The organism is Pseudoalteromonas sp. SR44-2 (assembly GCF_014163745.1).
Lineage (GTDB): Bacteria > Pseudomonadota > Gammaproteobacteria > Enterobacterales > Alteromonadaceae > Pseudoalteromonas > Pseudoalteromonas distincta.
The window spans coordinates 56,070-112,115 of the sequence record NZ_JACJDW010000014.1 but is presented as its reverse complement, the minus strand read 5'-3'; the positions used below and the strand labels follow the sequence as shown (position 1 = coordinate 112,115).

At 39.5% G+C, this 56,046-nt stretch carries 44 protein-coding genes and 1 riboswitch (1 of these 45 cut by a window edge); of the genes, 18 read left to right on the top strand and 26 right to left on the bottom strand.

Annotation, left to right across the window (positions count from 1 at the left end):
* Window positions 1-163 precede the first annotated feature (163 nt).
* The 6 genes from H5115_RS10725 to H5115_RS10700 all read right to left on the bottom strand — a co-directional run bounded on the left by H5115_RS10725 (window position 164) and on the right by H5115_RS10700 (window position 7,414).
* A complete protein-coding gene (locus tag H5115_RS10725) occupies window positions 164-1,474 on the bottom strand; it encodes a PAS domain-containing sensor histidine kinase (protein WP_182755205.1) in 1,311 nt (436 codons plus the stop codon).
* Window positions 1,474-2,799 carry a sigma-54 dependent transcriptional regulator gene (locus H5115_RS10720; RefSeq protein ID WP_182755203.1) on the bottom strand — a complete coding sequence of 442 codons (1,326 nt, stop codon included), beginning with the start codon at window positions 2,797-2,799 and terminating at the stop codon, window positions 1,474-1,476. The genes H5115_RS10725 and H5115_RS10720 overlap by 1 nt, the downstream gene beginning before the upstream one ends.
* Window positions 2,800-2,870: 71 nt before the next feature.
* Window positions 2,871-4,079, bottom strand: a complete 1,209-nt coding sequence (locus H5115_RS10715; protein ID WP_182755201.1) for an ABC transporter permease — start codon at window positions 4,077-4,079, stop codon at window positions 2,871-2,873.
* 11 nt (window positions 4,080-4,090) lie between these two features.
* Complete coding sequence (locus tag H5115_RS10710; protein WP_182755199.1) at window positions 4,091-5,404, bottom strand: ABC transporter permease; 1,314 nt, start codon at window positions 5,402-5,404, stop codon at window positions 4,091-4,093.
* A gap of 3 nt (window positions 5,405-5,407) precedes the next feature.
* Window positions 5,408-6,118: an ABC transporter ATP-binding protein gene (locus H5115_RS10705; protein WP_004335374.1), complete on the bottom strand. Its 711-nt coding sequence runs from the start codon at window positions 6,116-6,118 to the stop codon at window positions 5,408-5,410.
* Window positions 6,119-6,160: 42 nt separating this feature from the next.
* A complete protein-coding gene (locus H5115_RS10700) occupies window positions 6,161-7,414 on the bottom strand; it encodes an efflux RND transporter periplasmic adaptor subunit (protein WP_182755196.1) in 1,254 nt (417 codons plus the stop codon).
* Between the two features lie 698 nt (window positions 7,415-8,112).
* On the opposite strand from H5115_RS10700, the gene gltB reads away from it, so the two are divergent.
* From gltB to H5115_RS10685, 3 genes are all read left to right on the top strand, one after another.
* Window positions 8,113-12,570, top strand: coding sequence for a glutamate synthase large subunit (gene gltB / locus H5115_RS10695; protein ID WP_182755194.1), 4,458 nt, complete (start codon window positions 8,113-8,115; stop codon window positions 12,568-12,570).
* 9 nt (window positions 12,571-12,579) lie between these two features.
* Window positions 12,580-13,995, top strand: coding sequence for an FAD-dependent oxidoreductase (locus H5115_RS10690; RefSeq protein ID WP_004335378.1), 1,416 nt, complete (start codon window positions 12,580-12,582; stop codon window positions 13,993-13,995).
* 784 nt (window positions 13,996-14,779) lie between these two features.
* Window positions 14,780-15,802: a GGDEF domain-containing protein gene (locus tag H5115_RS10685; protein WP_366499892.1), complete on the top strand. Its 1,023-nt coding sequence runs from the start codon at window positions 14,780-14,782 to the stop codon at window positions 15,800-15,802.
* A gap of 13 nt (window positions 15,803-15,815) precedes the next feature.
* Here the strand turns inward: H5115_RS10685 and H5115_RS10680 are convergent, their stop codons facing one another.
* From H5115_RS10680 to nadK, 4 genes are all read right to left on the bottom strand, one after another.
* On the bottom strand, window positions 15,816-16,139 hold the full coding sequence (locus H5115_RS10680) for a hypothetical protein (RefSeq protein ID WP_004335381.1): 324 nt from the start codon (window positions 16,137-16,139) through the stop codon (window positions 15,816-15,818).
* Window positions 16,140-16,171: 32 nt separating this feature from the next.
* Window positions 16,172-17,845: a DNA repair protein RecN gene (gene recN, locus H5115_RS10675; protein ID WP_039487455.1), complete on the bottom strand. Its 1,674-nt coding sequence runs from the start codon at window positions 17,843-17,845 to the stop codon at window positions 16,172-16,174.
* 75 nt (window positions 17,846-17,920) lie between these two features.
* Window positions 17,921-18,478, bottom strand: coding sequence for a hypothetical protein (locus H5115_RS10670; RefSeq protein WP_024597393.1), 558 nt, complete (start codon window positions 18,476-18,478; stop codon window positions 17,921-17,923).
* 77 nt (window positions 18,479-18,555) lie between these two features.
* The gene (gene nadK, locus H5115_RS10665; protein ID WP_004335384.1) at window positions 18,556-19,440 is read right to left on the bottom strand and encodes an NAD(+) kinase; all 885 of its coding nucleotides are present in this window, start codon (window positions 19,438-19,440) and stop codon (window positions 18,556-18,558) included.
* Between the two features lie 154 nt (window positions 19,441-19,594).
* Between nadK and H5115_RS10660 the strand changes: the two genes are divergently transcribed.
* Window positions 19,595-20,560, top strand: a complete 966-nt coding sequence (locus H5115_RS10660) for an HrcA family transcriptional regulator (protein WP_004335385.1) — start codon at window positions 19,595-19,597, stop codon at window positions 20,558-20,560.
* 58 nt (window positions 20,561-20,618) lie between these two features.
* Window positions 20,619-21,230 (top strand): nucleotide exchange factor GrpE, encoded by a 612-nt coding sequence (grpE, locus tag H5115_RS10655; protein ID WP_024597391.1) that lies wholly within the window; start codon window positions 20,619-20,621, stop codon window positions 21,228-21,230.
* 26 nt (window positions 21,231-21,256) lie between these two features.
* On the opposite strand, the gene H5115_RS10650 is transcribed toward grpE, so the two are convergent.
* Complete coding sequence (locus H5115_RS10650; RefSeq protein ID WP_182755192.1) at window positions 21,257-22,459, bottom strand: Bcr/CflA family efflux MFS transporter; 1,203 nt, start codon at window positions 22,457-22,459, stop codon at window positions 21,257-21,259.
* Window positions 22,460-22,656: 197 nt separating this feature from the next.
* Between H5115_RS10650 and H5115_RS10645 the strand changes: the two genes are divergently transcribed.
* Window positions 22,657-23,454, top strand: coding sequence for a M48 family metallopeptidase (locus H5115_RS10645; RefSeq protein WP_039487466.1), 798 nt, complete (start codon window positions 22,657-22,659; stop codon window positions 23,452-23,454).
* Window positions 23,455-23,564: 110 nt separating this feature from the next.
* Here H5115_RS10645 and H5115_RS10640 read toward each other — a convergent pair whose 3' ends face one another.
* The 3 genes from H5115_RS10640 to H5115_RS10630 form a co-directional block, all read right to left on the bottom strand.
* Window positions 23,565-24,581, bottom strand: a complete 1,017-nt coding sequence (locus tag H5115_RS10640) for an alpha/beta fold hydrolase (protein ID WP_182755190.1) — start codon at window positions 24,579-24,581, stop codon at window positions 23,565-23,567.
* A 198-nt stretch (window positions 24,582-24,779) separates the two neighbouring features.
* A complete protein-coding gene (locus tag H5115_RS10635; RefSeq protein ID WP_024604219.1) occupies window positions 24,780-25,568 on the bottom strand; it encodes a nucleoside-binding outer membrane protein in 789 nt (262 codons plus the stop codon).
* A gap of 132 nt (window positions 25,569-25,700) precedes the next feature.
* The gene (locus H5115_RS10630) at window positions 25,701-27,014 is read right to left on the bottom strand and encodes a Na+/H+ antiporter NhaC family protein (protein ID WP_004335396.1); all 1,314 of its coding nucleotides are present in this window, start codon (window positions 27,012-27,014) and stop codon (window positions 25,701-25,703) included.
* A gap of 354 nt (window positions 27,015-27,368) precedes the next feature.
* Between H5115_RS10630 and dapB the strand changes: the two genes are divergently transcribed.
* The 6 genes from dapB (at window position 27,369) to ribB (ending at window position 35,958) form a co-directional block, all read left to right on the top strand.
* Entirely contained in the window at window positions 27,369-28,172 is an 804-nt protein-coding gene (gene dapB / locus H5115_RS10625) for a 4-hydroxy-tetrahydrodipicolinate reductase (protein WP_004335398.1), read from the top strand.
* Window positions 28,173-28,533: 361 nt separating this feature from the next.
* Window positions 28,534-29,670: a glutamine-hydrolyzing carbamoyl-phosphate synthase small subunit gene (gene carA / locus H5115_RS10620; RefSeq protein WP_182755188.1), complete on the top strand. Its 1,137-nt coding sequence runs from the start codon at window positions 28,534-28,536 to the stop codon at window positions 29,668-29,670.
* Between the two features lie 16 nt (window positions 29,671-29,686).
* Entirely contained in the window at window positions 29,687-32,905 is a 3,219-nt protein-coding gene (carB, locus tag H5115_RS10615; protein WP_182681088.1) for a carbamoyl-phosphate synthase large subunit, read from the top strand.
* A 48-nt stretch (window positions 32,906-32,953) separates the two neighbouring features.
* Window positions 32,954-33,430 (top strand): transcription elongation factor GreA, encoded by a 477-nt coding sequence (gene greA, locus H5115_RS10610; RefSeq protein WP_004335404.1) that lies wholly within the window; start codon window positions 32,954-32,956, stop codon window positions 33,428-33,430.
* Between the two features lie 321 nt (window positions 33,431-33,751).
* Window positions 33,752-34,810, top strand: a complete 1,059-nt coding sequence (locus H5115_RS10605; RefSeq protein ID WP_182720067.1) for a S66 peptidase family protein — start codon at window positions 33,752-33,754, stop codon at window positions 34,808-34,810.
* 76 nt (window positions 34,811-34,886) lie between these two features.
* Window positions 34,887-35,058, top strand: a riboswitch (FMN riboswitch).
* Window positions 35,059-35,304: 246 nt separating this feature from the next.
* Window positions 35,305-35,958, top strand: a complete 654-nt coding sequence (ribB, locus tag H5115_RS10600; protein ID WP_182671740.1) for a 3,4-dihydroxy-2-butanone-4-phosphate synthase — start codon at window positions 35,305-35,307, stop codon at window positions 35,956-35,958.
* An 80-nt stretch (window positions 35,959-36,038) separates the two neighbouring features.
* On the opposite strand, the gene H5115_RS10595 is transcribed toward ribB, so the two are convergent.
* Window positions 36,039-36,695, bottom strand: a complete 657-nt coding sequence (locus H5115_RS10595; RefSeq protein ID WP_004335410.1) for a nitroreductase family protein — start codon at window positions 36,693-36,695, stop codon at window positions 36,039-36,041.
* Between the two features lie 362 nt (window positions 36,696-37,057).
* Window positions 37,058-38,083 carry a zinc-binding alcohol dehydrogenase family protein gene (locus H5115_RS10590; RefSeq protein WP_182755185.1) on the bottom strand — a complete coding sequence of 342 codons (1,026 nt, stop codon included), beginning with the start codon at window positions 38,081-38,083 and terminating at the stop codon, window positions 37,058-37,060.
* A 133-nt stretch (window positions 38,084-38,216) separates the two neighbouring features.
* Here H5115_RS10590 and H5115_RS10585 point away from each other — a divergent pair, with 133 nt between their 5' ends.
* Genes H5115_RS10585 through rhlP form a run of 3 tightly spaced genes read left to right on the top strand, consistent with a single transcriptional unit; the run spans window position 38,217 to window position 40,358 of the window.
* The gene (locus H5115_RS10585; protein WP_138489302.1) at window positions 38,217-39,152 is read left to right on the top strand and encodes a LysR family transcriptional regulator; all 936 of its coding nucleotides are present in this window, start codon (window positions 38,217-38,219) and stop codon (window positions 39,150-39,152) included.
* A 13-nt stretch (window positions 39,153-39,165) separates the two neighbouring features.
* Complete coding sequence (locus tag H5115_RS10580; RefSeq protein WP_007375815.1) at window positions 39,166-39,510, top strand: hypothetical protein; 345 nt, start codon at window positions 39,166-39,168, stop codon at window positions 39,508-39,510.
* A 53-nt stretch (window positions 39,511-39,563) separates the two neighbouring features.
* Window positions 39,564-40,358 (top strand): rhombotarget lipoprotein, encoded by a 795-nt coding sequence (gene rhlP, locus H5115_RS10575; RefSeq protein WP_182755208.1) that lies wholly within the window; start codon window positions 39,564-39,566, stop codon window positions 40,356-40,358.
* A gap of 68 nt (window positions 40,359-40,426) precedes the next feature.
* On the opposite strand, the gene H5115_RS10570 is transcribed toward rhlP, so the two are convergent.
* From H5115_RS10570 to H5115_RS10550, 5 genes are all read right to left on the bottom strand, one after another.
* Complete coding sequence (locus H5115_RS10570) at window positions 40,427-41,317, bottom strand: dienelactone hydrolase family protein (protein ID WP_182755183.1); 891 nt, start codon at window positions 41,315-41,317, stop codon at window positions 40,427-40,429.
* Between the two features lie 106 nt (window positions 41,318-41,423).
* Complete coding sequence (locus tag H5115_RS10565; RefSeq protein WP_182673501.1) at window positions 41,424-42,380, bottom strand: hypothetical protein; 957 nt, start codon at window positions 42,378-42,380, stop codon at window positions 41,424-41,426.
* Between the two features lie 124 nt (window positions 42,381-42,504).
* Complete coding sequence (locus H5115_RS10560) at window positions 42,505-42,684, bottom strand: hypothetical protein (RefSeq protein WP_220487235.1); 180 nt, start codon at window positions 42,682-42,684, stop codon at window positions 42,505-42,507.
* A 143-nt stretch (window positions 42,685-42,827) separates the two neighbouring features.
* A complete protein-coding gene (locus tag H5115_RS10555; protein WP_182755179.1) occupies window positions 42,828-45,977 on the bottom strand; it encodes an efflux RND transporter permease subunit in 3,150 nt (1,049 codons plus the stop codon).
* A gap of 2 nt (window positions 45,978-45,979) precedes the next feature.
* Entirely contained in the window at window positions 45,980-47,158 is a 1,179-nt protein-coding gene (locus tag H5115_RS10550; protein WP_182755177.1) for an efflux RND transporter periplasmic adaptor subunit, read from the bottom strand.
* Window positions 47,159-47,327: 169 nt separating this feature from the next.
* On the opposite strand from H5115_RS10550, the gene H5115_RS10545 reads away from it, so the two are divergent.
* The gene (locus H5115_RS10545) at window positions 47,328-47,591 is read left to right on the top strand and encodes a YkgJ family cysteine cluster protein (protein WP_182755175.1); all 264 of its coding nucleotides are present in this window, start codon (window positions 47,328-47,330) and stop codon (window positions 47,589-47,591) included.
* Window positions 47,592-47,795: 204 nt separating this feature from the next.
* The gene (locus tag H5115_RS10540; RefSeq protein WP_182755173.1) at window positions 47,796-48,266 is read left to right on the top strand and encodes a hypothetical protein; all 471 of its coding nucleotides are present in this window, start codon (window positions 47,796-47,798) and stop codon (window positions 48,264-48,266) included.
* Window positions 48,267-48,374: 108 nt separating this feature from the next.
* Here H5115_RS10540 and H5115_RS10535 read toward each other — a convergent pair whose 3' ends face one another.
* Complete coding sequence (locus tag H5115_RS10535) at window positions 48,375-50,228, bottom strand: TonB-dependent siderophore receptor (protein WP_182755171.1); 1,854 nt, start codon at window positions 50,226-50,228, stop codon at window positions 48,375-48,377.
* A gap of 176 nt (window positions 50,229-50,404) precedes the next feature.
* On the opposite strand from H5115_RS10535, the gene H5115_RS10530 reads away from it, so the two are divergent.
* Window positions 50,405-50,893 carry a peptide-methionine (S)-S-oxide reductase gene (locus H5115_RS10530; protein ID WP_182755169.1) on the top strand — a complete coding sequence of 163 codons (489 nt, stop codon included), beginning with the start codon at window positions 50,405-50,407 and terminating at the stop codon, window positions 50,891-50,893.
* 153 nt (window positions 50,894-51,046) lie between these two features.
* Here the strand turns inward: H5115_RS10530 and H5115_RS10525 are convergent, their stop codons facing one another.
* From H5115_RS10525 to H5115_RS10510, 4 genes are all read right to left on the bottom strand, one after another.
* On the bottom strand, window positions 51,047-51,598 hold the full coding sequence (locus H5115_RS10525; protein ID WP_024595193.1) for a DUF4136 domain-containing protein: 552 nt from the start codon (window positions 51,596-51,598) through the stop codon (window positions 51,047-51,049).
* Between the two features lie 96 nt (window positions 51,599-51,694).
* The gene (locus H5115_RS10520) at window positions 51,695-54,469 is read right to left on the bottom strand and encodes an ATPase (protein WP_182755167.1); all 2,775 of its coding nucleotides are present in this window, start codon (window positions 54,467-54,469) and stop codon (window positions 51,695-51,697) included.
* On the bottom strand, window positions 54,466-55,014 hold the full coding sequence (locus H5115_RS10515; RefSeq protein WP_024605891.1) for a condensin complex protein MksE: 549 nt from the start codon (window positions 55,012-55,014) through the stop codon (window positions 54,466-54,468). Before H5115_RS10515 ends, H5115_RS10520 begins: the two co-directional genes overlap by 4 nt.
* A 3-nt stretch (window positions 55,015-55,017) precedes the next feature.
* Window positions 55,018-56,046 carry the 3' portion of a hypothetical protein gene (locus tag H5115_RS10510; protein WP_182755165.1) on the bottom strand. It continues 243 nt past the right edge of the window, so 1,029 of the gene's 1,272 nt are visible here — the last part of the coding sequence; its start codon lies beyond the right edge, outside the window; it ends in the stop codon at window positions 55,018-55,020.

The following is a 56,046-nucleotide window of genomic DNA, read 5'->3' as shown; positions in this document are numbered from 1 at the left end:
GAGTATGTTCGTTAATCATAATGTGCCCTCAAACAAGATTTGAAGATCTGATCATGAAATTGAGATTTAGTTCAAAAAAATCCCCGCTAATTTCTTAGCAGGGATTTGTGTATAAGAGACAGCTTTTTAAGTGGCTTTGTTGTTTCTAATTTGTGTAAATTTATCAATAAGGAAGGCTCACTTGTACGTTTAAGCCGCCCTCTATTTTGTTATGTAAACTTATATGCCCTTGGTGCGCTTCTGCTATTTCTCTGCATAAGGCTAGCCCTAAACCACTCCCCGTACTTTTTGTTGAATAAAAGGGCACTAAAGCATTTGCCATTACTTGCTCGCTCATTCCTTTGCCGCAGTCGCTTACATTTATGACACATGCTTGGGGTACAAACTCGACCTGAATATGTATTTCATTGGCGTTGGAGCCTGACTCGTGTGAATTTTTTAATAAGTTTATCAGCAGCTGCTCGAGTTGTGTTTGATCAGCTTGTAATTCATTGTGTGAATTTTTTATTTCGTAGCTAAATTGCCAGTGGTTTTTTAAATTATTGAGTGTGTTTTGCCAGTTAACTCGCGTTTTTTGTGGCTGAGGTAATTTAGCAAACTTGCCATAGCCTTGTACAAATTCAGTTAAGTGACTAATTCGCTCATCAATAGTTGCAAATACACGGGCAAGGCGGGGCTCATCAACTTTATTTGCGAGCAATTGTGCGCTGTGTAGCATGGATGACATAGGGCCGAGTGAATTATTTAATTCGTGGCTAATAATGCGTATTACTTTTTTCCACACGGCAACTTCTTGGCGACTAAGTTCACGGGTTAACTGTTTAAATATATATAAATGATGCTTTTGATTATTAAGTAAAAACTCCCCAGTGGCTAAATGCCAAGTTTGCAAGTCTTGATTCTCTATTTCTATATTAAAGAGGCCATCAATACCGTGCTCTATAGCTGCTACTAATTGCAGAGGCGAATTTTCGAGTAACTTACTTAGTTGCATACCTTCAAGGCGAGTTGCGCTATTAAATAAACTACGGCTAATTAAATTACTAAATACCACCGTATTATTATCATTGACCAGCAATAACGCTTGCGGCGAGCTTTGCAATACTTTATCAAGCATTAACTCGCGCTGGTAAATCCATTGTTTTTCTTGGCGAACCTGTTTTGCGGTTTGATTATAAAGTTGGCATAGTTTTCCAAGTTCATCATTACTTTTATACGCAAGCAAACTGGAGAGCTCACCATCTTTAAAATTAAGTAATCCGGTTTCAAGCGATTGCATGCCAAGCTTTATTGGCTTGGTGAGAGCTCTTGAAAGCAGGGTGCTAAATGTAAGCGTTAGCAATATTAAAAACAGAGTGTAGTAAATATCAAAGGCACTTAGCGCGGCAATAATAACAACAGGCAGCGCGCTACAAAGCCCGCAAATTAATACAACCTTTTGGCTTAGGGTAAAGTGGCTAATAATGCTCGGCATTAATAATCAATACCCATTTTTTGTAATCGACGATAAAGAGCTTGTCGGCTTAAACCAAATTCACGGGCCACTTTGGCTATAACACCTTGATGAGCGCGCATTGCATGTTCTATTTCCTGTTTGGTCGGCTCTGCTTTTTGTTGGGAAGAGACCTGTGACGAAAGTACAAAGTCATCGACTGTAAGCGCACCTGTAGGTTTTAGTACCGCTACGCGTTTACAAGCGTTTTCTAGCTCTCGAACGTTACCCGGCCATTTGTAATGTTGAAGTGCTTGCTCTGTGTTTATAGTCAGCTCTCGGTGAGGTAAAAAATGGCTAATAAGTGCTAAAACATCATCTTGTCTTTCGCACAGGGCAGGCACATTGAGCTCAATTACATTAAGGCGATAATATAAGTCTTCCCTAAATCGACCTTGTTGAATTGCTTGTAGTAAGTTTTCGTTAGTGGCCGATATAACCCGCACATTTACCTTTCGTGTTTGTGTTGAGCCTAAACGTTCAAACTCGCCGGTTTGTAGTACGCGTAGTAATTTTATTTGTCCTGAAAGTGGTAAATTACCAATTTCATCTAAAAATAACGTACCGCCATCAGCTGCTTCAAATCGACCAATACGTTGTTTGGTTATCCCCGTATATGCACCGGCTTCAGCGCCAAAAAGCTCGGCCTCTATAAGTTCTTGCGGTAGTGCACCGGCGTTTACCTTAATAAAAGGCTGCGATACAAGCGGGGAGTTTTTTTGAATAATATGCGCAATACACTCTTTGCCACTACCATTAGGGCCTGTAATTAATGCAGATATATCAGATTTAGCCACTTGAAGCGCCATAGTAACCAGTCGTTCCATCGCAGTACTTTTAAATATTAGCCCAGCAAGGTCTGCATTTTTAAATGTACCTTCACGTTCTTGTTGATGGCGATTATGTGTCGCCACTATTTTTTTTGCACTGCCTAGTTCTATTAAGTTACCGATACAAACTAGTAGTTTTGCATCATCCCAGGGTTTTGGTAAGTAATCAGCAGCACCGGCTTTTACAAGCTCAATGGCGGTGGCAAGTTCGGTCCAGGCTGTAATAAGTATAATAGGGAGGTGTGGGTTTATTTCTCGTAGTTCATAAAACAAGGCTTTACCTTCTTCACCAGAGGTCGTGTCACTGGTAAAGTTCATGTCTTGAATTACAAGCTCAATTCGCTGATAGCGAACTATTTGCAAAGCATCAAATGGATTTGTTGCAGTGACTACCGAAAAATCGTGGATCTCGAGCAACAATGAAAGTGCGTCGAGTACTGCTTGGTTATCATCAACAACGAGTATTTTATGAGTCATAGGTTATTTTTATAATTTTTTAATGGCTACACTGCCTTACTAAGCAGTGTAGCATAGTGATTTACATATTATTAAATAGTGCGAGTTGCGATACTGGGCGAAATATTGGCAGCGCGTTTAGCCGGCGCTAATACTGCAAGTAAACTCATTAAAAATACGGCAATGGCGGTAACGGCTATATAACTTGGCGGTAGTGCGGCTATAGAAAAATACTGCATTAACATTTTCCCAAGTAGTATTGCTGTTACTACCCCTAAGGCTAAACCTAGGCTACAAATTAATGCATTTTCTACTAAAAAGTAGCTAACAATAGCTGACTTTCTTGCGCCAAGTGCTCTGCGTGTACCAATTTGCTTAGTACGTTTGCTAATATTAAATAAGGTTAAGCCAAAAATACCGAGAGCGGTTATAAGCACTAAAATAGTGATTAATACTATGAGCATGCGCATCATAAGGCGATCTTGAGCGGTATACTCATTTTTTAATTCATCAAGCCCTTTAATGTTGTTAATAACGCGTTTGCTGTAATTTTCGAGCATAGCATTTTCTATTTCTTTCATTACAGCTGCTCGCTGACCAGGCTTAGTACGAACGGCAACTTGTGCATAACTTGCTGCTTTAATATAAGGAATAAACGCAAGATTATCGGGTTTACTGTCTTTGAGCCACGGGCCTTTCATTTTTCCGATCACGCCAATAACTTTAAGTGGTAGGTCACCAAAATAAACTATCTTTCCTAAACCATCTCCATCAGGGTAGAGCTCATCAAGTAAGGCTTTAGTGACTATAGTGACGTTGGTGCGCTTTTGTGTAATTTCGTTTGTAACGAGCACTTCATCTTCGGTAAAGTTTCGCCCTGCAATTAAGTTAACGCCGTAGGTATTAATTGCGTGGTCATCTATAAAAATATAAGCGGTCCTGACACTTAGGCCTTCTTGTGGAGCAGGTTTTAAATTAAAGCTCGAAGCGCTGCCACCCCCTGATAGCGGAATACTACTGCTTAATGCGGCATCAACTACGCCTGGCATTTTTCTAAGCATGCTTTCATCAAGCTCAAACTGCTGGCTTAAGTTAATATCAGTACCAAAGGTCATTACATTAAACTTAAATATATCTTGCTCAGGGTAGCCCGTTTCTTGGTTTAAATAGCTAATTCTATCTTGAATAATAAATGCAGCATTACTGACTATAGCTGTGGTAATTGCAATTTGAATTAGTAGTAATACAGCGCCCACCTTTGAGCGGCATAAGGCGTTAAATATAGGTTTTATTTCTAACATTATGACATTCCTTATTGGCTCTTAAGATAAATAGCAGGATTGGTTTTACACACTAACCAAGCTGGGTACAAACCAGCTAAAATGCAGGTTGTAATTGCAATCAATGGGGCGCTCAATAGCATGGTTAAATCCATTGTCGCTAAGTTTTCATAGTAGTCGTAGCTTTGCCCTACGCCCATTAAACCAAGTTGTGCTAGGACAATTCCTAGCATGCCACCTATAAAGCCAAGCATGGCGACCTCAACTAAGTGCTGTAAAAATATTTGCCTTTTACTAGCACCTAATGCGCGTCTTACACCTACTTCTGGCGCTCTGCGTAAAAACTTAGCTAAAAGTAAACCTAAAATATTGGCTAAGCAGACACCTAAGAACATAAAGCTCAGGCCCACTAAAATTTTATTGTCTTCGGTGACGACGTTGTTGTATTGCATCCATTGGTTTACATCGCGAAGTTTATACTCAAGTTCTTTACGATTAAATCGACCACGTTTTTGTTGTTCTTGCATATAGGCTAATAAGTAATTTTGATAGGCTTGTTTTTGTTCAAGCGTATTTAGCTCTGCCCAAAACTGGATCCATACTTGCTCAGATTGCAGTTTATCTGCAAAGGTTGGTGTGTTTTCGTGTTTCCATCCATTGCTATTGCCCCAACTTACTAGCTCTTTTGTCTTTATTAAGCTAAAGGGCATAAATAACTCTTCTACTTGATTAAATGCACCGTTGTTTAAATCATAATATTTAATATTGAGAGGCCAATGGTTAATAACACCAACTACTTGATAGCTTGCATCATCTAAGTAAATCAGTTCTCCGACAGAGTTTTTTCCAGCAAATAGTTTATCGTTTATCTCTTGGGTAATAATAACCACAGGTGCGGCAGAGTCTTCTTGCTCTTTGCTCCAAGCCCCCCCGTATAAAAATGACAAATTAAACATGCTAAAAAAGTCAGGCGTTGTCATGCGAGCATTACCTATAAAAGGTTTTATTTTGTCGGAGTCTAGATAAACTGAAAAGCCGGTACGCATCATAGCCACTTTTTTCTCTGGCGTGGGTGCGTTTAATAAGTTCTCAGCATCTTGATAGGTCAGTTGCAGTGGCATGTTATCTTCTGTCCACCACGTACTACCATCGTCCATTGTTTGTAATTGCACACTGTAAAGTTGGCTGCTTTTTTCTGGGATAGGATCGGCCGACATCATGTGATAAACACTAAGGCTGGTCATTGTTATGCCTATACCTATCGCAATGGCCAGTACCATTAAAAAGCTAACCAGTGGGGTGCGCTTGAAGCTGCGCCAACTTAAATCTAAATAATGAATAAACATTAGTTAAACCCCCGATGCTGTTTTTATAGTTTGCGCGCCTTGATAAAGTGTAAAGTCGGCAAGTTGCCCATCAACTACTTGAATATTACGCGGAGCACGGCGGGCTAATTCGCTATCATGCGTTACCATTACAATAGTGGCACCGTCGCGATTGATTTGTTCAAGTAACTCCATAACTTGGCGAGCCATTAAGCTGTCAAGGTTACCTGTTGGCTCATCGGCAAGTAAAAAACGAGGTTCACCAGCAAGCGCACGGGCTATTGCCACACGTTGTTGCTGGCCACCAGAGAGTTGTTGAGGTAAGTGTTTAGCGCGAGATGCTAAACCAACTTGTTCAAGGCATTGCTCAATTCGACGTTTTCGCTCATTTGCTTTAATCCCTCTATAGCGAAGAGGAACTTCTATGTTTTCATATAAATTTAAATCGGGGATCAAATTAAAGCCTTGGAATATAAAACCAATTTTTTGATTCCGTAAATCAGCACGTTGGTTATCGTTTAGGCTGCCAACATTAACGCCATCTAACAGGTATTCACCTTCGTTAAAAGGCTCGAGCATACCTGCAATATTTAAAAAGGTTGTTTTTCCTGAGCCGCTAGGACCGGTAACAGCAATAAATTCGCCTTCGTTTACTTGCAGGTTAAAGTCTCGAAGCGCATGGGTTTGTACCATTTCTGTTTGGTATACTTTGCTTACATTGTTCATTTGTAACATGGTTGTTCCTAATTATTTTTAGCGTTGGTTGAGAACGTCTGTTTAATTTAATAAAATCGTATCGGCTTGCTTAAAGTCGCTGTAGCTTGAAATAATAATCTCATCGTTTTCTTTTAGTCCGCTCAAAAGCTCAACCGCATTAATGCTGGTGACGCCTATTGTAATAGGTATACGCTTTGCAATATTGCCTTCTACCTTATAAGCAAAAATTCCGCCTTGCTGCATAAAAGCGCCGCGTTTTACCTGCATTACACCTTCTCGGTTGTCGAGTAAAATACGTGCAGTTAAGCGTTGGTTTTGACGGATGTTGTTAGTAACACCTTTAAATCGGACGCGTGCTGTTACTTCACGATTATTAACTTCTGGTGATATGGCGGATAAATTCCCCATCACTGTTTCATTGCCTAACTTAAGCTCTACTTCCATACCGAGCCCTAATTCGTTGGCGTAACTTTCAGGTACTTGGAGTTCCGCTTCGAAATTACTTAAGTCGACGAGTGTCATAAGAGGTTGGCTTTGCGTCACTGCGGCTTTTTGTTGCACAAGTAGGTTACCCACGATCCCAGTAACGGTAGCCTTAATAGATAGGTTGCTTACTTTTCTGATTAAATCATCAACGATAAGTTGTTGGCGGGTCACATCACTTTTAGCAGCTTGTAGTTCAAAGGCGAGCGTGTCTTTGGCAAGCAATACCTCTTGTTGTGCATGTTTATATGAGAGCTTAGCTCGGGATAAATCATCAACTGCTTTTTCAAGATCAATTTGGCTAATTAAGTGCTTTTGAATTGATAACTGCGCCCGGCGATTTTCGCGCTCAGCGGCATTAAGCTCAACTTGTGCCATATCGAGTGTTTTATTTAAAGTGAGTGTTTGGCGTCTTGCTTGCAAATGCTGCCTTTGCTGCTCGCCTTGTAGTCTTTTAAGTACAGACTCCTGTTGCTTTAATTCGTTAGTTAACTCAGGGCTTTGCAGCAGGGCAAGTGTGTTGCCTTGCTTTACTGTATCGCCGGCCTTTACTTTTAAATCTATAAATCCACGTTCTGGACTGTAGATTTTAGGAGCATTAGCAGCAACAATTTTACCACTGGCGGCAATATCTCGAATGAGCGCTTTAACATGTACTTTTGCAACCTGTACTTTTGAGCGGCTAATAGAGCTTTTAGCGCTATGGTTAGTTAAAAAAATATAAGCAATTGTAGAGGATGCAATGAAAATAACCGCAGTGATGATCGCGTATTTTTTATAGTTTATAGGTGCCTTTACTTGTACGTCTTGTGCACTGGTATCTTTAATCATTTAATTCCCCCTACATTGCTTTTATGTATTTTTCGCACAGCAGTAATAAAGCTGCTGTGCAAATGGCGGCAATAGGAGAGAGTAAAAATAAGCTTAGAGTAAACATAGTAATTCCAATTAGCGATTATATGTAAAGCTATACGATTAATATGCCAACTATTATCGCATTGATATTAAAGTGCTTTTTATTTTTTGTTCTTGAAAGTTATGTCCGCGGACAGTTTTTATGTCCGCATCGGACACCGCTTTAAATAAAAATTCACTATTAATGTACAAAAAAGGACATGAACTTTCATAACTATACTAATGAGCAGCAATTATCGGGGATGTTAAGCCATTAAAGTAATGAAATAGCACAAAACTATCTAAATGTTAACTGAATAGCCCTTCATGAGTTGAATACTTATTCACTTTTGCTCACCTTTACGTTTACGTAAGCTGCGACTTTGGGTGCTTGTGTTTTTTACAATATGTTAAACTTGACACCAGTGTCATGAAAAAATAGTGGTTAAAATAACGCTAAATGTTAAAAATAATGATAAAAAGAAATCTTGCTATGAAGTGAGAAATATTCAAGAATGTGAATATGTATTCAAAATGCTATTGACTCTATTTAAGATAGAGGCTAGTTTTGTCCGTCTGTTAGCAAATCGTCGAGCAGTTCATCCACGCTAACAGTGCAGCAAGGGGAGGGGTCTATGTTATACGACTCAAAGTTAGAAAAAGAAAATTGTGGCTTTGGCTTAATAGCCCAAGTTAATGGTCAAGCTAGTCATAGGCTTATTCGTACTGCTATTACGGGGCTTGATCGCATGCAGCACCGTGGCGGTATATCTGCCGATGGTAAAACAGGTGATGGCTGTGGTTTATTATTACAAAAACCAGATAGCTTTTTCCGTGCAATTGCCAGTGAACATAATTGGCACTTAGGCAAAAACTACGCAGTGGGTATGATATTTTTAAATTCAGACCCTGTTTTAGCACAAGCTGCAAAACAAATACTTAGCGAAGAATTAGAAAAAGAAACGCTAAATATTTTAGGTTGGCGTGTTGTACCAACCGACCCATCTATGTTGGGTCCTATTGCTGTACAGCAATTACCAGGTTTTGAACAAATTTTTGTTAGCGCGCCAGAAGGTTGGCGTTCTAAAGACTTAGAGCGTCGCTTATATGTAGCACGCCGCCGCGCTGAAAAGCGCATTGTTGATGATGAAGCTTTCTATATCGCAAGTCTATCTGGTTTGGTAACTATCTATAAAGGCTTAATGATGCCTGCGGATTTACCTAATTTTTACCTAGATTTAGCTGATATTCGTATGACGAGTGCGATTTGTGTTTTCCATCAGCGCTTTTCTACTAATACTCAGCCGCGTTGGCCTTTAGCTCAACCTTTCCGCTATTTAGCACACAATGGTGAAATTAATACTATTGAAGGTAACCGCCAGTGGGCACGCGCACGTTCTTATAAGTTTGCGTCACCGCTTATTCCTGATTTACAAAGCGCAGCGCCGTTTGTAAACGAAACCGGTTCTGATTCATCAAGCCTAGATAATATGCTTGAGCTATTTTTAGCTGGCGGCATGGATTTATTCCGCGCTATGCGTATGCTCGTTCCGCCTGCATGGCAGAAAAACCGTGCAATGGACGACGATTTACGTGCATTTTACGACTTTAACTCTATGCATATGGAACCATGGGATGGCCCGGCAGGTATTGTTATGTCGGATGGTCGTTTTGCGGCGTGTAACCTTGACCGTAATGGACTTCGCCCAGCACGTTATGTAATTACACAAGATGGTTTTATTACACTTGCATCAGAAGTGGGTATTTGGGATTACACTGCCGATGAAGTGGTTGAAAAAGGCCGTGTTGGTCCAGGTGAATTATTAGTTATTGATACTAAACTTGGCAAAATCTGGCACTCGGATGAAATCGATCAGGATTTAAAATCTCGCCATCCTTACAAGTCATGGCTTGAAGAAAACGTTAAGCGTTTAGTTCCATTTGAAGAACTTACTGAGCAAGACGCCGGTAATCGCTCATTTGATGACGAAACGCTAGTTAAATATCAAAAAATGTTTGGTTATACCAACGAAGAGCTTGATAGCGTTATTCGTGTAATGGGTGAAAACGGCCAAGAAGCGACAGGCTCAATGGGTGATGACACGCCATTTGCTGTGCTTAGTGAAGGGCATCGTTCACTTTATGATTACTTCCGCCAAAAATTTGCGCAAGTAACAAATCCACCTATCGATCCACTACGTGAAAACCATGTAATGTCGCTTGCAACCTGTATTGGTAGTGAGCAAAACGTATTTAACGAAACAACGGGCCACGCTAAGCGCCTACAGTTTGATACACCAATTTTAATGTACGCAGACATGCAGCAGCTATTAAATGCTGATGAAGCGCACTACAGCTACTGTAAAATTGATATTACCTACACAGTTGAAGAGGGTTTAGAAAACGCGGTTACGCGTATTTGTGACCAAGCACAAGAAAAAGCAGCTGCTGGCTGTATCATGCTTATTTTAACTGACCGTAACTTTGATGAAATAAATTTACCAATTCCAGCTGCTATGGCTGTAGGTGCGGTACAAAAACGCTTAGTTGATAACAACTTGCGCTGTGAATCAAACATTATCATTGAAACTGGCAGCGTGCGAGATGCGCACCAGTTTGCTGTGCTATTAGGTTTTGGTGCTACGGCAATTTATCCATACCTTGCGTATGAATCGTTAGTTGCGATGAGCGACAGCAAAATTATTGATAAGTCGTATTGCGAAGTGACCCTTGCTTATCGTAAAGCCATTAATAAAGGCTTATACAAAATTATGTCTAAAATGGGCATAAGTACGGTTGCGTCTTATCGTTGTTCAATGTTGTTTGAAGCGGTGGGATTATCTGATGCGATTATTGAGATGTGCTTTAAAGGCGTTGCAAGTCGTATACAAGGTGCGTGCTTTACCGACTTTGATGACGATCAGCAAAGTTTGCACAAACTTGCTTTAAGTAAGCGTAAATTATTAAGCCACGGTGGTTTATTTAAGTACGTTCACGGTGGTGAGTATCATGCTTATAATCCAGATGTTATTCAAACTCTGCAAAAAGCGGTTCGCTCAGGTGATTATAAGGACTACAGTGCGTACGCTGATTTAGTTAATAATCGTCCAATAGCGACTTTGCGCGATATGTTAGCGCTTAAACTACCTGAGCAAGGTATAAGCATCGATGAAGTAGAGTCTGCAGAAAACCTATACAAGCGTTTTGACTCAGCAGCAATGAGTATTGGTGCGTTATCACCAGAAGCGCATGAGGCGCTAGCAATTGCAATGAACCGCTTAGGTGGTTGTTCAAACTCTGGTGAAGGCGGTGAAGATAAACTGCGTTATGGTACAGAGAAAAACTCGCGTATTAAACAAGTCGCTTCAGGTCGATTTGGAGTAACGCCTCATTACTTACGCAGTGCTGACGTTATTCAAATTAAAGTAGCGCAAGGTGCAAAACCAGGCGAAGGTGGACAATTACCGGGTGAAAAAGTAACGCCGTATATTGCTAAGCTTCGTTATTCGGTACCAGGTGTTACGTTAATTTCGCCACCACCGCATCACGATATTTACTCAATTGAAGATTTAGCACAGCTAATTTTCGATTTAAAACAAGTAAACCCTAAAGCACTTATTTCTGTAAAACTTGTTTCAGAGCCAGGTGTGGGAACCATTGCAACAGGTGTTGCTAAAGCATATGCCGATTTAATTACTATTTCTGGCTACGATGGCGGTACAGGCGCAAGCCCACTTACTTCTGTTAAATATGCGGGTAGCCCATGGGAGCTTGGACTTGCTGAAACACAGCAAGCACTAGTTGAAAATGGCCTTCGTCATCGCATTCGCCTGCAAACAGATGGTGGCTTAAAAACAGGTTTAGATATTATTAAAGCGGCAATTTTAGGTGCTGAAAGCTTTGGTTTTGGTACTGGTCCAATGGTTGCCCTTGGGTGTAAATACTTACGTATTTGTCACTTAAATAACTGTGCGACCGGTGTTGCAACACAAGACGAAACACTTCGTCAAAAGCATTATCACGGCTTACCAGAAATGGCGATGAACTACTTTAAGTTTATAGCGCAAGAAGCGCGTGAAATTATGGCTAGCCTAGGCGTTGCAAATTTAACTGACTTAATTGGCCGTTTAGATTTATTAGAAGAAATTGAAGGCAAAACTGCAAAGCAGAAGAAAATTGATTTATCGTCTGTTATTGCTCAGCCGAACAACCCAACTGGCGAAACACTGTATTGTAGTGCGCCTAACAGTTCGCATTACCTAGGTAAGTTAAACGAAAGTTTATTAGCTAAAGCGCAAGAGGCAATTGATACGTCAAGCGGTATCTCGCTTGTGAGTCGTATTTGTAATACTGACCGCTCTGTAGGTGCAATGCTTTCGGGTTATATTGCTGATAAACACGGTAATCAAGGTATGGCGGCAGACCCAGTAGCAATTGAATTACATGGTACTGCGGGTCAATCGTTTGGTGTATGGAATGCCGGTGGTCTTGAAATGACATTGGTTGGCGATGCTAACGATTACGTAGGTAAAGGCATGGCTGGTGGTAAGTTAGTGATTCGTCCACCACTTGGCTCATCTTTTGAAAGCCATAAAGCAACCATTGCCGGAAACACATGTTTGTACGGCGCTACAGGCGGAAAACTGTTTGCAGCGGGTTGTGCCGGTGAGCGCTTTGCAGTTCGTAACTCAGGTGTGCAAGCGGTTGTTGAAGGTGTAGGTGATAATGGTTGTGAATACATGACCGGTGGCGTTGTGTGTGTACTTGGTAATGTAGGTGTTAACTTTGGCGCAGGTATGACTGGTGGTTTTGCTTATATTTTAGATGAGCGAAATGATTTTGAAAAACGCATTAATCCAGAGCTTGTAGAAATAGTAACACTAGACGAATTAACGTCGCATCAGGAACATTTACGCGGCTTAATTGCTGAGCATCTAGAGCTTACGGGTTCGTGCAGAGCAGAAAGCATTTTAGCTAACTTTGAACTGTACTTACCGATGTTCAAATTAGTAAAACCAAAATCAAGCGACGTAAAAAGTTTACTCGGGCATCGCGCTCGCAGTAGTGCCGAACTACGTGTTCAGGCGCAATAAGGGGGCAGTATGAGCGAAAATGTATATCAATTTATAGACGTGCAGCGTGTAGACCCACGCAAAAAACCAATCTCGTCACGTAAAAAATCTTTCGTAGAAATTTACGAACCCTTTTCAGAGAATCAGGTTAACTCACAAGCTGATCGTTGTTTAGATTGTGGTAACCCGTATTGTGAGTGGAAGTGCCCAGTACATAACTACATTCCACAATGGTTAAAGTTAATACGCACAGGTCGTATTATAGAGGCAGCAGAGCTTTCTCATCGTACAAATAGCTTACCAGAGGTTTGTGGGCGTGTTTGCCCACAAGACCGTTTGTGTGAAGGTTCGTGTACATTAGATGAAGAGTTTGGTGCGGTTACAATTGGTAATATTGAAAAATACATTACCGATGAGGCATTTAAAATGGGCTGGAAGCCTGATATGTCTTATGTAACTTGGACCGACAAAAAAGTAGCTATTATTGGTGCAGGCCCAGCTGGTTTAGGGTGTGCTGATATTTTAGTTCGTAACGGCGTAAAACCAGTAGTGTTTGATCGTCACCCAGAAATTGGCGGACTACTCACGTTTGGTATTCCTTCTTTTAAACTTGAAAAAGAAGTGATGCAAAAGCGCCGTGAAATTTTCACTGAAATGGGCGTGGAGTTTAAGTTAAATGTTGAAGTAGGTGTTGATATTACGCTTGATCAAATTTTAGCTGATTACGACGCCGTATTTTTAGGAGTTGGTACGTATCAAAGTATGCGTGCAGGTCTTGAAAATGAAGATGCACCAGGTGTTCACGATGCACTCCCGTTCTTGATTGGTAACACTAACCGTGTAATGGGCTATGACGAGACTAAGCAGCCGTGTATTGATATGGCTAACCAAAAAGTAGTTGTACTTGGTGGTGGTGATACAGCGATGGACTGTGTGCGTACGTCTATTCGTCAAAACGCTGCAAAAGTAACGTGTGCTTATCGTCGTGATAAAGAAAATATGCCTGGTTCTAAACGTGAAGTTAAAAACGCCAAAGAAGAAGGCGTTATATTTACCTATAACGTTCAGCCTAAAGGCATTGTATTGAACGATAAAGGTAAAGTAACTGGCGTTAGAATGGTTAAAACTAAATTAGGCGAACCTGACGCAAATGGCAGAAGTCGTGCTGAAGAAGTACCTGGTTCAGAGCATGTGATAGAAGCTGACCAAGTTATTATGGCATTTGGTTTCCAGCCTCACAAAATGGATTGGTTAGAAAAATACGATGTAGAAATAAATCACTGGGGCGGCATTAATGCACCAGAACAGGGTGAATTTACACATCAAACAACGAACCCTAAAATATTTGCTGGTGGCGATATTGTGCGTGGTTCAGATTTAGTGGTAACCGCTATTTTTGAAGGACGTAATGCTGCAGAAGGTATTATGGATTACTTAAAAGTTTAATTGTTCGTATTAATAAAATAAATAAGAAGCAAGCCAACTGGCTTGCTTTTTTTATTGTTTTATTCGAATGTAATGTCAACGTAGTTAGCCACAAACGGTATTATATTAATATCACCTGTAGCATAGCTTTCTTTAGCGACACCTTGAGTTTTTACCTTTAGAGTACTACCAAGAGGGATTATTATGCTTTAGTGTGGGTGAGCTTGTTTCGAGCTAAATACGGATGCTTAGGGCATCTATTAAGCAGCCTTGAGGGTTAATTCATACATCAAACTTTACGCTTTACTTAACCAACACAAGGGTACAGCCATATACTTATAGCAACTCGATTTTTTTGGATTTTCAGTAGTACTAGCTAACGTTATTTGGCCATAATCTGTAGCTTCTTTTGTTGCTTAATATGCTATAACTCTTGTTTGCATCGTTGTATAAATACTTTGATTTGAAGAGTTAATTGATTGGTTGCTTGGCTCAATACATATATACAGTACCGTTAACACCATCTTTAACTACGTGTGTTATATCACTACTTTAACTATTACTATTAGTGCGGGTAGTGTGGGAATAAAAAAGTAAACTTATTTATTTTTTAACCCTTAACATTATTGCATTATCCCTAACAAAGGTAAGTAATGGTTAAAGTATTCGCTTTTATCAACCCGAAATAACTAATCTTAAGAGTTGATTTAAATATAAAGTTGGTCCATTATCGCACGCTGTTTACGGTTTGCTTACTTTTTGTCTACAAGTAAGCTTTTATATATTAATAAAATAAATAGAAATTATGTACGAATATTCAAACAAGTCGGAAAGGAAACTCATTGTTCGATTCTTCTCTTCAATAGGGTTTATAGCAACGTTTTCTATGGCTAGCTTAGCATTTATTAATAGCAGTTATTTATTAGCGTGTACCTTGGTGGTTTCTTCGTTTGTCTATTTATTGGCATTTAGCATAAGTAGGGGAGTAGAGAAGTCAGGCACTATAATTTTATACAACCTTTATGCACTAATGTTTTACCTAGTCCTCACTGGTGGAGCACAAGGAACAGGGCCTATATGGATATTCATAGTGTCTCCTGTTACTTATTCAATACGCGGACTTAAGCGAGGTACATTTGATATAATTTTGTTTTTATTAGCGATTGTTTTAGGCTTTTACTGCGCTGATACATTCAATATATATGACTATAGTCCGGAACAGTTTCCTATCAGAATTATACTCGCTTTTATAATTGTCGCGTCGCTGAGTGGCTACTACGAGTTTTCAAGAGAAAAATACAGCAGTAAAATAATTGCTTTGAGTCAAAAGAATGAATTTTTAGCAACTATAGATCCACTCACCAACCTGCCAAACCGTCGCTATACCATGAATAAGCTTGTGGCTTTTAAAAGTGAGCTGAAAGATAATAATACTCCCTTTGTAATTTTATTAGCTGATGTAGATAATTTTAAAAAAATTAATGATCAATTCGGCCATGATTTTGGCGATGAAGCACTTATTCAGTTAGCTAAAACCTTTGATAAAAGTATTCCAAAAAATGCGATTGCATCACGTTGGGGCGGAGAGGAGTTTTTAATTGTTATCCCAAATGCAACAGTTGAGCAGGGGGAGCAAGTTGCAGAAAAAATCCACAACGCCCTTAAAGCTTCAGCTGTGAGCTTATTTTCAGATAGTACCAATATTACGCTAAGTATTGGTGTTATCTCTGCAAGTGCCGAACGCTCAATTGATCTTGATATCAAGCGTGCTGATGAACTACTTTATAAAGCAAAAGCGCAAGGTAAAAACAGAACGTGTTCTTCTTAAAAGTTTATCTACTTTAATCCATTGAAAACGAATCAAGTGATGGCTTTATTTTAGCCTTTCTGCGCTTTACGCTCATGTAACACATTGCATTACAGGCAATCTGCATTGTAATTAATAGCCAATAACTGATGCCTAAGTCACTTAGGTTATTTATTTTTTCGCTAGTAAAGTAATAGGCTACGGCGATTATCTGAAGAACTAAAAAGCTATTTAAAAACCTCAGTAAACGCTGTTTAAAGTAAGTATGCTTATATTTACTAAAAATTATTAAACAGCTGCTTAGCGCTAATAAAAACCAACTTAAAATGATACAAAAATTAACTAAAGTACTGTGCATTATTTAATCCTTCAAAGCTCTATTAACCAATATTAGGCATGGGCCATTATTAGTTCTTTAGCATTCGCTTTAGCTGTTTTACTAATATTATCACCACCAAGTAAGCGAGCTATTTCATTAATACGACCATCTTTATTCAAAGGCAGCATATGAGTGAACGTTTCGCCTTGTGCTATTTCTTTAGCTACAAAAAATTGTTGGTGTGCGCTACTAGCAACTTGCGGTAAATGAGTAACACAAATCACTTGAGTAGACTTACCTAACTGGCGCAATAGTTTGCCTACGGCTGATGCTGTAGGGCCAGAAATACCTACATCAACTTCATCAAAAATAAGCGTTGGGGTTGTTACTTTTTGGGCAATAATTACCTGTATAGCAAGGCTAATTCGCGAAAGCTCACCACCTGAGGCTACTTTAGCTAACGGCTGAAGTGGCTGCCCCGGATTAGTTGATACTAAAAACGACACATTATCGTACCCTAAGCTATTAGGTGCGCGGCTACTCTCTTGAGTTAAAGCTATTTCAAATACACCGTTTTCCATCGATAAATTAGCCATGCTTTCACTTATTAGTGTGTTAAGTGTATTAGCATACTCATAGCGACTTTTACTTAGTTCATCGGCAGCTTGCTTATAACTAAGTAACGCGCTTTCTATTTCTGACTCTAGTTGCTCCAGACGATTACTATTATTACTTATTGACTCAAGCTCCTGAGCAATCGATTGATGAAACTCAACTAGCTGCTGTGGTTTTATGTGATGCTTACGCGCTAAATCCATCGCACCGCTTAGTCTATTTTCTACTTCACCTAAACGAGCAGGATCTAAATCTGCTTGCTCAGTATAATTTCGAACTTCACGGCTTGCTTCTTCAACTTGTACTGCGGCTTCACTAAGGAGGGCTGCTACGCCCGCTAAGCTTTCGTCGTATTGAGCCAGCTCAGCGAATTGTTGGGCACTGTGCTGCAGCATTGAACAAGCATTTTGTTCATCACTTTCATATAAATATTGTAATTCACGTTGGCACGATTCTAATATTGTTTGGCTGTTACTAAGTTTGTAATGCTCGGCCTCAATTAAATCAAACTCACCTTCTTGTAAGGCAAACTCATCGAGCTCTGCAACTTGGTATTCTAACAATTGTTTTTGCGCTGCTTGTTGCTGCTGTTGTTGTTCTAAATGTTTAAATTCTTTTTGTAAGTTAGCAAACTGTTTATAGTTGTTGTTTACATCATTTACTAAGTGGTGATGTCCTGCATAAGCATCTAAAAGCTGTAACTGATGCTCAGCTTTTAATAAGTGTTGGTGGGCATGTTGTCCATGAATAGATATTAAATATTGACCAAGTTCTTTTAATTGTGATGCGGTAACGGCACTGCCATTAATATAGCTTTTACTGCGTCCATTTTTGCAAACAACACGACGCAATAAACATTCATTATCGTCATTGTTTAGCATATGTTGCTCTAAAAACGATTGAGCTAGCGGTAAATCTGTTAGGTCAAATTGAGCGCATACTTCTGCTTTATCAGAGCTTGGGCGCACTGCTGATGCTTCAGCTCGTTCACCTAAACATAATGATAGCGCATCAATAGCAATAGATTTACCAGCACCTGTCTCGCCAGTGATCGCGGTCATACCGCTGCGCCATTCTGTGCTTAAATTACTAACAATTGCAAAATTTTTAACTTCTAAACCAATTAACATACTGTTTATCCATCCAGTCAATTAACTGTTAATTTATACAGTGTTTTGGTTTTTTGCAAATTAATTTTTTATTATTTATGCAACGCTTACATCTTGAGTAAATTGTGTATCAGAAGTTTTTGGAGAGGTATCAATTTGATCATCAACAATATCAGTAGCTTGTATAATGTCTTCGGTTTTAAGTAGCCCGATAAGTGGAGGTAAAGTATTTAGGTAAAAACTCTTATTGTATAAAATTCCTTGCTGAGGTAACTCAGATACAAAGTACTGTATATTATCAATCAATGGCTGGATTATATTCGTTTGATTAGTTTTAATTAACTCGTTGGACAACGTATTAATTAGTAGGTCAGCGGTATCTTCAAGTTGTTGCAAATTCTCGTCTGTATGCGATTGCACAACAAAAAAATTATTTACAATAGCTTGAATACGAGGAACGTATTTTGGGCGAATTATTTTAGCATCAAGAAGATCATTAAGCTTTGCTTTAAGGCGTGAATTTACATGCGAAACACGTTCATTAAATAGCTTTTTTCTAGCTTCGATTGCTTTTTTGCGATTACTCTCAATTTTGAGGTAACTGTATAAAAGTGTAATTAATAGCAGTAAAGCAAAGAATACTACATAAGTCATTGCTACTCGTTCCTAAATTATTTGATTATTATTTTAAGCCGCCATTTTGCTTTATAGTACTAAATTTGGCAATAAAATTAGTACAAACGACTACCCCAATTTAGTTTTGTACGTAAAACGTTGTAGTACGAGTAATTTTTTGGATGAATTAAGCGCAATTGTTTATCCGCTTTTTTAATTACTACCTCATCGCCGGGTAATACGGCAAGCACAACATGGCTGTCGCAACTTACTTGTAAGCTATCTGTATTTTCTAGGCTTAGCTTTAAGCGTACTTCGTTATCGGCATCGACCACTAAAGGTCTGCTAGATAAGGTATGAGGAAACATAGGCACTAACGATATTGCATTTAGCTCTGGCGTTAAAATTGGCCCGCCACCTGAAAGTGAATATGCCGTAGAGCCAGTAGGGGTTGATACTATTAAACCGTCAGAGCGCTGAGAAAACACAAAGTCATTATTTATAAAAGCTTCAAACTCAATCATATGCGCTACTTTATCGGCATGAAGTACCGCTTCGTTAACGGCAGAATTTGCACTCTTTAATTCGTTGTGGCGATATACTTCTACTTCTAATAAAAAGCGTTTTTCTTCAAGGTACTCACCACTGAGGACTTGCTCTAAGCTCGCTTCAAACCCTTCAGGGTTTAAATCAGTTAAAAAGCCAAGGTTACCTCTATTTACTCCAATTACAGCAATGTTAAAGCGCGCAAGCACGCGTGCAGCACCAAGCATGTTACCGTCACCGCCTACAACAATAGCTAAATCGGCTTGTTCTCCTAAGTCGACTAACTTAACAAGTTTGTCATGCGGGATATCGTCTAATTGACTCCCTGTGCGTTTTTCTACTATTACCTCAAAACCAAGCGCAAGTAAAAATGTATGTAAGCGCTGAAGGGTAGCAGCGGCTCCCGGGTGATTAGGTTTGCCAATTAGGCCAATGGTATTAAAAGGAGAGTCCATAATGTACGCACAAAAAGATTTAATAATTGTAGAGTAACTCAAAACAGAAGTGTTTGAAAATACAGATTATAGCAATATTATAAACCTTCAATTTTATTCGCAGTGAGTTAACTGCACGACTTGAAAAACAACTAAACGCCCCGATATCTCTTTCATGCAACAAGATGTAGATACCATGAAACTAAACTCACGAGATCAGCAAATTTTTTCAGCTGTTATGAACATGTACTGTAATGGTGAAGGCTTGCCTGTTCCATCAACAAAAATTGCCAAGCTCAAAGGCATGGCAGTATGCTCGGCTACGGTTCGTAATGCTATGGCTCGCTTAGAAAAAGTGGGGCTATTGTATTCACCTCATACATCTGCAGGACGAGTGCCCACAAATGAAGGGTTTGATTATTGGTTTGACGAGTTTTTTCCACTCGCTGACATTGCTAATTATTGGCAACCAGAGCAATCACAACTCGTTGAACTAGCACATGGTTTGAGCCAAAAATACCAAATATGTTGTTGTGTTGGTTTACCACAAGCCAGCTCGCAGCAAGTGTTTAGAGTAGAAGTGCTTGATTTTGATTCTACCGACTGGCTTATTCTATTAATAGACAGGGCTGGGCAGAGCCACAACATTTGTATTGATAAACCTCATGATTCGTCAGACTCTGTTCGTTATCAGTTTGCAACATGGTTGAACACCGTATTTAGCCAACAAACTCTTATGGAGGGTTTGTATCGTATGCAGGCGATGGCAAATACAGCGCCTCGAAATTGTCATGATTCGCTTAATCAATGGACGCGACAACTAAGTCAAAAATTAGGCTCAGATAATAGTATTGTAGTTGGCGAAAATTACCTCTATAAACAAATCGATTGTGAGCAAAGTTTAAATATTGGTGTTTCGTTTTTAAATTATGTAGAAGATAAACTCGCTTTTAAAAACGGTGTCTCGGTACTTAATAGCGAAAAATTGCCTTTTACTGAGTGTGATGAATTGATCGTAATAAGCGTGCCGTACTTTCAAAATCAAGAATACCAAAGCCGCTTTTGTATAATTTGCCCTAAATCAGCGCAAATCGAAGAAATAATTCGAGAATTTAAATTAATTGAGGCATCTAACTCTTGAATCTTTTTATTCAATCCCCATAATTACCGCAGTTGTAAAGAATTGGAGCACGTATTTTATGTCTGAGCAGACACAAAACCCTGAGCAAGAAGTAGAATTAAACGAAGAAATTTCTAAAATGCAGGCTGATGTAGAAGCAGCAGTAGAAGCCGCTGATCAACATGCAGAAGAAGAGCAAAGCCCTGAAGCAGAAATAGCTATGCTATATGCAGAGCTTGAAGCTGCTAAACAAACTATTGCTGATCAAAAAGATGGTGTTGTTCGTGCTGCAGCAGACGTAGACAACATTCGTCGTCGTGCAGCACAAGATGTAGAAAAAGCGCATAAGTTTGCACTAGAAAAATTTGCTAACGAATTACTACCTGTAATTGATAATCTTGAGCGTGCTATTGAGTTTTCTGATAAAGAAAATGAGACTCTAAAGCCGTTGCTTGAAGGTATCGATATGACAGTTAAAAGCTTTAACGATGCTGTTGCAAAGTTTGGTGTTGAAATTGTAAATCCACAAGGTGAGCAGTTTAATCCAGATTTTCATCAAGCAATGTCAATTCAACCAAGTAACGATGTAACACCTAATACAGTACTTGCTGTTATGCAAAAAGGTTACACATTGAATGGTCGTTTATTACGCCCTGCAATGGTTATGGTTTCTAAAGCTGCTGATGCTTAATTGAATTATTAGTTTTAAAAAATGCCTCATATTGAGGCATTTTTTTTGTCTTTTTTATAGTGAATTAACTGTACGAGCATAGTAAGCAAAACCGCGCTAAACATTAAACTTGAAAACGGCACTGCGCTTTTTGCATGCATAATAGCGAGTAGTGGGCCAACTAATGCGCCACTGCCAAAACGAAGTGTGCCAATTACGGCCGTTGCCGTGCCTGTGTTTTTTTCAAACTTCATTAATATTAGCGAGTCAGCATTACTTGCAGTGACGCCTAAGCTCATCATTAATGGCGCAATAGCAGCCACAATATAATAAAGTGATAAATGCAATAAGCTAAATGTTAGCAGAGCCAGCCCCGATACAAATCCAAATGTAAGCCCAATATAGAGCATTTTTCGAGAGCCCAGCCTTGGTACAATTCGCGTATTTAAAAAGTTACCAAACATCAGCGCCATTACGTTAAAGGCAAATAACACACCAAATAACTGTTCTGACACTTCATATAAATCTAAATAAATAAATGGTACTGAGGTCAAAAAGCAAAAAAATCCAAACGATACAAACATAGAACTGAGTATGTCGGCACGTGCACCTTTATTACTGAGTACTGTTTTATAGCTATCAAAAAATAGAGCGAGACCCTTTTTTTCATTTTTGTGAATAGGAATATCAATTAGATACACTTGCACTAACGCCAATATTAAAAAGCTATATCCAGCAAGAACCAAGAATATTGTTGACCAAACAGAAAATCCTAAAATAAACGAACCAACAGAGGGGGCAACTAACGGTGCTACCATCATGATCATCGATACATATGACATTCCTTTAGCTGTATTTTGCTGATAAATATGGCGAATAATACCCGGTACTACTACCGTTGCTGCCGCTCCCGTAAATGCTTGCACTGCTCTAAGAGTCCAAAAAGCATGGATTTCGGTGGTAAATGCCAGTGCAAGTGAGCTTGCACCAAATAAGGTTAAGCCGATACGTGCAAGCTTACGGCGGCCAATTTGATCGGCAATGGGGCCAAAAAATAGCATCCCTAATGAATAGCCTGCTAAGTAAATACTCAACGATATTTGTACATTGGGCATATTAGTGTGTAAATCGTTTGCAATTACCAGCATGGCAGGTAAGTACATATCTATCGCCAATGGCGTAATCGCCACGATACTGGCTAATAAAGGCAATAAAATACGGGTATTAAAAGACGAGGCTGAGGCGTCCATGTGTAAACTCAACAATCACTAAAAACAAGGGTTATAGTGTAACAGGGCATTGTATTTGGATAAACTTAGTTTGCCCGCTAAGTTTATCGTCATATTGCTTTTTTTTAATATAACGGTACATAAAGCAAATATTTTAAATTGGTACTGTGTTTGCTATTCTACAAGCAATAAAAAATTCATTACTTAAGAGAATTATCATGAAAAAACTAGTACTTGCAGTATTAGCGACAGCCGTTTTAGCCGGTTGTAAAACGTCACCAACAGGACGTACTCAAATAGCGCTTTACTCAGATCAACAAATGAGTGAAATGGGCACAGCTAGCTTTGCCGAAATGAAAGCATCTCAGCCAATAAATAAAGACGCTAAAACAAATTCTTATGTAAATTGTATTGCTGAAAAAGTAGTGGCTGTATTACCAAAAGAATACGCGTCGCAAAATTGGGAAGTAGTGGTATTTGAAGATGAATCTGCTAACGCTTTTGCATTACCTGGGGGTTACATTGGGGTTCATACGGGCTTATTAAAAATAGCCACCAATCAAGACCAATTAGCAACAGTGCTAGGGCACGAAGTAGGGCACGTAATTGCTGAGCATTCTAATGAGCGTGTTTCACAAAGCTCTATTTTAGATACCGGTATGCAACTGGGCAGCGCGGCACTTGAAATGGGTAATATTCAATACCGTAACGAAATTATGCAAGGCTTAGGTTTGGGCGCACAATATGGAGTTGTTTTACCATTTAGCCGCTCTCACGAATCAGAAGCCGATACTATAGGTCTGGATTTAATGGCACAGGCGGGTTTTAATCCACAAGAGTCGGTTACACTTTGGGAAAATATGAGTGCAGCGGGCAGCGGTACAACCCCTGAGTTTTTATCTACTCACCCAGCGCCAAGTAACCGTATTAAAAATTTACAAGCGCAAATGAGTAAAGCACTAAGCGAGCAAAGCACTGCTAAAGCACAGGGTAAAAACCCACAATGCACACTGTAGTTAAGCGCTTTACTATCTGAAGTAGTGTACGTTTAGTATTAATGCGTAATTAAAATAAAACCCCTGTAAGTATTTACCTACAGGGGTTTTATTTTAGTTTTTAAGCGTGGTTATTCAGCAGCAAGTGCTTGTTTAAATACATTTTTAAAGCGTTCGAAATCTTCAATGTGCGGCAGGTGCCCTAAATTATCCAGTTCAAATAATTGTGCGTCAGGGATAAGTGTTGCAGCGTGTTTGCCTAATTTATCATATCGACCAAGCTCGTAATCAACACCGTCTTTTTTCCAGTTACGGCCAGGGCCGGTTCTATCGCGTGTACCAATAATTAATTTAACCGGTACTGCTAAATCTTTAAATTCGGTTATTACAGGTTGAGTGAAAATCATATCGTATGTTTTTGCATTTACCCATGCCATTTGTTCTTTATCTGGGCCTTGTATTTGCCCTGTTATAAAGTCGGTTAAGGCTGAATATGTGGCATTCCAATTACCATCGTAGTAATTTTTTTGTTGGTATTTTCTTACGCCTTCTGGCGTTTTTGAAAATTCGTTTTTATAGAAAAAATTTGTATCTTTGTAATCAACATACTGCAGGTAGTTTTCAAGCCCAATAGGGTTAAGTAAAATTAATTTACTTGTTGTGTTTGGGTACATTAATGCAAAACGACTCGCTAGCATCCCACCCATAGAGTGCCCTAATACAATTGACTCTTTTATATTAAGTGAGTCCATTAACGCATGAGTATGATGAGCAAGAGCCGCAAATGAATACTGGTAATTAGTTGGTTTAGATGATTTTCCAAAACCAATTTGATCAGGAATTAATACGCCGTAGCCTAAAGATTGCAGGTATTGCGCAGTGGTAGTCCAGTAATCTGCATTAAAATTTTTGCCGTGCATAAGCGTCACTGTAGGCATGTCGGATTTGGTAGGCTTTAAGTAAATATAGGCCATTTTAAGAGACTGTTTTTGTGACTCAATGTTAAAGTAATTTACTTTAAAGTCGTACTGGTAACTGCTTAAAAGCGCATCATAAGAAAGTGAAGAGGTATCTTGCGTTGTGCTCGCTAATGCATTGTTTGTTAATAACAATAAAGTAGAAAAGCAAATAACTTTAATCGACGACATTTGGTTACTCCAATTAAGGACAAATAATATAAGCTCTAATATATAAAACTCAGAATAATTCATTATAGTAACCAAACATTAAGTACTATTCAATTGAGGCTTTGTCATGCTCAACGTTGTTTAATTTGGAGATGAAAAGAGCGAAGCTAAAAGAGAGCTTCGCTTATTAATGTAGGGTAAAACGAGTATCGTTAAAGCTTAAAACGTCCACTCAATATGGATTTGTGGCACTGACTCAGTGACTTCAGTACCTAGTTTATTGTGCCAGTATTGTAATTCCATACCCAACAGTAGTGTGTTTTCTTTCATTTGAAGAGCGTGGCCCATATCCCATACTAAAATAGGCTGTGCGAGTATCCACGCCTCTACATCGTTACCAAATTCATCTTCACGTTCTGCAATGTATTCAGCGTGGCCTTTAAAGCTAAATTTTTGTGAGCCAATAGTGAAAGGGTATTCAAAGGCAACATCAAGCATCCAGCTATTTGTTTCAATAGGAGCCCCGCCTTTTGCTACACCTTCACTATCGTCAATGTAAGCTGTGAATAGCGTTTGAAAAAAGTTAAACCCAGGTACATCCCAGCTTAATTTAACACCTGGCAAGTATTTCATTACTTTAGCGTCGCCAGCAACGTTAATACCACCGGTAAGGCCCACATCTAATAATGCGCCTGCGCCAATTTTTTCGCCGCTAATGGCCGATAAGCTTACCGTTGAATACCACTCACCATAAAAATCAGCATCTTGGTAACCATCATCGGTATCGTCTTTACTGTAATCGATAAAAAAGAAGTTATCACCGTAATCGTAACCCGATGCATGTTGAACCGAGTAAACAGTGGTGTTTGACTCTTGCTCAGTGAATGGGTTTTTTTGGTTGCCATTATTAATATGTAGTGCTGTGCTGCTCCAATTAGCCGCAAAAGCAGAAGACGATAAAGCAATTGATGTAAAAGTAACGAGAGGAAGTAATTTTTTAAATTTCATATCTGTATTTAACTATAATTTTAGTGACACGCGAAGGCGCGCATTATAGCAAAAGTGATTGATATGTAGAATATTATTTTAACATATGTTGCAGCTTACTTATTAAGCTGCAACATAGTGTCGGTGTTTAAACTATGCTTTATTACGGCGTAAGCAAATAACTGCAATGGCTGTAAATGCTAAAATAAAGCAGTAATAAGAAGACGTTGATACTTCCCACGGGCTAATTTTAAACGTAGCACCTAATAACAATGCTTGGGCACCGTATGGCAATGAACCCTGTGTAACACAGGCAAATATATCAAGTAAACTGGCAGAGCGTTTACCGCTTATTTCACCGTCATCCGCTAGCTTTTTAGCAATAGGACCCGCGACAATAATAGACACTGTGTTATTAGCAATACATACATTACTTGTTAAAACTAACGCAGCGATACCTAATTGATCCGCCACTTTACGGTGCCATTTTGCAATGATTTTAGTAATCGCTTGAATTTTTTGAGCAATGTAATCAAGACCACCGTTAATACGAATAAATTCAGATAAGCCACCAATAAACATAGAAAGTAAAAATATTTCCTGCATATCAGTAAAGCCTTTGTAAATGTCTTTTACAAAGCTTGCGCCTTCGTAACTTCCTGTAAAGCCCATTAATGCGGCAAAAATAATACCGCTAAACAACACTACAAATACGTTTAAGCCAGCAACTGCTAACACTAAAATAAAGGCATAAGGAAGTACTAACCAAATATCATAGTCTTTAGTTTCAACTACTTGTGCAGCAGGTGTTAAATAAAACAACAGGGCGATTGTTAGAATGGCTGCAGGGACTGCAATTTTAAGATTTTCTTTAAACTTGTCTTTCATTTCACAGCCCTGCGTGCGCGTAGCTGCAATAGTGGTGTCTGAAATAATAGATAAGTTATCGCCAAACATAGCGCCAGATACAATCGTACCTGCCATTAATGCTGGGTCTATACCTGTTTTAATTGATACCGCATAAGCGATAGGGCCAATGGCGCCAATCGTACCCATTGACGTTCCCATTGCAGTAGAAACAACGGCCGCAATTAAAAACAAACCAGGGAGCAATAACGAAGGTGGAATAAGTGATAAGCCTGCATTTACTACCGCATCTACTCCACCGGTTGCACTTGCCACAGCCGAAAAGGCACCTGCAAGTAAGTAGATTAAACACATGGTAATAATATTGTTGTGTCCGGCACCTTTAATAAAGGTCTCTACACATTGGTTTACCGTGCCTTTATTTAAAATAAACGCAAGCATGATGGCGGGCAATATAGCAACAGGTGCAGGTAGTTGGTAAAAAGCATAATCAACCCCTTGCGATTGCAAATACAAACCTGAGCCTAAAAATAGCGCTACAAAGGTAAGTAGGGGAAGTAAAGAAAGTATTGCTTTGTTTTTATTAAATGATGGCTGCATCATAATCCTCATAACCAGTAAAATTTATCACAGCCAAAACTCCTCTTTTAGCTGAATTTAGCAGTACAACTTTTTATTTTAAAAAGTTGTTAGCCGCAGCGTCCGCAAGCCAAAGACCAAATCGACGCGAAAGAGAAGTTTAAATGTATAGATGGCTAAAGTAAACTGGTATTGTTATTATTATTAAATTAAAAGGTCACCTGACTATTGCATGACTTTTAGATAATATCTATAAAGCAACGCGATTTTCAGCGATTAATATTTATCCAACTGCATAAAAATACCCACCTGCGTATTTTGTAATGCCCGGATATATGGCTAATAAACGGATTCAAATTAAATTAGGTAAAAACCATGACTACAAATCGAATAGGTGTTTTTGGTGCTAACGGCAGAATGGGCTTAGCCCTATTAGAAGCCGCGACAATTAAAGAGCAAACACAACTTACAGGCGCATATGTTCGTAGTGGTTCATCGCTATTGGGCATTAATGTAAATCAAGTAAATAGCGCAGCCGATAACAGTGTTAGCTTTAGCGACGAAAGTACAATAGATGATGTAGATGTTTTAATCGACTTTACGCTGCCAGCGGGTATGAAAAACCATTTAAAAACAGCTGTTGCACAAAAAATTCCTATGGTAATTGGCACAACAGGTTTAACAAATGATGATATGGCGCTATTACACGATGCCGCTAAACATATCCCTATTGTATTTGCACGAAATTACAGCGTAGGTGTCAATGTATTACTTAACCTTGTACAAACTGCAGCGACTAAATTTGGTGACGATTTAGATATCGAAATATTTGAAGCGCATCACCGTCATAAAATAGATGCACCATCGGGTACTGCACTGGCAATAGGTGAGTCAATCGCGCAAGCGAAAGGCTGGGATCACGACGAGGTTGCGGTATATGACCGAAGCCAAGTAGAAACAGCGAAATCTCAAAATGAGATTGGTTATTCTGTCCTAAGAGGGGGCGATATAGTAGGTGAACATACCGCATACTTCGCTACAATGGGCGAAAGGCTTGAATTAACACATAAAGCAAGTTCGAGAATGACGTTCGCTCTAGGTGCTATAAGGGCTGCAAGCTGGTTAAAAAATAAACCTGCTGGACTTTATGATATGCAAGATGTGCTAGATCTTAAGTAGTTTAGTTACTATTTTAACTGTTTGGGTCTAATTTCACCTACAGTGACTTATTTGTAACAATTAACCAAATAATGTTAGACCTAAATAGCAACTTCATGTAATATGCAGCCAATTTGCCAAAAATTACTAAATGCGTGTTTCCAATTATACCCAAGTGGCTAGTAAATCCAGGGTTTCAGTGGGAATGAAAATAGTTTTAGGCAAGAAAAATGATTGAAGGTTGAATGCTTTACATCTGCATCATTTAAGACTGCGTAAAACAATTTAAGCTCACAAAAATCTGGTTTTGACGATCCCTCTGGGTATTGGCGGGGTGTTAAGCAATTGCTTACTCCCGTTTTTTACTGTTAGGAGGTTTAACTTGACTAAATCCGCTCTGTTAGTCCTAGAAGACGGCACAGTGTTTCGCGGTACTGCAATCGGCGCTGACGGCATGTCAGTCGGTGAAGTGGTATTCAATACGTCTATGACTGGTTATCAAGAAATTTTGACTGATCCATCATACGCGGAACAAATCGTAACTTTGACGTACCCACATATCGGTAATACGGGTACCAACAGCGAAGACGAAGAAGCGAATCAAATTTGGGCTAAAGGCCTAGTGATCCGTGATTTGCCACTGCTAGCAAGTAACTTTCGTAACGAGCAATCGTTAGATGATTACTTAAAAGAACGTAATATTTTAGGTATTGCGGACATCGACACCAGAAAGCTAACTCGAATTTTGCGTGATAAAGGCGCACAAAACGGGTGTATTGTTGCCGGTGACGAGCTAGACGAAAATAAAGCGTTACAAGCCGCGCAAGCCTTCCCAGGTTTAAAAGGTATGGATTTAGCAAAAGTTGTCTCAACCAAGGAAAATTTTGAGTGGCGCGAATCAAGCTGGACATTAGGTGAAGGATTTAAAACCCTTGACGCTGCTGATGAAAAGTTTCATGTTGTTGCCTACGACTTCGGTGTAAAACGTAATATTTTACGTATGCTTGTAGACCGTGGTTGTAAACTTACAGTAGTACCAGCGCAAACTTCAGCCGCTGAGGTACTTGCTTTAAACCCTGATGGTATCTTCTTATCTAATGGCCCTGGTGATCCTGAGCCATGTACTTACGCTATTGAAGCCATTCAAGCCTTTTTAGAAACCGACACACCTATTTTTGGTATCTGTTTAGGTCATCAGTTATTAGCCCTTGCCTCAGGTGCTAAAACAGAAAAAATGAAATTTGGCCACCACGGTGGTAACCACCCAGTTAAAGACCTAGACCGTAATGTAGTTATGATCACAGCTCAAAACCATGGTTTTGCAGCTCAAGAATCAAGCCTACCAAGTACGCTTCGTGCCACGCATAAATCGTTATTTGATGGAACGCTTCAAGGTATTCATCGTACTGATAAGCCTGCGTTTAGCTTCCAGGGTCACCCTGAAGCAAGTCCAGGTCCACACGATGCAGCACCATTATTTGACCACTTCATCGATTTGATGCAAGCGCGTAAACACTAATTTAACTGGAGTAATAATGCCAAAACGTACCGACATAAAAAGCATTCTTATCTTAGGCGCAGGCCCAATTGTAATTGGTCAAGCTTGTGAATTTGACTACTCTGGTGCTCAAGCGTGTAAAGCACTTAGAGAAGAAGGCTATAGAGTTATATTAGTTAACTCAAACCCTGCAACTATCATGACCGATCCTGAAATGGCCGATGCTACCTACATCGAACCAATTCATTGGGAAGTGGTAGAAAAAATTATTGAAAAAGAAAAGCCAGATGCAGTACTGCCTACAATGGGTGGTCAAACAGCATTAAACTGTGCACTTGATTTAGACAAGCACGGTGTATTGGCTAAGCACGGCGTTGAGCTAATTGGCGCAACGGCGGATGCAATCGACAAAGCAGAAAACCGTGAACGCTTTGACGTAGCAATGAAAAACATTGGCCTTGAATGTCCTCGTGCTGAAATTGCTCACTCAATGGAAGAAGCTAAAGATACAATGAGCCGAATTGGCTTACCATGTATCATTCGTCCTTCTTTCACCATGGGTGGCACCGGTGGCGGTGTTGCTTACAACATGGAAGAGTTTGAAGAAATTTGTGAGCGCGGTTTAGACTTATCGCCAACAAACGAATTATTGATTGATGAATCACTGATTGGTTGGAAAGAGTACGAAACAGAAGTTGTACGTGATAAAAACGATAACTGTATTATTGTTTGTACCATTGAAAACTTTGACCCTATGGGTGTTCACACTGGCGATTCAATCACCGTTGCACCAGCGCAAACGCTAACCGACAAAGAATACCAAATTATGCGTAACGCCTCTATGGCGGTATTACGTGAAATTGGTGTAGAAACTGGCGGTTCTAACGTGCAGTTTGGTATTAATCCTGAAGATGGCCGTATGGTTATCATTGAGATGAACCCACGCGTATCACGTTCATCTGCACTTGCATCAAAAGCAACGGGTTTCCCAATTGCTAAAATTGCTGCAAAGCTAGCAGTTGGTTACACGCTTGACGAGCTTCAAAACGATATTACTGGCGGTAAAACTCCAGCGTCTTTTGAGCCTTCAATCGATTACGTTGTAACAAAAATTCCTCGCTTTAACTTTGAAAAATTTGCCGGTGCTAACGATCGCTTAACTACGCAAATGAAATCAGTTGGCGAAGTAATGGCGATTGGTCGTAACCAACAAGAATCATTACACAAAGCATTACGTGGTCTTGAAGTGGGCGCAACAGGTTTTAACCCAATAGTTGCACTTGATGACCCTAAAGCTAAAGAAAAAATCATTCGCGAATTACGCGAGCCAGGTGCTGAGCGTATCTGGTACATTGCCGATGCAATGCGCCATGGTATGAGCGTTGATGACGTTTATGAGCTGACTAAAGTTAATCGCTGGTTCTTAGTACAAATAGAAGATATTTTAAAAGACGAAGCAAAAATTAGTGAAGTAGGTATGGCTGGTTTAAATGCCGACTTCCTACGTAAACTTAAACGCAAAGGTTTCGCAGACCCACGTATAGCTGAAATTGCTGGTGTATCTGAAGCTGAAATTCGTAAAAAACGTCACCTATTAAACATCGTGCCAGTATACAAGCGTGTTGATACGTGCGCCGCAGAATTTAGCTCAGACACAGCTTACATGTACTCATCTTACGATGAAGAGTGTGAAGCAAACCCAACAGATAAAGACAAAATCATGGTTATTGGTGGCGGTCCTAACCGTATCGGCCAAGGTATTGAATTTGATTACTGTTGTGTACATGCCTCGCTTGCGCTTCGCGAAGACGGCTATGAAACTATCATGGTTAACTGTAACCCTGAAACGGTTTCTACCGATTACGATACATCTGATAGACTATACTTTGAGCCAATTACACTTGAAGACGTACTCGAAATCGTACGTGTTGAAAAGCCAAAAGGCGTTATCGTGCAGTACGGTGGTCAAACACCACTTAAATTAGCACGTGAGCTTGAAGCGAATGGCGTTCCAGTAATTGGTACTTCACCTGATGCGATTGACCGTGCAGAAGATCGCGAACGTTTCCAACAACTTGTTGAGCGTCTGAACTTACTTCAGCCAGAAAATGCAACAGTAACTTCAACTGAAGAAGCACTACTTAAATCAGTTGAAATTGGTTTCCCACTCGTTGTACGTCCGTCGTATGTACTAGGTGGTCGTGCAATGGAAATTGTATACGATGAAGACGATTTACGTCGCTACATGACCGAAGCTGTATCTGCATCAAACGAAGCACCTGTATTACTGGACCGTTTCTTAGATAACGCAATTGAAGTTGACGTTGACGCGATTTGCGACGGCGAGCAAGTAATTATTGGCGGTATCATGGAGCACATTGAGCAAGCCGGTGTTCACTCTGGTGACTCAGCATGTTCATTACCAGCACATTCTTTATCGCAAGAAGTGCAAGATGTGATGCGCAAGCAAGTAACCGATATGGCGCTTGAGCTTGGTGTTGTTGGCTTAATGAATACACAGTTTGCTGTAAAAGATGGCAAAGTGTACTTAATTGAAGTTAACCCGCGTGCCGCACGTACTGTACCGTTTGTATCAAAAGCAACCGGTGTAGCGCTTGCAAAAGTGGCGGCTCGTTGTATGGCGGGTCAGTCTTTGGCAAGCCAAGGTATCACTAAAGAAGTGATCCCTCCTTATTACAGCGTTAAAGAAGTTGTTTTACCATTTGCTAAGTTTCAGGGTGTGGATCCAATTCGTGGCCCTGAGATGCGCTCAACGGGTGAAGTGATGGGTGTTGGTGATACTTTCGCCGAAGCATTCGCAAAAGCACAATTAGGTGCAAGCAACACTTTACCACGCGGTGGTCGCGCGTTATTATCTGTTCGTAATAGCGATAAGCCACGCATTGTTGAATTAGCCAAGATTATGACCGACTTAGGTTTTGAACTTGACGCAACGGGTGGCACGGCACAAGCTCTTGAAGAAGCTGGCATTGAAGTACGACGTGTAAACAAAGTATATGAAGGCCGCCCGCATATTCTTGATTATATCAAGAATAAAGAGTACAGCTATATCGTTAATACCACCGAAGGTCGCCAAGCGATCGAAGATTCGAAGGTGTTACGTCGTGGTGCATTGCAAAATAAAACCAACTATACGACAACCTTGAACGCGGCTTTTGCTAACTGTACTGCTAACAAAGCAGATGACCGTAGTAAAGTAACGTCAGTTCAAGAGCTACACCTGCGATTGAACTAAGGAAATGTGCCAAGGCCAACTAGGGCCTTGGTGTTAAGTGAGAAAAGTATGCAATCAATTCCGATGACAGTTCGTGGCGCAGATTTACTGCGCAAAGAGCTTAACGAATTAAAAACAGTTACCCGTCCAAAAATTATCGCCGACATTGCTGTTGCGCGTGAACACGGTGACTTAAAAGAAAACGCTGAGTACCACGCTGCACGTGAGCAACAGGGTTTTTGTGAAGGTCGTATTCAAGAAATTGAAGCTAAACTTTCAAATGTTCAGATAATCGACGTAACTAAAATGCCAAATACGGGCAAAGTTATTTTTGGTACTACCGTAACTATAGTAAATGTAGATACGGATGCTGAAGTAAAATACCGTATTGTAGGCGATGATGAAGCCGATATTAAAAACAACTTAATTTCTGTTAATTCACCGATTGCACGTGGCTTAATTGGTAAACAAGTAGACGATGCAGTGTCTATCCAAACGCCAAAAGGTATCGTTGAGTACGAAATCATTGAAGTTGAGTATCTTTAACGCATAACTCACTTTAACGTTTTAAATAAAAACCGATGTATTTACATCGGTTTTTTTATGCCTTAAATAAATCACTATACTGATAAGGGTGTTCATATTGCATAAAGAGTGAGCATGATGATATAGGTACATAATCACTTTATACCAATCTGCTTATATATGGGGTCTATTTAACGTTAAGAAAATTACGCTAGAACTAGGCAAAAGTTTTTATATCTAGTTGTTCTAAATAAAAAACTTTTAACGACGTTATAGTGCAATTTAATTCGTTAAATTGATCAAAGATTTATGCAGGTTGGTATTATTAAAAAGGAACACTCAATGGCTAATATACTTTACCCAGCGCCTTTAAAAGTAGGCTCTAAAATTGCTATTTGCTCGCTTTCATCTGGGCTAAAAGAAAAGTATCACGGACGCTTAGATATTGTTATAAATGGACTACAACAACGAGGGTATAATGTTGTTGAAGGCGAGTTTTTACGTCAAAACAAACCACGCGAACAGCTTAATGCTAAAGCGCATGCTAAGCAGCTAATGGGTTTTTTATTAGATGATGAAATAGATGCGATTATGCCGCCAATGGGTGGTGAGCTGGCAATGGAAATACTGCCACTACTTGATTTTAACGCCATTAAAGAAGCAAAACCTAAGTGGTTAGTTGGTTTTTCTGATGTGAGTACTATTGCATGTGCACTCACTGCTAAGTGCCAATGGGCAACCCTTCACAGCGCTAATCTTATGCAGTTACACCCAGATGAAAAAAATCCGTATAGCCTACAAATATTTGAAACTCTGACCTACGAAGCCGGTAGTAAATTTGAGCAAGGTCCTTCTTCTTTATACCAAAAAAATAAGCCTAATTACGCGCAAAACCCGAACGAATTACTCAGCCCGAGTGAGCCCACAAACTGGCAATGTTTAAACTACACAGATAAACGTACCATAGAAATGTCTGGTCGGTTATTTGGTGGGTGTTTAGATACCGTAGGTTTATTGCTCGACTCGCCATTTTTAGCGCTGCATGAGTTTAAAAAGAACAGTGCGCCCGAAGGGCTTATTTTATACCTTGAAAACTCGGAACTTACACCTACAACCGTTGCACGATTTTTACTGTCATTAAAATTAGCTGGCATATTTGACGACATCAATGGATTGGTTTTAGGGAGAAGTGAAATAACACAAGGTCATTACGATGCCTTTGATTATCGCCATGCGTTAGATGTAGCGCTAGGTGGGTGTTTATTTCCTGTAATTTTTGATGCCGATATAGGGCACGTTCAACCTAACTTAAATTTGGTCAATGGTGCTACCTGTACGCTAGTTGCTGATATAAACGAAGGTATAGTAGATCGCGCATCGTTAAATATTCAACTTTCGTAGTTTTTATTGTATTTAGTTTTGAAAAACAAATAAATACAAGCGTATAATATGCCTACAGTAAGTGCTAATGCTTACTGTAAATTCTCAGGGCGGGGTGAAATTCCCCACCGGCGGTATGTTTAATGTTTTTTATGACTTAAACGAGCCCGCGAGCGCTTTATTTAACTTATTTTAGGTTAAGTAAAGGTCAAGCAGATCTGGTGAGATGCCAGAGCCGACGGTTACAGTCCGGATGAAAGAGAATATGGCTTATTATACTAAAACCAATTTTATTAAAGACATGACCGTTGTATCGCGTTAAGTGAGCTATTTTCTTTGCGCTATAATTAGTCACTAATTTAATGTTAATTGGTATAACAGTGTGCGCTGCTTTTTGCTGCGTGCTTTTTGTTATTTTATTTAAGCTATTTTGGTAGTGATCGCTTTAAATTTAAGTGATGTATTACTGATCCTTTCACAGTCCTGAATCTATTATTTTTATTTGGAATATAATGATGATTCAGTCTCTACTTACTCAATTCGGCGAAAGCCATACCCGCGTACAAAGCGCAATCACTGCACTACAGCAAGGCCAAGGCGTACTTGTTGTTGATGATGAAAACCGTGAAAATGAAGGCGACTTTGTTTTTTCAGCTGAGCATTTAACGACTTCTCAAATGGCCGAAATGATCCGCGAAGGCAGCGGTATTGTTTGTTTATGCATGGGGGATGAGCGCATTAAACAGCTCGACTTACCGCAAATGGTAGCTAACAATACGAGTCAAAATAACACCGCTTATACAGTCACTATTGAAGCTAAGCATGGCGTAACAACAGGTGTGTCTGCTGCTGATAGAGTAACTACTATAAAAGCAGCGACAGCGGATAATGCAAAACCAAGTGATTTATCGCGCCCAGGGCATGTATTTGGTTTAAAGGCACAAACGGGTGGCGTATTAGTGCGTCGCGGTCATACCGAAGCATCCGTTGATTTAATGCAACTTGCCGGCTTAAAACCATTTGGCGTAATTTGCGAACTGACAAATCCAGATGGTTCAATGGCGCGCTTACCTGAGGTGAGTGATTATGCTAATAAACATAATATGACCGTGGTTTCTATTGAAGATTTAGTGCAATACATTCAGGCTGCACAGCGCAAAGTAAGTTAAACTGCTTTAAAGCAAAAAAACCACTTATTTAAATAAGTGGTTTTTTAATATTGTTATCATTTAAGTTTATAACGTATTACTTATAAAACCTGAATAACTTGCTCTTTTGCTAAGCGAGATTTAGGTAATTTAGCATTATAATCTTCAGCGCTATCATGATAGCCAAGTACTAATGCCACGTCGCATACGTAACCATCAAGTTCTTTTTCAAAGACTTCGCCAATCAGCTCGGCATCTACGCCTTCCATTGGGGTTGAATCAATGCCTAAACGTGCAGCGGCATGCATAGTGTTACCCAGTGCAATGTAAGTTTGTGCTTTAGTCCACTCTTCATTAACGCCTTGCTCATCAGTATTCATATCAACAAAGGCATAAGCACCAAAAGCTTGTTCGCGATTTTCTGCTTTAGTACGGCCGTTTTTAATATCTGCATCAATAACTTGTGCGTAGTCATCGCGGGTATATTTAGGATTGTGAGCGAATAATATTATATGCGAAGCTGTTTTAATATGTGGCTGGTTAAACGCAAATTTATTAGCAAATGTACTATGCATACGCTCTTTAGCCTCATCTGATTCAATTACGATGAATTTCCAAGGCTGCGAGTTAATAGATGATGGAGATAGGCGCATAGCTTCGTAAATAACGGCTAAATCGTCTTGAGATACACGTTTCGTTGCATCGTAACGTTTTGCTGTGTAACGCTTTTCTAAGTCATTAATAATAGGGTGAGTCATTAGTTTCTCCATTGAGTAGGTGTTTTACCAGTATTTACTATGTTGAGTCAGTTTTAGTAAAAACAAACCCTTTTAAAAATTTATTACAAAAATAATATCGTGTTTTTAAATCACTCTAATTATTTAATTCAATTGATATCTACGTAAAGTAAAGCCTATCAATATAGCTAGGTACGGATAGTAGTGGGTTATTACAATATGATAAACAGGTATATGGTTGAATCATTATCAAATATTATTAGGTAATAGTTTCTTTAATAAATATAAATACAGCCATAGCCACCCCGAAATATTGGTTGAAGACACCAATTACATTGGTGCCTCCAATTAATTCAGGCAGCGCGTATTTGGTATTTATAGAATTAAAAACCTTCCAATACTATTTTGCCAATAGAGCGACCTTCTTCAAGTTCTGCGTGTGCAATACGCAGGTTAGCCGCATTTATAACGCCTAAATTTTTACCAATCGTTGTTTGAATATGGCCCTGATCAATTAACTCAGCAACATGATTTAATAACTTGCTTTGCTCAATTAAATCTTTGGCATTAAACATTGAGCGGGCAAACATAAATTCCCAATGTAGCGATAAGCTCTTCATTTTTAATTTACTAACATCTAATGACTCAGGATCGTCAATCATTGCAATTTTACCAAATGGTGCAAGTACCTCTGTATACGCTTCAAAATAAGTATCAGTACTGTGCAGACTTGCTACATGTGTTACCGAGCCAATGTTTAATGCGTCAATTTGAGCCGGTAATGGTTTTGTATGATCAACAACATAATCTGCGCCTAGTTTTTTAACCCATGCTTGTGAGCTTTCACGCGATGCAGTGGCAATCACTGTTGCACCAGTAATCGCTTTAGCAAGCTGGATAAAAATAGAACCAACGCCGCCTGCGGCACCTGTTACTAAAATAACTTCGTCTGATTTTGTTTTTGCATCAGCTGCTTGTTTTACAATGTTTAAATGCTCAAATAATAACTCGTACGCTGTTATTGCAGTAAGTGGTAATGCAGCAGCTTCAGCATCGTTTAAGCTTTGTGGTTTGAACCCTACAATGCGCTCATCCACTAATTGAAATTCTGCATTACTACCTGGGCGGGTAATATCACCTGCGTAGTAAACCGCATCACCTGGTTTAAAGTCTGTAACAGCTTCACCTGTTGCAACCACTTCGCCAACTGCATCCCAACCAATAACTTTTATTTCACCGTTTGTTGGTGGCATATATAGGCGCACTTTATAATCGGCAGGGTTAACTGCAATAGCTTTAACTTTAATTAATAAATCACGACCTGTTGCAACTGGCTGTGGTAATTCAACATCAATTAACGACTCAGGGTTTGAAACAGGAAGAGATTTTTTATAACCAATGGCTTTCATAATAAGTGTCCTAATCTATTTACATATAAGGTGCAAGCCATGCTTTGGCTAGCTGATGGATAGATAGTAGACCTTGCTTTAATATAGATAAACCGCATAATTGTTGAATCATTATCAAATATAAATAGATAATATGAACATAGAAGATTTAAAACTTATTTTAAAAGTAGCTGAGTTTAGAAGTATTACGCTCGCAGCTGCTAAGTTAGATATGCGTACAGCCACAGCAAGCGCTGCTATTAAACGTGTTGAGGCAGCCCTTGGTAGTGAGCTATTTGTTCGGACAACACGTCATTTAAGGTTATCGGCTGCTGGGGAGCGCTACATACCACAATGTGAGCAGGCTTTAGCTGTACTTGAGCTTGCAAAGCAAAATCTAAAAGGTGAGCACGACGAAATAGAAGGCGAGCTGCGTGTTGCCCTTTCATCTGATTTAGGCCGTAACTTAGTGATCCCATGGATTGATGAACTCATGGACACTTATCCAAAGCTAAGTTTAAGAACGCATATAAGTGATAGTAATATCGACTTTTACCGTGACTCAGTTGATATAGCGCTTCGTTATGGCTCGCCTAATGATGCTAGCGTTTATGGATTCAAAATTTGTAACGTACCGCGCTTGTTATGTGCAACTGACGAATATCTCTTACAAAACGGGGCTCCCATGCATCCCGATGATTTAGCGTCGCATCAAGGTTTGTTTTATCAGTTGCAGGATATTATAAATAATACGTGGGAATTCACCGATGGTGAGTCAAAATATAAAGTTAAAATGAATGGCAGGCGCGCCTCAAACGATGGCGATTTAGTAAGGCGCTGGTGCGTTGCGGGTAAAGGCTTGGCTGTAAAATCAGCCCTTGATATAGCCGATGATTTACTCAATGACAGGGTGGTTACTGTAATGCAAGATTATCAACATGTTAATGGTGAACTTTGGCTTATTTGCCCAAGTAGGCAGTCAATAACCCCAGCGGTGCGTTTACTACGTGATGCATGCAGAGCAAAATCCCAAGCTATTTTGCAGCAGTTGGTAAATAAAGGAATTATTGATAAAAGCGTACTGAGCTAATTAAGGAAGATTTATGCAAGTTGATGATATTAGAATTTTTATTCCCTGTAAAAATTATGAGCAATCTCAGCGCTTTTATAAAGCGCTTGGATTTAAGATTGAAGATGCCTCAAATGATTTATGCGTGTGTACTTTTGGCGAATGTACGTTCTTTTTACAGCGTTATTATAATAAAACGTTTGCTGAAAACTTAATGCTGCAACTTTGTGTGTTAAATATAGATGAAGCATATGAACTTATTAGTAACCTAAACGGTTTTGATATCCGCTTTGAGGGTATAAAACAAGAACCTTGGGGTAGCGTTATTTACTTATGGGGACCATCGGGTGAGCTTTGGCACGTAACTGAATTAAATTAAATTAAAAATAAAAAGGAATAAATGTGAAATTTAATAAATATATAATTATTTTTATGGCGACCTTACTTGCTTCTTGTAGTTCGTTTGTGAGTAACAATACAGGTAAAAATACGCAATCTAGTAGCTTAATGGACTTCTTATATCCTGATCAACAAAGCCGCTCTACCTATAAACCTGAGATACCTGTTTTAAAACTCCCTGTTACCGTCGGAATTGCATTTGTACCGTCTAAAAACTGGCAGCCAGACGGGTTAGAGACCCAGAACCAAGTCGAGTTACTCGAAAAAGTAAAAAAGTTATTTCTACAATATGATTACATTGACCGCATTGAAGTTATACCAAGTACCTATTTAAAAGGAGGTGAAGGTTTTGCAACACTCGAGCAAGTCGGGAGGCTTTACGATGTCGATGTAATGGCACTGGTTTCATATGATCAAGTTACGCAATCGTATGAAAATAATGCAGCCTTACTTTATTGGACAATAGTGGGTATGTACGTTATTCCAGGTAATGAAAATACAATTCAAACCTTTGTGGATACAGCTGTTTTTGATATTAAAAGTAGAAAAATGTTATTTAGAGCACCAGGTATAAGTAAACTTGAAAAAAGAACAACAGCAATAGGTATTGATGAAACGTTATCTGAAAAGTCGGCTGAAGGTTTTAATCTAGCAGTTAGTGATATGAGTACTAATTTAGATGCAGAACTAGCAAGGTTTAAAACACGTGTTAAAGAAGAAAAAATTGCAAAAGTCGAAAATAAAGATGGCTCTAGTAGCGGTGGCTCTTTGAGTATTTATTTACTCATCTTGTTGTCCTTATTAGTTATGCGTAGCAAAAAAATTTAAAGTTAATAAAAACCAAGTATTTTTAATAGTGCCACCGGCTTAGATCTGGTGGCATTATTTTTTATTCGTTAACTTAGCTTTTTATTGAAAAACTCAACGGTACGTTGCCATGCAAGCTCGGCATTGTCTCTATCATATCGACCTGTCGAGTCGTTATGAAAACCATGATTTGCCCCTTTATACATATGCATAGTGTATTCAACATTATTAGCTTTTAAATCTTGTTCGTACTGTGGCCACGACGCGTTTACACGTTTATCCAGCTCGCCTAATTGAATCATTAACGGTGCTTTAATATTTTTACGTAAACTTTCACTGGCGGGAGTGCCGTAAAAAGGCACGCCAGCGCTGATTAAATTACTATCTACTGCCGCTAAATAATTAACAATGTAGCCACCAAAACAAAAACCGACAGCGCCTAATTTACCGTTACTGTTAGCATGCGATTTTAAAAAGTGCGCTGCGGCAACAAAATCGTTTTGAATTTTAGCGCGATCCATGGTTTTTTGCATAGCGCGTCCTTCATCATCGTTACCAGGGTAGCCACCCAGTGGAAAGAGCGCGTCGGGTGCAAACGCAATAAAACCGACTTTAGCTAAGCGTCTTGCTACATCCTTTACGTAAGGGTTTAATCCACGGTTTTCGTGTATCACGAGTACAACGGGAAGCTTGCCTTCTATGTTTTTAGGGGTTGCTAAGTAACCTTTGCCTTTACCGTGCCCGTCTGGCGAATCGAATTCTTCGTACGTTGCTGTTATATCGACGTCATTAAACGACACTTGTTCAGCCAATGCGTAATTAGGTAATAATGCTGATGTAAGTACAGCCATCGAAACGCCAAGAGCAGCAAGGCCACCGAGTTTCTTCATAAAAGTACGTCGGTCCATTAAACCGTGGGCGTATTCGTCATACCAATCAAAGGCTTCTTGAGGAATGTGATCAGAGGGAGATGTATTCATGGCTGTTCCTTAACTTTATTATGTCTATTTATTATTTAAATACCATAACGTATTAGGGATAAAAAACGAGCAATATTTCTCTCAATTATTAGGACTGTTGCCAAAGTTATCCGTCAAGCAAGGAAAGGAGCACATTCCTTTGTTGTGCGGATATTAAAGAAACCATTTCAAGGTGATTTAAATCTTTTATCTCATAAATGCTCACTTTTGGATTATTAAGAGTAAGCAACCCATTATATGGACTCACTTTGTCTGCATTACTTGCAAGTATGTAAGTTTTTTCAGAATAACTAGGTGTGCTAAGTGCATTGAATAGATTAAGTTTGTAAGCAGGAACTCCACTTTCTTCAATTATTTTAATAGCCACTTCATTCAAATAATCATCACCTAAAAACATACTATAAGTAGGGTGAGTTAACCTAGCAATAGTATTTAATGCAGTTTTAAAATTAATCATAGGAGCAATAAGTATATGTTTATCAATATTTAGCTTGGTTTTTATGTGACTACTCGCAACTGCACCCATTGAATAGCTAATAAGAGATATATTTTCATATTCTTGTATCTTTATATATTCACTCACAATATTTGCGTTTACTAAACCAAAATCAAATGGTTCGTTTTGGTTAGGCGAAGGTGCAACAATAACGTCAGCTCCTGTAAAATGAGCAAGCCAGCGTGATTGCATGCCATAGATCGTGTAATCAACACCATAGCCTGGGAATAAAACGATTAAATTATTTTTTTTAACAGAGTGCTTATTTTCGTTATTTAAGTTTTCTTCGAACGTTTTAATTTTAGAATCGATTTTTAGTTCAAAATTGAGTGTAACCGTTGAAATTTCTGTGCCATTATTAAACATTGTTGGTGAGGTGTATAAAAAATCCACACAGTGTTTATTGCTTATACAATGTTGGGTTTTCTTCCCCAAAACATTGCTATCTACAACTGCTTTATCAAAAATAACAGGTTTAACTGGCTTCGTTATTTGCTTGGCAATAAAGTGCTGACAGCCGCTCAAAAGAGCAACATAAGACAAGATTAGAACTATAAAAAAACGCATTAGATTCCTTTCCTATATACAAAAATTTGTAAAAATAAAGCCTTAAGTGTCTAACTTTTAAGTACCTTCCATAGTATAAGATACAACGAATTTAAATAATGTGAACTTACCTAGGTTTGTAAATTCATTCATAACCAGTCTCTGATAAGCCCTCATCTACGCCGATTAAAAAGTCGAGCCCTACAAACGCAAACGATATTGCAACGGCGCCTAATAGCATTAAGTTGCGGTTATTCTTTTTGTAGCCAATTGTGGTTAGTACAGCAAAAACAATAAATAAAATAAGTTGAATTGAGCCCATCATTATTCCTTTTGAGGGTTATATTTATAGAGTTAAACTATCAGTAAGATAAAGACTTGGCAAATAGGTGAATATTATTTTTAAGCTAAAAATAAAAAGCTCGGCATATAATATGCCGAGCTTTTTTGGTTGGGATGTTACTTAATTTAGCTATTAGTAGGCGCTGGTTGGGCATCTACTAGTGGTGGCTTGCCACGCATTTTACGAACTAATCGTTTAGCATCTTCTAGTGCAACATACTGGCACGGTATAAGTATCAGTGTAATTACTGTGGCAAATAACACACCAAAAGCAAGTGATACAGCCATTGGGATAACAATTTTAGCTTGTAAACTCGTTTCAAAAATAATTGGCATTACACCAATAAAGGTAGTGATTGAGGTGAGTAGTATTGCCCTAAAGCGACGAGCACCGGCTTGTACTACTGCATCTTTAATTGCAACACCTTCGGCGCGGGCTTTATTTACAAAATCAACCATAACGAGGGAGTCATTTACGACCACACCCGCTACCGCAATAATGCCAAACATAGATAAGCTGCTCATAGTCATACCTAAAATCATATGGCCAAACATCGCGCCCACTACACCAAACGGAATAACCGACATTATAATAAGTGGCTGCGAGTAAGAGCGAAGTGGAATCGCTAATAAGGCAAATATAATCATCATTGATATACCAAAGTCACGAAGCTGTTCTGAAGCGCTATCCATTTCTTCTTGAATGCGCCCAGCTACATCACTTGTAACGCCAGGGTAGCTTTTAAGTAATGTTGGTAAGTATTCGTCACGAATTTCCTCAGCAATCGCAAATGGTTCGGCTTGGTCGGTATTTACCGCAGCCCATACGTTTACAGTGCGTTTAGAGTTTTCGCGGCGAATACGGTTAACACCGTCAACCAGCTTAACTTCGGCTACTTCACTTAGCGGTACTTCAGCGCCAGTAGGTGTAATAATACGCACACTTGCTATGTCACTTATTGAATTACGTTCGTCTTCTGGATAGCGGATCATGACTTTAATTTCTTCGCCTTCACGCAATATTCGCTGCGCTTCTAAGCCGTAGTAACTAAAGCTAACTTGCGACGCTACATCAGCAAGCGTTAAACCCATGCTGTAAGCGAGTGGTTTTAAATCAAGTTGCACTTCGTCGGTAGCGCTTTGCATTGAATCGTTTACGTCGCCAACGCCTTCCATTGTTTGTAATTTGGCTTTTAATTTACCAGCCACTTCTTTTAGCTCGTCAGCATTTTTGCCTTCTAGTTTAAAGCTAACGTCGCCATCATCTCGACCACCATTCATTATACTGTCTTGAATGGTCATGGTTTTAATGCCTGGTAGGGCGGGCATTTGCTCGCGCCATAACGCACTTAGGGCAAAGGTATCGATAGGGCGTAAATCAGGCTCCACCAAAATGGCCATAATATTTGCTTGCGTTCGCCCGCGCAGACTTACTGATAAATCGCGGATCATCGGTTTACCGTATTGCTCTTGTAGTTGCTGATCGACCTTTAACAACACGCTTTCTATTTTACGTGCGGTTTCAAGCGTTGCTTGCTCAGATGAGGCAAGGTTCATTTCTATATCAATACGTGGAAAGTCGTGCGGTATTTTAGGGTTTGGTACAAACTTAACTAAACCACCTGCAAACATACCTGCGCTTACAATAAGCAAACACATAAAGCCAACAATTACGGTATAGCGGTAGTGAATACAGCGGCCAACAAAAGGAAGGTAGTAGTTATTCACAAAGCTTTTTAAACCACTATCAATCACCATACGTAAGCGGTGTAATAGGTTTTTAGGATTTGGTTTACGTGGGTTCATTGCTGCAATATGCGCAGGTAAAATAAGTTTTGATTCAATGAGTGAAAAAATCAAACATAAAATAATCACGCCACCAATGGCCTTAGAAAAAGCAGCGCCAGGGCCGGTTGCGAGTGTTTGAGGTAAAAATGCCGCAATAGTCGTTAGTACACCAAAGGTTGCTGGCATCGCAACGCGTTTTACACCGCGTACAACGTTATCAAGTGTGTGACCGTATTTTTCTATTTCGGCACTGGCTGACTCGCCCACAACTATGGCGTCATCAACAACAATCCCGAGTACAAGTATAAAGGCAAAAAGAGAGGCTAGGTTAATTGTTACATCTAAAAAGCCAATAGGCATAAACAAAAAGGCGCCCAGAAAAGACACCGGTAAACCCATCATTACCCAAAATGCTAAGCGTAGCGGTAAAAATAGTGCCAGCACTATCATTACTAACAAGCCACCCCAAATCATGTTATCGACCATCATATCGAGTCGACCTTCAAGGTAGTAAGTTAAATCAACAATAGGAGATAGCTTAACGCCTGCAGGTAAAAGTGGCTCTTTAGTTGCCATGTAGCTTTTAAGTACTTTTGCTACATCGGTAATGTCTTGATCTTTTGATGCGTTTACTTCAAACGAGAGTGAATTTTTACCATTGTATTTTGAATATTGTAGACCTTCTTCAAAGCCATCATTAATAGTTGCAACATCGCCTAAATAAATTTGTGCGCCATCAGCAAGGGTAATAAGTGGCAGTTTTTCAAACTCAAAACCACGGTAGGCCTGTTTTTCAACACGCATCGAAATATAACCATTTTCAGAGCGTATTTGCCCCGCCGACATATTTGCCGAAAAGTTTTGCACGGCGCCTGCAATATCTCTAAATGTTAATCCGTACTCGCGTAGTTTATCAGGGCTGACTTCTATACCAATTTCGTATTCTAAGCCGCCGTTAAAATTAACAAGGTTAACGTGAGGCAGTGCTTGTAACTCGTCTTTTATATCGTTGCCAAGCTCTTTTAACTGGTAGTTACTCATGTCGCCGTAAAGCGCGAGTATCATTACCTCTTGCTCAAATTTATCGCGGCGCACAACAGGGCGTTCCATCCCCGCAGGAAAGGTGTTTATTGAATCAACTTGTACTTTAATTTCATCAAGTACTTCTTGTGGATTGTATTGCTCTTCTATTTCAATCCAGGCTTGTGAAAAACCACGGTTAGAGTAAGTAATTAGGCGTTTAATGCCTTCAATACCTTCGAGGTTTTCCTCAACTTTTATGGTTATGCCTTCTTCAACCTCTTGCGGGGCTGCACCTGGGTAAACTGCTTGTACGCTTATCCAGTTGCTTTCAAACTGTGGGAACATTTGTTTGCGAATGGTCATTGCCATTAAAATACCGCCCACTAATATAAATATCATTAGTAGGTTGGCTGCAACGGGATTTCGGGCAAACCATGCTATTAACCCTGTTTCACGAGTGTTCATGATTATTCCTCTTTCAGCGCAAGTTGAGTTACATCAGTTTTATCAGGCGCAATATCTTCAATTTTTACTGCCATACCTTCAGTTGGGTATTCAAGCGCTGAGGTAACAATTTGCTCGCCATTGTTTAACCCTTGGCTGGCTATAATCATGCCGTTTTGTTCGCGTATAATATTGAGGGTTTTAAAGGACAATGTTAAATCGTCATTTAAAATTACAATTTTATTATCTTTAACTAAGTGGTGGGCAACAATAATTGCGTTATCAAGCGGGCGACCTTCAATGGTAGCGTTAATGTACGAACCAAAACGAAGAGGACGTGTTTTATCGCCATAAGGTGTTGCAAGTTGTGCTACCAAATAGCTCATGCGGCTTGTTTGATCAACCACACCTTCGGTGCGAATTACTTTGGCTTGCCACATTGTTTGTTTACCTGCGTATTCTGCGTTAAATGTAACATTTGAGCCTACGCCGCCATTTTTTAAATATTGCAGTTCTCGATCGGCAACCGGTAAACGTACCTCTGCAACTGAGGTTGCGCTTAGTGCGCCAAAACTATTACCTGGGTTTACTACTGAACCCAAGCTAATTGTGCGCTCATTAATAATGGCATCATAAGGGGCTTTAATATAAGTACGCTCAAGATTGCGGCTAGCACGCTTAACACTTGCTTGAGCAGAGCGGTAACGCGCTAATTTTTCTGCCAGCTGTGGTTTTCGCAAATAAAGTTCTGATGCAATAGCGTCGCTTGAGTCTGACTTAATGCGCTCCCACTCAGCTTGAGCGACATGTGCTTGCGCGCGTTCTATTTCAAGTGCTGAGCTTGCTTGTGCTAAACCCGCTTGCGCTTCAATAAAGTCTGCTTCGTAATCATTTGCATCAATTCGTGCTAAAATATCGCCTTGCTTTACAAACGCGCCTTCTACAAATTGATCTGATACCGAAATAACTTGCCCGCTAACTTGTGCTATTAGCTCGGTACGATACTTTGGTTTAACAATGCCGTACGATTTAACATCGAGCGTTATAGAATCTAAAAGTACGCTTTGTGTTGCTACTAAAGGACGTAAATCTTGCTCTGGCTTTTCTTCGGGTGGTTTTTTCATTGCCATAAAGGCGAAAGCTAAAGCAATACCGCCTGCTAAAACAGCGATTGGGAGTATTATTTGTTTTGTAGTAGCCACAAGGCATTCCTTCATAATTGGTGGTGACAGAGCAATAATACGCAATAAAGTGTTTACAAGCTGTTTTAAGATGTAACAAAGCATTACATGTGTGTGTTACAACTCACTATGCGATTAATTAAGTTCCTAAAAAGAAATTAAAGTAAGTGTTTTTTATACAGAGGAAATTATGAAAACCGAATCGATGAATTGCAGGCTAGGCTGCGGCGCATGCTGTATTGCGCCAAGTATTAGTTCGCCTATTCCAGGTATGCCAAATGGTAAAAAAGCCGGAGAGCGTTGTATTCAGCTAGATGAACGTAATTTATGTAAGTTATTTGGTGTTGAAAGTCGACCAAAAGTATGTAGCGATTTTAGTGCCACGCTTGATGTGTGCGGGTCAACAAATGCACAAGCTTTAGCGCTTATTACAGAGCTCGAAGAGCTCACTTAGTGAGCTATTAAAATACACATATATTTACAATTTATTATTAATAAAAATCTCCACAAGGTTATTAAAAGCAGTCGTTAATATATTTTATGGCGAAATATTAGACATATTTAACTTTGTTGCTAATATAGGTAACTGTAAGATACTTTTTATAAATCTCATTTATAGGTGGTTTCGTTCAATCTTAATTTTTAAAAGGAAAGAAAAATGAAAAATTTACTTACAGCATTTACATTAGGTGTGACTTTATTAGGTTGTTCAAACTTACCCATTAAAACCGATATTAAAGAAGACCACTTTAGATTCGAAAACTTTAAAAGAGAGCAGGGAGTAGATCTAGAATATGTCCACTTGATGTGCTTTAAAAAAAGACCTACACAATGGGCTGAACCAAAGCAGTATATCAGTGGTGAGCATGATTTATGGGTAAAGGCGAGTGTTTCAAGCCCTGATGTTTTAAATAGTCAAAAGGAAGCTTTTGTTAATTTTAACGTTAATTTAGATTCTAATAAAAGCTACATGTTAAATAGAAAAAGGGATGGGGATAAAATATCAATCTGGATACAAGAAGTTGAAACCGGTACGGTTGTTTCGAAGGTTCTTACAGATGAGCTTAGTCGCCCCTTACAAATTGATAATGAGCTAAGAAAAAGACAATGTCGTTCTGGTTCAATATAAGCTGAGTAATCGTATTTCTTAATATTTAGTATGGCGTTTATTCCTTGCTAAATATTTATTCAAAGACCTGTTTTAAATAAACAGGTCTTTGAATGTGATGGCTCAATTCTACCAATTATACGTTGCGCTTAACGTATATTGCTCACCGCGCCCAGGTGTACCTGGTATTTCTTCAAACGACTCATCCCATAAGTTATCTGCCGCTAAGGTGATAAATAAATTACTCAACTGTGGCGGAGTTATTTTAAGCGTTAGCTGGGTAAATAACGCGTTGTCATTGCCGTTTCTAAGTGCATTTTTGTGTTGTGTACGCCATTCGTTATCTATTCTAAATTCTAAAATATCAGTTGGGTTGTACACAGCGCCAAGTGTTAAACGGTGATCAGGAAAGTTTAACGCGTAAAAGCTGGCATCAATATCGGCTGCGCCGTAGTTTTCTGATTTATGTAAATAGGTGTAGCTTGCTATAAGTTTTGCTGTATCAAAGTGCTTAGTCGCTAAAAATTCAACCCCTGCTGTATCAATATCAACTGGGTTTGCAAAGCGCGCTGAGGTTGAATCAAAATTAAAGGTCCAATCGGTTAAGTTATTATCTTTTCGATAAAAAATAGCCGAGTTTAACTGCCAGCTTTGTTCTTCAAGTAATAAACCTAGCTCCAAGTTTGATGTGGTTTCGCGCTCAAGGTTGTAATTACTTCTAAATAATCCCCCAGAATCACTGCCGCCAATGGCTGTATAGCCTGCAACTTGGCTCACCTGCGCGTATGATAAGTAAAGGGTTTGCGCTGTGCCGTCACTATTTTGGGTGTTTAAGGTTATGTCACCAATAGCTGATACTTCAGCATTATCACGATTTGTATCGTCAAACGCAGCACCTAAACGAAATGTAAGTTGTTTATTATCCTCAAGCGCCATTTTGTATTCAGGCAATACGCTTAATTTATAATACTTACGAGAGGTAAAGTTGTTTTCAAGTGTGGTTGATTCAATCGAGTCATCAATAAATTGTGCAGAGTAATTTATTGCCAGTGCATCACTTTGTGCATGACGACCCGAAAGTCCAAGCGATTTAACTTCACTTTTATGAAAAGCTTCAAATGCACTAGGATTTTCGCGCGAGTAAATATAGTGATCGTCATGGGTACGATAATAAGCAGATACTTCAAAGTTGCTGTTATCAGCGTAGTTTTGCTTGTGATTAAGCATCCAAAGACGGTTTTCTAAATCTTCAGTTTCGTTAACGCCAAAAGGGGTGTACAAGTTAGGCCAGCCAAAAAACTTATCTTGTGAGCCAAAAAACAAATCTGTTTGGCTGTGCTCGCTTGCTAATTGCACGCGAGCTGAGGCGCGCGAAAAGTCATGATCGCCATTATCAATGGTGCCATCACTTTGCGAATGAGAATACTCACCTTCAAAGCCCAGAGTATAGTTAGCTAAGCTATCAAGTTGTGTGTTTTTAGCAGCGTGAATACTTTGCAGATTAAAGTCGTTTGTACCAGTACCAAGGGATACACTACCGCCAGTAATAATCGGTTTCCAACCAAACGAAACTGTACCTACAGAGCTATTCATACCGTAAAGTGCGTTATCGGCACCGGTTAAAACATCTGGGCCGCTTAGAATTTGTGGTGCAATGGGGATTTCAGCAAAATAATGCCCAGATTGCGGGTCAAGCAGGGTAGCGCTTCCTACTCTAAAACCGGTGTTTTCAAAAATCCCACCACGAATAGTTACATCAGCTTGCGCCTCAGCCATATTACGCGATTGAAGGTCAACACGGGGGTCATATTCTAAATTAGAAATAGGCGAGTCGAATGTACCTACTGGCAACTTATTTGCAGTGGGTGAGGCCTCAACCGTTATTTTCTCGATTGCCGACTCATCAGATAGCGTATTAGCATTAGCAAATGCAGTAACGCTGCATAATATAGCAGGTATTATAAGGTGTGGTGTGCGATTCATGTGTTTCTCGTCATTTTTTATTTGTAGCTGCGGTTACAATTAATTTCAAAGCTTATATTTGAGCATGATAAAATAACTAAATGTAACAGCAGTCATTTTGTGCGCGATTGTACATTAATTTGTTAATAACTGCATTTGATAACCATTTACACTTTATTTATTGGGTAACATTTATAATGGATACGACACAACAAAATACTATTTACTTTGCTGGTGGCTGCCTGTGGGGCGTACAAGAGTTTTTAAAGCACTTACCAGGCGTAATAAGTACTGAAGCAGGACGCGCTAATGGTACAAGCAAAACCACTGACGGCGAATACGATGGTTATGCTGAGTGTGTAAAGGTCATTTTTCATCCAAAAGTGGTTAGCCTAAATAAACTGTTTGACTACTTTTTTGAAATTATTGACCCATACAGCATTAATAAACAAGGGGATGACGTAGGCCCTAAATACCGCACTGCTATTTACAGCAAAAACCAAAGCCATTTAGATGCAGCAAGCAATTATATAAATAAGCGCAGTGATGCCGATAAAATTGTGGTAGGGGTAGAGCTGCTAACTAACTACGTGCCAAGCGATCCTGAGCATCAAGACCGACTAACTAATCACCCTGATGATTACTGCCATATACCGCTTGAGTTACTGCATAAGTATAAATCGTAAATTTAACACGGTGTTTTTTTGTAGACGTGCAGCTTGCTGACGTGACGAGCGTAGCTCGTAATTACTTAAGTCTGTAAGCCCAAAAATACACACCCACAAAAAAGCTCACGTACTGTGAGCTTTTTTTAAAACTTACTTATAGCTAAATTTAACTTACTGCTGCTTTTGCGGCGGGAAGTTACTTAATATTTCGCTCACTGTTTTATTAATTGATGCTTCACGTTGTTCTGGCGATTGGTTTTTCTTTAATCGGCCTTCTTTTGCGCCGCGCCATACTAGCTGGTTAGATTCACGGTCTACAATATCAATAATCAGTGTGCCCACTTCGTATTCACGCGCGGTTGTGTCACGTTGAAAACCAGTACCCCAATAACCCCAATGCGGGCGGTAGTTTACATTAAATGTATCTACTTCAAGCTCTTTATCTACCGATGCATGATAGTTAACAAGTACATCAGCATTTGCTGCATCAACTAAGCTCATACCTAGGGTTTGGCTCAGTTCTGCGTTAACGGCAGTGCGAACACGTTTTTCCATTAGGCCATTAATTTGGTAATTATTTGTGTCTTTAGTTAGGCTGGCGTTTTCTACCCAAGCAAATGTTTTAAAATTACTAAAGTTGGCTGATTTATCGTAATCCCAATCTGGGGTTTGTGTACAGGCTGTAAGTAGTGCTAGCGCTGCAACAATAAGTATGTTTTTCATTACGTTTGCTCCAATAAAATGCATTAATTTAAAATAACACACATAGTTTAAATGTGTATTATTTAAACGTCCTAAATATTAGTCCAATCACTTTGGCTAATGTTCAACTTCAATCCAATCTTTTTCATCTACCCAGTTTTGTGCACCGTCTTTTACCGAGCGAATAGGCACAATGTAGTCACAACTTATTTGTGGCTTAACTGAGGCAAATATAGGCACAAAACCAAAGCTTAGTGCGGTTTCTATAATCGCTTTTTGATTTTGTGGGTCAATGTCGGCCGCTTCATCTATGTAAATAGGTATACGGTATAGGTTTTGTTCCTGATCGCTTAATAAGTAACGAATAAACAACATGCCACACAATAACTTAATCGTAATACGTGTGCCGTTTGAACCCGCCGAATCTATTTTTTCAAAGTGTTCGGTTTCACCTGCGCGGTTAACCACTTCAAATCGGATATCAAATAAATCGGTAAGTGTTAAGCCCGCTTTATCTGATGCGAGTTTAATTAAGTGATCTTTCGCTTCGTTTACCGCATTTTCGCTGTACGGTTCTTGGCTCAGTAAATCAAGTGTGTCACCTTGCTCAAATTGATGCGACGTGCTGATAATGGTGTCTATACTATCAACCAGCATTTTGCGCGGTATGACGTTAATTTTAAACGCTTGCAGGTTTGAAATACGGTGCTGGCTTATGCCTTTATTAAAGCTGTTCATTTCGCGTCGAAGTCGGTCTAAATCTTCTCGCAAGCCTTTAATAGTTGCGGCCACTTCGGTAAGCGCAACGCGTGCTTGGCGCTCAACAGCATCGCGTTCGTTTTCAATATTATGAAAGGCGCTTATTAGCTTTTGGTATTTAGTGTATTCGTCATTTTCGTTGTCGAATTTAGTAATACCCGCGTTATATACATGCAAATAGGTATTACGCACGTTTATGTCAAAATTACGCAGCTCTTGGCAGTCTTTATTAAAATGATGTACTAGGTCGCTTAAGTTATCAAAGTCGACTGTTATATCAATCATGTACGGGGTTACTTTGCCGCTGTATAAATCAAGGGTATGATCAATTCGCTCGCTCTTAACTTGGCGCAGGCGCTCAGTTTGGCGATTAATTTGCTCTTGTTTCGATTTAATTAACGAGCGACGATCGGCAATTGAGCCACTATTTTTTTGAATATCTTGCAGGTAGTCGTCAACTTGTTCGCGCTCAGCTAATAACTGCTCTTTTAGCATGGCTTGCGCTTCAACCGACTGCTGCATTACATCAAACTGCTCTAAGCGTTTTAGGGCGCTCTCAGCGCTCATAAGCTCATCGTATAGCGCGTCTTTCTCTTTTTGCTTGTCGGCAACGTTTGCTGCAACATCGCGTTGTTGTTTAAATTCTTTAAGTGAATGCTCAAGTGCATTTAGCTGAGCGGTTAATTGCTCCTTGTTTTCGCCGCTTTGCATTTGCACAGACGAGAGCTTTTTGAGCTTAATGCTCGCACCTGGTAGCGTTAATACGCCGCCTTTAACGTTTTCGCTAAGTAGCGATAAAAATTCCCCAAACGCGTCTTCATCATCAATGGTTATATCGCCATTAGTGGTGGTCGCAAATGAGAGAATATCAGGGTTTAAAATCCGCGATATTTCCTCTACTTCTTTTAACGAGAGGTCTTCGCGCATACGGGTAAACAAATTAAACTCAAGGTTTTTAAGTTGTAGCTTTAAGCTCTTAATTTGTTTTTGTGTTTCGCTAATGCGGTAGTCAAGCGTGTGTAGGCTTTGCCCTTGTGCGCTGGTTATAGAGTGCGAAAGCGACTCGTAATCTTGCTTTAATTGAGTCAGGCTGGTTTTAAGCGTGGCTTTATTTACCAGTTCAAACTCGCTTTTAAGCGCATCGTAATCTAAAAACCACTGCTCAATTTGTGTTTGTCTGCGCTCTATGTCACGCGATTGCTGTACGTATAGGCTTTGTTTTTGCTCAAACTCGTGTTTTTCGTGCTCTATATCTTCAAGCGCAATGCCCAACTCATTAAGTTGCGATTCTTGATAGGTATCAAAATCAATCAGTGCTTGGTCAATTTTAGGTGCGTATGCGGCTAATTTACCTTTAAGCACGGTTTGGTTTTCAAGCATTGATTCAAGCGCGGCTATTGGCTCTTGCATTGACTCAAGGGCTTTTAATTCGCGTTTTGAGCGATTTACTTTATCAAACGAGCGACGCCATACTTCATAAAAGTCGACCTTAGAGTTCGACATATGGCGTTCAAAAACGCGTAGCATAAAGCGTTTTACGTCGCTTGCGCCTAATTTGTGTAAGTTAAGAATACGTCTAAATATTTCTTTATAAATAGAGGAGTCTTGGACATTGTTAAGCGGGATCATTTTTAGGTTAATGTCGCCGTCAAAAGGCGTTGCGCCGCCAGTAAGTAGCGCGTTTAACTCTTGTGCTTTAAGCTCAATAGGGTTGTAGTTAAGCGATTTTAAATGGTTGAACAGCTTGGTAAATTTAATAATAGTTTTACCTTGCGTGTACTGCTCTAAATCAAGCTTTCCTTGATAACAAAAGTACTGATGCGCGTAACCGGCAATTTTACCAAGGCCTGCCACGCCTATTACTACCGAGCCATGAGGCAAGTTAGCTTCTAGTAAAATGTACGACTGATCGGATGAAAAATAAAACTTACGGGTTTCATCTAAATCGTGTCCGTCCCATTCTGTTAAGCGTAAATCGTTAATAAGCGGGAACTGCAGGGCGTTAATAACCGAGCTTTTACCTGTGTTATTGGGCGCGCAAATAGAGCTGCTTTTATCAAGCGGGATCACACATTTTGCATAGCCTGCGGTGTTAAGTAGGGCGAGTTTGCTTAGTCCGTATAGATTTTTCATTCCTCGTCCTCTGTAATGTAGGTTTCTTCGTTTACTTCCATGAGTGCATCTATGTAGCGGTGAATTGGCGCTTGTAGCATAAAGCCGCCTTCTACTTCACGGGCTAAACCTAAGCGCACCATGCGCAGGTAAACGTCTTTACGCAAATCCGATCCCGAAAATATCTCAAGCTGATCAAACAAATGTTTGTTAATTTGCACCAGCGTTTGCATAAGCTCTAAATCGTTTACGTCGTCAAACAATGCGCGCATTGGATCTTTACCCGTATTGGCGTAGTGCTCAATTAAAATGTAAATGGTGAGCGCGATAGCGCGAGATATTTTGCCCATATTGGGTGTGCTTTCGTCGCTACCAAAATAATAAAAGCCACGGCTGTCGTGTTTTAAATCGTTACCTAAAGCGGTAAATAGGGCGGTGTAGTCTTCTATGTGTTGGTCAAGCTCTTGCCACATTACGTTGTCTTGCTCGCAAATGTGATAACCCGCTACTAATTTTTTATTAATGGCTTGTAGATGAGTTAGCTCGTCTAAGTTTATGTGTGTCATGGTTTATTTACCTGCCTTTGAATCTGGCTGAGGCTCTGAATTAAATGGATATAAAGAAAAGTGCTGACCGGCAATTTTTACGCGGGCTTTTTCATCGCTTTGAATTATTTTAATATCGCTGTCGCTGACCAATTTTTGATACAAAAATAGCATTTCATCGGCATCGAGATCTGGATAGCTTTCGTCTAAAAATTGCAGCAAGGGCTGCGGCTTTTTGCGTTTTTTATTAAAGCGCTTAGCAAAGCTGGTTTTGACATCGTTGTAGTCAGGAATATTAGGCGTAACAAATGCAGGCACGTCTTGCTGGTCAGGCAATTGGTATTCTTCGTGTTCAAATTCAACCAAGCTTGCCATGTAAGCCACAATATGGCGTTGCTGACCAAGCGAATATCGCTGTGCGTCGCTTACAAAATGCGGCTGCACAGCACTTAGCATATTGTCTACGCCATTTTTACGCACAAGCCCAAGTACTTTGGCTGCTTGGCGAGTAATTAAGTTATTACGGCGTAGCTCCTCGCGCAGTGGCATAAGCATATCGGCACTTTTACGTAAGCTTTCTCGGCCCATTAAATGCATTTCGAGTATACGGGTACGTAATTGCTCCAGCATACGTTTGTCGTTATACGCTTTACCTGAGCGCTCAATGTGCAGTATTTGCTTACTTATTTGCTCTTCAATGAGGGTAAAACATGCATGAAACTCACCACGAATATCAACCATTTCAAGCATTGGCTCTATGTATTCGTCAAAGGCTTCTATTACCGCTTTATAACGCTTTTGCAGCGATTGCACTGTATTATTTGATTTGGCTTGTTCAACAATGTTTAAAATAGCGTTTTCGTTGTGCGTATAGAGCTTCATTATTTTACGCACCCGATCATCCATAATGCGGCTGTAGCGTCGTAAGTCGTCAAAGTCTTCTATTTCGCCAGCGTTATCTAGGCGGTTACCTAAACGAGCAAGGTCCTCTACTAATACGCTAATTTCTTGCGCTAAACCTAAATGCTCTTCTTGCAGTAAAAAAGTAGCAAA

Excerpts from the sequence above, each read along its gene's own strand:
- H5115_RS10705 (WP_004335374.1), bottom strand. The coding sequence starts at position 6,118 with ATGTTACAAATGAACAATGTAAGCAAAGTATACCAAACAGAAATGGTA.
- H5115_RS10725 (WP_182755205.1), bottom strand. The coding sequence starts at position 1,474 with ATGCCGAGCATTATTAGCCACTTTACCCTAAGCCAAAAGGTTGTATTA.
- H5115_RS10670 (WP_024597393.1), bottom strand. The coding sequence starts at position 18,478 with ATGACTTATGTAGTATTCTTTGCTTTACTGCTATTAATTACACTTTTA.
- H5115_RS10710 (WP_182755199.1), bottom strand. The coding sequence starts at position 5,404 with ATGTTTATTCATTATTTAGATTTAAGTTGGCGCAGCTTCAAGCGCACC.
- H5115_RS10645 (WP_039487466.1), top strand. The coding sequence starts at position 22,657 with ATGAAAAAACTAGTACTTGCAGTATTAGCGACAGCCGTTTTAGCCGGT.
- H5115_RS10715 (WP_182755201.1), bottom strand. The coding sequence starts at position 4,079 with ATGTTAGAAATAAAACCTATATTTAACGCCTTATGCCGCTCAAAGGTG.
- H5115_RS10590 (WP_182755185.1), bottom strand. The coding sequence starts at position 38,083 with ATGAAAGCCATTGGTTATAAAAAATCTCTTCCTGTTTCAAACCCTGAG.
- H5115_RS10635 (WP_024604219.1), bottom strand. The coding sequence starts at position 25,568 with ATGAAATTTAAAAAATTACTTCCTCTCGTTACTTTTACATCAATTGCT.
- ribB (WP_182671740.1), top strand. The coding sequence starts at position 35,305 with ATGATTCAGTCTCTACTTACTCAATTCGGCGAAAGCCATACCCGCGTA.
- H5115_RS10555 (WP_182755179.1), bottom strand. The coding sequence starts at position 45,977 with ATGAACACTCGTGAAACAGGGTTAATAGCATGGTTTGCCCGAAATCCC.
- H5115_RS10640 (WP_182755190.1), bottom strand. The coding sequence starts at position 24,581 with ATGTCGTCGATTAAAGTTATTTGCTTTTCTACTTTATTGTTATTAACA.
- H5115_RS10605 (WP_182720067.1), top strand. The coding sequence starts at position 33,752 with ATGGCTAATATACTTTACCCAGCGCCTTTAAAAGTAGGCTCTAAAATT.
- H5115_RS10535 (WP_182755171.1), bottom strand. The coding sequence starts at position 50,228 with ATGAATCGCACACCACACCTTATAATACCTGCTATATTATGCAGCGTT.
- H5115_RS10565 (WP_182673501.1), bottom strand. The coding sequence starts at position 42,380 with ATGCGTTTTTTTATAGTTCTAATCTTGTCTTATGTTGCTCTTTTGAGC.
- grpE (WP_024597391.1), top strand. The coding sequence starts at position 20,619 with ATGTCTGAGCAGACACAAAACCCTGAGCAAGAAGTAGAATTAAACGAA.
- H5115_RS10720 (WP_182755203.1), bottom strand. The coding sequence starts at position 2,799 with ATGACTCATAAAATACTCGTTGTTGATGATAACCAAGCAGTACTCGAC.
- H5115_RS10680 (WP_004335381.1), bottom strand. The coding sequence starts at position 16,139 with ATGCACAGTACTTTAGTTAATTTTTGTATCATTTTAAGTTGGTTTTTA.
- H5115_RS10700 (WP_182755196.1), bottom strand. The coding sequence starts at position 7,414 with ATGATTAAAGATACCAGTGCACAAGACGTACAAGTAAAGGCACCTATA.
- H5115_RS10545 (WP_182755175.1), top strand. The coding sequence starts at position 47,328 with ATGAAAACCGAATCGATGAATTGCAGGCTAGGCTGCGGCGCATGCTGT.
- carB (WP_182681088.1), top strand. The coding sequence starts at position 29,687 with ATGCCAAAACGTACCGACATAAAAAGCATTCTTATCTTAGGCGCAGGC.
- recN (WP_039487455.1), bottom strand. The coding sequence starts at position 17,845 with ATGTTAATTGGTTTAGAAGTTAAAAATTTTGCAATTGTTAGTAATTTA.
- H5115_RS10570 (WP_182755183.1), bottom strand. The coding sequence starts at position 41,317 with ATGAATACATCTCCCTCTGATCACATTCCTCAAGAAGCCTTTGATTGG.
- H5115_RS10580 (WP_007375815.1), top strand. The coding sequence starts at position 39,166 with ATGCAAGTTGATGATATTAGAATTTTTATTCCCTGTAAAAATTATGAG.
- H5115_RS10515 (WP_024605891.1), bottom strand. The coding sequence starts at position 55,014 with ATGACACACATAAACTTAGACGAGCTAACTCATCTACAAGCCATTAAT.
- nadK (WP_004335384.1), bottom strand. The coding sequence starts at position 19,440 with ATGGACTCTCCTTTTAATACCATTGGCCTAATTGGCAAACCTAATCAC.
- H5115_RS10660 (WP_004335385.1), top strand. The coding sequence starts at position 19,595 with ATGCAACAAGATGTAGATACCATGAAACTAAACTCACGAGATCAGCAA.
- H5115_RS10530 (WP_182755169.1), top strand. The coding sequence starts at position 50,405 with ATGGATACGACACAACAAAATACTATTTACTTTGCTGGTGGCTGCCTG.
- H5115_RS10525 (WP_024595193.1), bottom strand. The coding sequence starts at position 51,598 with ATGAAAAACATACTTATTGTTGCAGCGCTAGCACTACTTACAGCCTGT.
- H5115_RS10630 (WP_004335396.1), bottom strand. The coding sequence starts at position 27,014 with ATGCAGCCATCATTTAATAAAAACAAAGCAATACTTTCTTTACTTCCC.
- H5115_RS10540 (WP_182755173.1), top strand. The coding sequence starts at position 47,796 with ATGAAAAATTTACTTACAGCATTTACATTAGGTGTGACTTTATTAGGT.
- H5115_RS10520 (WP_182755167.1), bottom strand. The coding sequence starts at position 54,469 with ATGAAAAATCTATACGGACTAAGCAAACTCGCCCTACTTAACACCGCA.
- H5115_RS10585 (WP_138489302.1), top strand. The coding sequence starts at position 38,217 with ATGAACATAGAAGATTTAAAACTTATTTTAAAAGTAGCTGAGTTTAGA.
- gltB (WP_182755194.1), top strand. The coding sequence starts at position 8,113 with ATGTTATACGACTCAAAGTTAGAAAAAGAAAATTGTGGCTTTGGCTTA.
- H5115_RS10685 (WP_366499892.1), top strand. The coding sequence starts at position 14,780 with ATGTACGAATATTCAAACAAGTCGGAAAGGAAACTCATTGTTCGATTC.
- greA (WP_004335404.1), top strand. The coding sequence starts at position 32,954 with ATGCAATCAATTCCGATGACAGTTCGTGGCGCAGATTTACTGCGCAAA.
- dapB (WP_004335398.1), top strand. The coding sequence starts at position 27,369 with ATGACTACAAATCGAATAGGTGTTTTTGGTGCTAACGGCAGAATGGGC.
- H5115_RS10595 (WP_004335410.1), bottom strand. The coding sequence starts at position 36,695 with ATGACTCACCCTATTATTAATGACTTAGAAAAGCGTTACACAGCAAAA.
- H5115_RS10690 (WP_004335378.1), top strand. The coding sequence starts at position 12,580 with ATGAGCGAAAATGTATATCAATTTATAGACGTGCAGCGTGTAGACCCA.
- rhlP (WP_182755208.1), top strand. The coding sequence starts at position 39,564 with ATGGCGACCTTACTTGCTTCTTGTAGTTCGTTTGTGAGTAACAATACA.
- H5115_RS10560 (WP_220487235.1), bottom strand. The coding sequence starts at position 42,684 with ATGATGGGCTCAATTCAACTTATTTTATTTATTGTTTTTGCTGTACTA.
- H5115_RS10650 (WP_182755192.1), bottom strand. The coding sequence starts at position 22,459 with ATGGACGCCTCAGCCTCGTCTTTTAATACCCGTATTTTATTGCCTTTA.